Source organism: Vibrio sp. VB16 (assembly GCF_015594925.2).
In the GTDB taxonomy this organism is placed as follows: Bacteria; Pseudomonadota; Gammaproteobacteria; order Enterobacterales; family Vibrionaceae; genus Vibrio.
In genome coordinates this window covers 865,073-922,743 of the sequence record NZ_CP087591.1, presented here as the reverse complement: position 1 = coordinate 922,743, position 57,671 = coordinate 865,073, and the positions used below count along the sequence as shown (strand labels likewise).

58 protein-coding genes (2 of these 58 running past the window's edge) are annotated in these 57,671 nt (G+C 41.8%); 7 read left to right on the top strand and 51 right to left on the bottom strand.

Translation table 11 applies throughout. The features are described from left to right. From IUZ65_RS20580 to hflX, 35 genes are all read right to left on the bottom strand, one after another. On the bottom strand, window positions 1–223 hold the 5' portion of the coding sequence (locus IUZ65_RS20580) for a hypothetical protein (protein WP_195705888.1). Its footprint begins 344 nt before the window's first position; only the first 223 of its 567 coding nucleotides appear in the window; the start codon lies at window positions 221–223; the stop codon falls past the left edge of the window. A 111-nt stretch (window positions 224–334) separates the two neighbouring features. Beyond that, window positions 335–793 carry a hypothetical protein gene (locus IUZ65_RS20575; RefSeq protein ID WP_195705887.1) on the bottom strand — a complete coding sequence of 153 codons (459 nt, stop codon included), beginning with the start codon at window positions 791–793 and terminating at the stop codon, window positions 335–337. A gap of 88 nt (window positions 794–881) precedes the next feature. Then, entirely contained in the window at window positions 882–1,157 is a 276-nt protein-coding gene (locus tag IUZ65_RS20570) for a nitrogenase-stabilizing/protective protein NifW (RefSeq protein WP_195705886.1), read from the bottom strand. Between the two features lie 100 nt (window positions 1,158–1,257). After that, window positions 1,258–1,779 (bottom strand): DUF3833 domain-containing protein, encoded by a 522-nt coding sequence (locus tag IUZ65_RS20565; RefSeq protein WP_195705885.1) that lies wholly within the window; start codon window positions 1,777–1,779, stop codon window positions 1,258–1,260. Next, window positions 1,776–2,297, bottom strand: coding sequence for a chalcone isomerase family protein (locus tag IUZ65_RS20560; RefSeq protein ID WP_195705884.1), 522 nt, complete (start codon window positions 2,295–2,297; stop codon window positions 1,776–1,778). Before IUZ65_RS20560 ends, IUZ65_RS20565 begins: the two co-directional genes overlap by 4 nt. A 3-nt stretch (window positions 2,298–2,300) precedes the next feature. Continuing rightward, on the bottom strand, window positions 2,301–2,810 hold the full coding sequence (locus IUZ65_RS20555; RefSeq protein WP_195705883.1) for a DUF2878 domain-containing protein: 510 nt from the start codon (window positions 2,808–2,810) through the stop codon (window positions 2,301–2,303). After that, entirely contained in the window at window positions 2,788–4,068 is a 1,281-nt protein-coding gene (locus IUZ65_RS20550; RefSeq protein ID WP_195705882.1) for an SAM-dependent methyltransferase, read from the bottom strand. The genes IUZ65_RS20555 and IUZ65_RS20550 overlap by 23 nt, the downstream gene beginning before the upstream one ends. A 54-nt stretch (window positions 4,069–4,122) precedes the next feature. Beyond that, window positions 4,123–4,851, bottom strand: a complete 729-nt coding sequence (locus IUZ65_RS20545) for a DUF1365 domain-containing protein (RefSeq protein WP_195705881.1) — start codon at window positions 4,849–4,851, stop codon at window positions 4,123–4,125. Beyond that, window positions 4,848–6,107, bottom strand: coding sequence for an NAD(P)/FAD-dependent oxidoreductase (locus IUZ65_RS20540; protein WP_195705880.1), 1,260 nt, complete (start codon window positions 6,105–6,107; stop codon window positions 4,848–4,850). The genes IUZ65_RS20545 and IUZ65_RS20540 overlap by 4 nt, the downstream gene beginning before the upstream one ends. 2 nt (window positions 6,108–6,109) lie before the next feature. Next, complete coding sequence (locus IUZ65_RS20535; protein WP_195705879.1) at window positions 6,110–6,826, bottom strand: SDR family NAD(P)-dependent oxidoreductase; 717 nt, start codon at window positions 6,824–6,826, stop codon at window positions 6,110–6,112. Next, window positions 6,826–7,257, bottom strand: coding sequence for a nuclear transport factor 2 family protein (locus IUZ65_RS20530; protein WP_195705878.1), 432 nt, complete (start codon window positions 7,255–7,257; stop codon window positions 6,826–6,828). The genes IUZ65_RS20535 and IUZ65_RS20530 overlap by 1 nt, the downstream gene beginning before the upstream one ends. A 12-nt stretch (window positions 7,258–7,269) precedes the next feature. Continuing rightward, a complete protein-coding gene (gene phrB, locus IUZ65_RS20525; RefSeq protein ID WP_195705877.1) occupies window positions 7,270–8,664 on the bottom strand; it encodes a deoxyribodipyrimidine photo-lyase in 1,395 nt (464 codons plus the stop codon). Then, entirely contained in the window at window positions 8,661–9,605 is a 945-nt protein-coding gene (locus IUZ65_RS20520; protein WP_195705876.1) for a YbgA family protein, read from the bottom strand. Before IUZ65_RS20520 ends, phrB begins: the two co-directional genes overlap by 4 nt. Window positions 9,606–9,640: 35 nt before the next feature. Then, entirely contained in the window at window positions 9,641–10,354 is a 714-nt protein-coding gene (locus IUZ65_RS20515) for a ChrR family anti-sigma-E factor (protein ID WP_195705875.1), read from the bottom strand. After that, a complete protein-coding gene (locus IUZ65_RS20510; protein ID WP_195705874.1) occupies window positions 10,347–10,985 on the bottom strand; it encodes a sigma-70 family RNA polymerase sigma factor in 639 nt (212 codons plus the stop codon). The genes IUZ65_RS20515 and IUZ65_RS20510 overlap by 8 nt, the downstream gene beginning before the upstream one ends. Window positions 10,986–11,043: 58 nt before the next feature. Further along, window positions 11,044–11,700 carry an LON peptidase substrate-binding domain-containing protein gene (locus tag IUZ65_RS20505; protein WP_195705873.1) on the bottom strand — a complete coding sequence of 219 codons (657 nt, stop codon included), beginning with the start codon at window positions 11,698–11,700 and terminating at the stop codon, window positions 11,044–11,046. 578 nt (window positions 11,701–12,278) lie between these two features. After that, complete coding sequence (locus IUZ65_RS20500) at window positions 12,279–12,488, bottom strand: hypothetical protein (RefSeq protein ID WP_195705872.1); 210 nt, start codon at window positions 12,486–12,488, stop codon at window positions 12,279–12,281. 360 nt (window positions 12,489–12,848) lie between these two features. Then, on the bottom strand, window positions 12,849–13,061 hold the full coding sequence (gene cspE / locus IUZ65_RS20495) for a transcription antiterminator/RNA stability regulator CspE (protein WP_195705871.1): 213 nt from the start codon (window positions 13,059–13,061) through the stop codon (window positions 12,849–12,851). A 285-nt stretch (window positions 13,062–13,346) separates the two neighbouring features. After that, window positions 13,347–14,078, bottom strand: a complete 732-nt coding sequence (locus tag IUZ65_RS20490) for a glucose 1-dehydrogenase (RefSeq protein ID WP_195705870.1) — start codon at window positions 14,076–14,078, stop codon at window positions 13,347–13,349. Window positions 14,079–14,275: 197 nt separating this feature from the next. Continuing rightward, window positions 14,276–14,491: a hypothetical protein gene (locus tag IUZ65_RS20485; protein ID WP_195705869.1), complete on the bottom strand. Its 216-nt coding sequence runs from the start codon at window positions 14,489–14,491 to the stop codon at window positions 14,276–14,278. Between the two features lie 279 nt (window positions 14,492–14,770). Continuing rightward, a complete protein-coding gene (locus IUZ65_RS20480) occupies window positions 14,771–15,295 on the bottom strand; it encodes an ankyrin repeat domain-containing protein (protein WP_195705868.1) in 525 nt (174 codons plus the stop codon). An 88-nt stretch (window positions 15,296–15,383) separates the two neighbouring features. After that, a complete protein-coding gene (locus IUZ65_RS20475) occupies window positions 15,384–16,844 on the bottom strand; it encodes a catalase (protein ID WP_229638261.1) in 1,461 nt (486 codons plus the stop codon). A 160-nt stretch (window positions 16,845–17,004) separates the two neighbouring features. After that, a complete protein-coding gene (locus tag IUZ65_RS20470; protein ID WP_195705867.1) occupies window positions 17,005–17,877 on the bottom strand; it encodes a patatin-like phospholipase family protein in 873 nt (290 codons plus the stop codon). A 291-nt stretch (window positions 17,878–18,168) separates the two neighbouring features. Further along, window positions 18,169–19,764: a xylulokinase gene (locus IUZ65_RS20465; RefSeq protein ID WP_195705866.1), complete on the bottom strand. Its 1,596-nt coding sequence runs from the start codon at window positions 19,762–19,764 to the stop codon at window positions 18,169–18,171. Window positions 19,765–19,828: 64 nt separating this feature from the next. After that, window positions 19,829–21,802, bottom strand: a complete 1,974-nt coding sequence (locus IUZ65_RS20460; RefSeq protein ID WP_195705865.1) for a methyl-accepting chemotaxis protein — start codon at window positions 21,800–21,802, stop codon at window positions 19,829–19,831. An 83-nt stretch (window positions 21,803–21,885) separates the two neighbouring features. Continuing rightward, window positions 21,886–23,034, bottom strand: a complete 1,149-nt coding sequence (fucO, locus tag IUZ65_RS20455; protein WP_195705864.1) for a lactaldehyde reductase — start codon at window positions 23,032–23,034, stop codon at window positions 21,886–21,888. Between the two features lie 51 nt (window positions 23,035–23,085). Continuing rightward, the gene (fucA, locus tag IUZ65_RS20450) at window positions 23,086–23,733 is read right to left on the bottom strand and encodes an L-fuculose-phosphate aldolase (RefSeq protein WP_195705863.1); all 648 of its coding nucleotides are present in this window, start codon (window positions 23,731–23,733) and stop codon (window positions 23,086–23,088) included. Window positions 23,734–23,742: 9 nt separating this feature from the next. After that, window positions 23,743–24,174 (bottom strand): L-fucose mutarotase, encoded by a 432-nt coding sequence (gene fucU, locus IUZ65_RS20445; protein ID WP_195705862.1) that lies wholly within the window; start codon window positions 24,172–24,174, stop codon window positions 23,743–23,745. Beyond that, window positions 24,167–25,624 carry an L-fuculokinase gene (gene fucK / locus IUZ65_RS20440; protein WP_195705861.1) on the bottom strand — a complete coding sequence of 486 codons (1,458 nt, stop codon included), beginning with the start codon at window positions 25,622–25,624 and terminating at the stop codon, window positions 24,167–24,169. The genes fucU and fucK overlap by 8 nt, the downstream gene beginning before the upstream one ends. A gap of 47 nt (window positions 25,625–25,671) precedes the next feature. Beyond that, entirely contained in the window at window positions 25,672–27,420 is a 1,749-nt protein-coding gene (gene fucI, locus IUZ65_RS20435) for an L-fucose isomerase (RefSeq protein ID WP_195705860.1), read from the bottom strand. 222 nt (window positions 27,421–27,642) lie between these two features. Further along, window positions 27,643–28,593: an ABC transporter substrate-binding protein gene (locus IUZ65_RS20430; protein ID WP_195705859.1), complete on the bottom strand. Its 951-nt coding sequence runs from the start codon at window positions 28,591–28,593 to the stop codon at window positions 27,643–27,645. 42 nt (window positions 28,594–28,635) lie between these two features. Further along, entirely contained in the window at window positions 28,636–29,616 is a 981-nt protein-coding gene (locus IUZ65_RS20425; RefSeq protein ID WP_195705858.1) for an ABC transporter permease, read from the bottom strand. Between the two features lie 4 nt (window positions 29,617–29,620). Beyond that, on the bottom strand, window positions 29,621–31,120 hold the full coding sequence (locus IUZ65_RS20420; RefSeq protein WP_195705857.1) for a sugar ABC transporter ATP-binding protein: 1,500 nt from the start codon (window positions 31,118–31,120) through the stop codon (window positions 29,621–29,623). A gap of 237 nt (window positions 31,121–31,357) precedes the next feature. Beyond that, on the bottom strand, window positions 31,358–32,137 hold the full coding sequence (locus tag IUZ65_RS20415; protein WP_195705856.1) for a DeoR/GlpR family DNA-binding transcription regulator: 780 nt from the start codon (window positions 32,135–32,137) through the stop codon (window positions 31,358–31,360). A 450-nt stretch (window positions 32,138–32,587) separates the two neighbouring features. Beyond that, window positions 32,588–33,916, bottom strand: a complete 1,329-nt coding sequence (gene hflX / locus IUZ65_RS20410; protein ID WP_195706461.1) for a GTPase HflX — start codon at window positions 33,914–33,916, stop codon at window positions 32,588–32,590. A gap of 351 nt (window positions 33,917–34,267) precedes the next feature. Between hflX and IUZ65_RS23445 the strand changes: the two genes are divergently transcribed. Next, window positions 34,268–34,402: a hypothetical protein gene (locus IUZ65_RS23445; RefSeq protein ID WP_269213779.1), complete on the top strand. Its 135-nt coding sequence runs from the start codon at window positions 34,268–34,270 to the stop codon at window positions 34,400–34,402. Here the strand turns inward: IUZ65_RS23445 and IUZ65_RS20405 are convergent. After that, window positions 34,389–35,066 carry a helix-turn-helix transcriptional regulator gene (locus IUZ65_RS20405; RefSeq protein WP_195705855.1) on the bottom strand — a complete coding sequence of 226 codons (678 nt, stop codon included), beginning with the start codon at window positions 35,064–35,066 and terminating at the stop codon, window positions 34,389–34,391. The two genes, IUZ65_RS23445 and IUZ65_RS20405, sit on opposite strands and share 14 nt — an antisense overlap. A 313-nt stretch (window positions 35,067–35,379) precedes the next feature. Here IUZ65_RS20405 and IUZ65_RS20400 point away from each other — a divergent pair, with 313 nt between their 5' ends. From IUZ65_RS20400 to IUZ65_RS20375, 6 genes are all read left to right on the top strand, one after another. Continuing rightward, a complete protein-coding gene (locus IUZ65_RS20400) occupies window positions 35,380–35,865 on the top strand; it encodes a hypothetical protein (RefSeq protein WP_195705854.1) in 486 nt (161 codons plus the stop codon). A gap of 87 nt (window positions 35,866–35,952) precedes the next feature. Next, on the top strand, window positions 35,953–36,444 hold the full coding sequence (locus tag IUZ65_RS20395; protein WP_195705853.1) for a hypothetical protein: 492 nt from the start codon (window positions 35,953–35,955) through the stop codon (window positions 36,442–36,444). 66 nt (window positions 36,445–36,510) lie between these two features. Then, window positions 36,511–37,221 carry a molecular chaperone gene (locus IUZ65_RS20390; RefSeq protein ID WP_195705852.1) on the top strand — a complete coding sequence of 237 codons (711 nt, stop codon included), beginning with the start codon at window positions 36,511–36,513 and terminating at the stop codon, window positions 37,219–37,221. 3 nt (window positions 37,222–37,224) lie between these two features. Then, window positions 37,225–37,890: a fimbria/pilus periplasmic chaperone gene (locus IUZ65_RS20385; protein WP_195705851.1), complete on the top strand. Its 666-nt coding sequence runs from the start codon at window positions 37,225–37,227 to the stop codon at window positions 37,888–37,890. A gap of 113 nt (window positions 37,891–38,003) precedes the next feature. After that, window positions 38,004–40,358 (top strand): fimbria/pilus outer membrane usher protein, encoded by a 2,355-nt coding sequence (locus IUZ65_RS20380; RefSeq protein WP_195706460.1) that lies wholly within the window; start codon window positions 38,004–38,006, stop codon window positions 40,356–40,358. Further along, window positions 40,348–41,235: a hypothetical protein gene (locus IUZ65_RS20375; RefSeq protein WP_195705850.1), complete on the top strand. Its 888-nt coding sequence runs from the start codon at window positions 40,348–40,350 to the stop codon at window positions 41,233–41,235. Before IUZ65_RS20380 ends, IUZ65_RS20375 begins: the two co-directional genes overlap by 11 nt. Before the next feature lie 51 nt (window positions 41,236–41,286). On the opposite strand, the gene IUZ65_RS20370 is transcribed toward IUZ65_RS20375, so the two are convergent. From IUZ65_RS20370 to hpaI, 15 genes are all read right to left on the bottom strand, one after another. After that, on the bottom strand, window positions 41,287–42,069 hold the full coding sequence (locus tag IUZ65_RS20370; RefSeq protein WP_195706459.1) for a regulatory protein RecX: 783 nt from the start codon (window positions 42,067–42,069) through the stop codon (window positions 41,287–41,289). Window positions 42,070–42,195: 126 nt separating this feature from the next. Next, the gene (locus IUZ65_RS20365; RefSeq protein WP_195705849.1) at window positions 42,196–43,467 is read right to left on the bottom strand and encodes a sensor histidine kinase; all 1,272 of its coding nucleotides are present in this window, start codon (window positions 43,465–43,467) and stop codon (window positions 42,196–42,198) included. Between the two features lie 53 nt (window positions 43,468–43,520). Then, on the bottom strand, window positions 43,521–44,195 hold the full coding sequence (locus IUZ65_RS20360; protein WP_195705848.1) for a response regulator transcription factor: 675 nt from the start codon (window positions 44,193–44,195) through the stop codon (window positions 43,521–43,523). After that, window positions 44,189–47,338: an efflux RND transporter permease subunit gene (locus IUZ65_RS20355; RefSeq protein WP_195705847.1), complete on the bottom strand. Its 3,150-nt coding sequence runs from the start codon at window positions 47,336–47,338 to the stop codon at window positions 44,189–44,191. The genes IUZ65_RS20360 and IUZ65_RS20355 overlap by 7 nt, the downstream gene beginning before the upstream one ends. Window positions 47,339–47,343: 5 nt before the next feature. Further along, complete coding sequence (locus IUZ65_RS20350; RefSeq protein ID WP_195705846.1) at window positions 47,344–48,555, bottom strand: efflux RND transporter periplasmic adaptor subunit; 1,212 nt, start codon at window positions 48,553–48,555, stop codon at window positions 47,344–47,346. After that, window positions 48,552–49,919 carry a TolC family protein gene (locus IUZ65_RS20345; protein WP_195705845.1) on the bottom strand — a complete coding sequence of 456 codons (1,368 nt, stop codon included), beginning with the start codon at window positions 49,917–49,919 and terminating at the stop codon, window positions 48,552–48,554. The genes IUZ65_RS20350 and IUZ65_RS20345 overlap by 4 nt, the downstream gene beginning before the upstream one ends. Window positions 49,920–50,027: 108 nt before the next feature. After that, a complete protein-coding gene (locus IUZ65_RS20340) occupies window positions 50,028–51,479 on the bottom strand; it encodes an NAD-dependent succinate-semialdehyde dehydrogenase (protein ID WP_195705844.1) in 1,452 nt (483 codons plus the stop codon). A gap of 73 nt (window positions 51,480–51,552) precedes the next feature. Further along, window positions 51,553–52,749 (bottom strand): MFS transporter, encoded by a 1,197-nt coding sequence (locus IUZ65_RS20335; RefSeq protein WP_195705843.1) that lies wholly within the window; start codon window positions 52,747–52,749, stop codon window positions 51,553–51,555. A gap of 5 nt (window positions 52,750–52,754) precedes the next feature. Then, complete coding sequence (locus tag IUZ65_RS20330; RefSeq protein ID WP_195705842.1) at window positions 52,755–53,189, bottom strand: GlcG/HbpS family heme-binding protein; 435 nt, start codon at window positions 53,187–53,189, stop codon at window positions 52,755–52,757. Between the two features lie 5 nt (window positions 53,190–53,194). Then, a complete protein-coding gene (gene hpaD / locus IUZ65_RS20325; protein ID WP_195705841.1) occupies window positions 53,195–54,046 on the bottom strand; it encodes a 3,4-dihydroxyphenylacetate 2,3-dioxygenase in 852 nt (283 codons plus the stop codon). Window positions 54,047–54,154: 108 nt separating this feature from the next. Then, complete coding sequence (locus tag IUZ65_RS20320; protein WP_195705840.1) at window positions 54,155–54,547, bottom strand: 5-carboxymethyl-2-hydroxymuconate Delta-isomerase; 393 nt, start codon at window positions 54,545–54,547, stop codon at window positions 54,155–54,157. 51 nt (window positions 54,548–54,598) lie between these two features. After that, entirely contained in the window at window positions 54,599–56,119 is a 1,521-nt protein-coding gene (gene hpaE / locus IUZ65_RS20315; RefSeq protein WP_195706457.1) for a 5-carboxymethyl-2-hydroxymuconate semialdehyde dehydrogenase, read from the bottom strand. A 13-nt stretch (window positions 56,120–56,132) separates the two neighbouring features. After that, complete coding sequence (locus IUZ65_RS20310; RefSeq protein WP_229638259.1) at window positions 56,133–56,921, bottom strand: fumarylacetoacetate hydrolase family protein; 789 nt, start codon at window positions 56,919–56,921, stop codon at window positions 56,133–56,135. Beyond that, a complete protein-coding gene (locus tag IUZ65_RS20305; protein WP_195705839.1) occupies window positions 56,921–57,568 on the bottom strand; it encodes a fumarylacetoacetate hydrolase family protein in 648 nt (215 codons plus the stop codon). Before IUZ65_RS20305 ends, IUZ65_RS20310 begins: the two co-directional genes overlap by 1 nt. 31 nt (window positions 57,569–57,599) lie before the next feature. Further along, window positions 57,600–57,671, bottom strand: the final stretch of a protein-coding gene (gene hpaI / locus IUZ65_RS20300) for a 4-hydroxy-2-oxoheptanedioate aldolase (protein WP_195705838.1). Its footprint extends 759 nt past the window's final position; 72 of the gene's 831 nt are visible here — the last part of the coding sequence; its start codon lies beyond the right edge, outside the window — the gene reads right to left on this strand; its stop codon occupies window positions 57,600–57,602.

Genomic DNA, 57,671 nt, shown 5'->3' with positions numbered 1-57,671 from the left:
ACAAGTAACCATTGTAGGGCAGATATTTTGCCTCTCTATTTCTATTCTGATCAAACTGACAAGCACATGGGATACACCAATCATTATCTATTTCACCGAATTTGTCTTTTATAAACATCTGTTGCACCCCCCGATAACGTACTTTTTCAGAGGCGTTTGAGGTACTAGGCAATAAAACGCTAACAAAAAGAAAGCCACATAGCAGCCATTTATGAATGAACATAATTAACCTTTATTTTTATACGGGTATAAGAGAACTCTACACCTTTAGTAAAATAAAATGAAGACCCTCGTTAGGGTGCTGTCAGCTTAACGACATTGTGTCGCGTTTTCTCTATTGATTACCTACTTTCACAGTTGCATCTTCACTGCGATAGTCGATTTTTTTTATTGTCACGACAAAATCACTGGTAAAGGAGCTAGCTGAGACAGCAATATCTATCCAAACGCTATCCCAAATTACCCTTATCTCAGTGCCGTCATTGTTTTCTTGAAAAACCAACCCCTCACCATCTATAGTCGAATAGGTAACACCACTGATAGACTCAATGTTCACCTGAAAATGATCGCCTAAAAAGCCCAATAATCGGTAGTGTGTCTGATGCTCTCCACCCACCATACCAGACAAGACAAGATCGCTCGTCGACTCATCAAGATGAATATAGAAATAATCTCGGCTGACTTCCTCTACATGACGTAGCAAATAGTCGTGATCACTTTGGGCATAAGTATGAGAAGTTAGACAGGCAGAAAAAAGCAGTAGAACAATGGAAAACTTATGGTTTATTTTCATGGCGATGCTTTTCTTTAAAGGGTTGGATAAGCAAGCTTAGTTCGCTGATGGCTTACCTTATTTGATTAGGCGCATTATTTTGCCATGTTTAGCGGCGCAGACAGGAAGTACATCCTCGACATGCAGAACGAGAACTCGGGTCTAATCGGCCTCGCTGCACCTTACAGTAAGCGTTTCTTAGTACGCGACGTGCTGCAAACCAGTCCTCTGGTTTTTCTAGGAGCAAATAGCCATTAAAGCGCTTAATCACTTGCGTACCATATTCCTCTATAAATCGCCGATCAAAGTCGATCTCAAAATAGGTTAACGCTTGCTCTATCGAGGTAAAACTCGAGATGGTTTGTTGAATATCGGTCAGCTTCATAATAAATTTTCATTCTAACATGGTCGCTAGAGTGTCCACACATTTTAACGCAATCATTCAAATAGTTGCCAAGATAAACAAACGCATCATTGTCGATCCGTTATAACTTTTCAATATAAAGGATCACTTCGCCGACATGAAAGCCCCATTTAGACATATCCGTCTTATTGAACAATCGCTTTTCATCAATCATAAACATCCAATCGTCTAAAGTAACTTCATAGATCGTGCCATCCACAGGTATCTCTAATTCGTATTCCCAGTAGAGAGCCGACCCTTCCGTTTTGCCATTCGCAATACCGACCACATCACCTGCTGTACCTTGATATTGATTATCTCCAAGTTTTTTCAGTTGCCAAATACGCGTCGACTTCTCACCATCATCAAACTCAAACCACTCCTTTATTTCCCCTTCATCTCCCTGCCATGACGCGAGAAGTTTAACGTTGAAACGGCGCAATAGGTTTCCCGAACGATCTAACACCATGCCATAGGCTTTAAGCTCTCCATCAAAAAATTGTTCTAACTTCAGCTCTGGAGTGGTGTTTTTGTGTTCCTCTAAACTGGCACTGCCGCATGCAGTAAGTAACAGTACGAGAGAAAAAATGGTCAATATCTTCATTGATTAAGCCCCAATAATTGTTGACGTAGTTTCGGCTCTGACGTGTTTTCCGATAACCATATTGAAAGAAATGCATCCCCAAAATCTTGACTATCTATCGCACCTATCGGTGCGTCATTAAAGAAGAACTGGCTCTGGCCATTTTTTCGCACGCGAATAGTAATGGTGTTGCCTGGTTCCACATCTGGCCAAATTCGTTCAAGTGGCGCGGCCCATTTGTCTATGTTGTTCTGTCGATAACCTAAGTGTTGCCATTGGTCGATAGTCGCATCGATAAGTGCCCGCTTACTTATTGATTTAAAGTATTCAATCTTAAGCGCTTTTTCATTTTCATCTTTTGCTAGAATCACTATCATCGCATTGTCTTTTTCCTGTTCTACACCCCGGTAAAACTCGGCTTGATAAATTGTCCAGAACAGGTAGGTCATTTCACCTTCACCTACTTTATTTAAATGGCTAATAGGAGAGGCCGATACGCTCGCCGTCAGCAGTAGCAATACTAGAGTCCATATTTTCATACATCACCTCAAAACATGTGCCTTGGCAGGTTGATTTACATAGCGTTTAAGAATGATAAACACAGGTAAAAGAAGCGCCCAAACCAGTATTAACGAAAGAACGACACTGCTCGTTGGCAACAAAGAAACCAAAACCCCCGCCTTTATGCCTCCCCAGTAACTACTCGCACCGCCAATTGCACCTACCAGCATAAGCGTTGGAACCGAACGGTTATCTAGCCAACGTAGACTATGATTCAAGCTAATAATGAACATGACCCATAGCAACAATAACCAGATCGGGAAAAAGCTATCACCCGCATCAAATACACCGAGTTCTAACTGAATTTTGTCGGCAATCAACCCGATAGGAACCAACATTAGCAATCTAAGATCTTTGATTCGCGTTGGTGACAATGCAAAATGAAGGATAAGTAATAATGGCATTATCTGATTAGCGTATTCGGTAAAAAATGCCGCACATAGCCAACTGGCTTGAAATAGAAAAAGGTTAATAATCCAAAACAATTTCATCACTTTTCCCTCTGAAACGTGGCTTTCTAGCAACCACGTGGTGTGTACTTATGACCCTTTGCAAAAAAGCGCCTTCGCAATAGCATAAATAGAACAACCATAAACGTTTGAACTCTTCACTGTAGCCAAGATCGATTAACTGATCCCATTGTTGTTCAAAAGCTAAACGCCAGTCAGCCAATGTACGTGCATAGTGAAGGCCAATATCATGCATTTCATGCACCACCAAATCGGTATTTTTAGCCATCTGTTCGGTCATGACCGCGACAGAGGGTAAGCATCCACCTGGGAAGATATATTTTTGGATAAAGTCGACGCTTTTACGGTAGCTATCGTAGCGACTGTCAGCAATAGTGATGGACTGAACCAGCATTTTACCATCGGATTTAAGCAGGCCTGAACACTTGCTGAAGAACGTCGAAAGATACTCGTGCCCTACCGCCTCTAGCATCTCAATTGAAACAAGCTTGTCATACTGTCCCGTGAGTTTGCGATAATCACTTTTCAACAAAGTAATCTTGTCATCAAGACCAAGCTGCTGAATTTTATCTGCGGTATATTGATGCTGAGCATCAGAAATAGTGGTAGTGGTAACATGACAATCGTAGTGTTGAGCCATGTATATCGCCAACCCTCCCCAACCCGTGCCAATTTCTATCACGCTATCGCCCGATTGTAGGTCCAGCCTTTCACAGATGGTCTGCATTTTAAGTTGCTGGGCTTGTTCCAATGTGGAGGCCTGTGCATTATAAATTGCGCAGGAATATTGCATTGCAGGATCTAAAAAGCGCGTATAAAGCTCGTTACCGAGATCGTAATGAGCCAGGATATTGCGTTTTGAACCTTGCTCAGTGTTGGCATTCTTACGGCTAAGTAAGCGATTTTTTAATCGACTAAACCACTGAACCTTATTCTCGATCTGGTCTAGCTGTGATTGATTTCTCGCCAAAACCTGAATAACGTTGGTTAACTCTGGGCTCGTCCATTTACCGTCAATGTAGGCTTCCGCTCCACCAATACTGCCATTGAGTACGACGTCTTTATAAAAACTCGGGTCATGCACCACAATTTTCCCACTTAATGTGGCAGAACGCTCACCAAAAATAAGATGTTCGTCGCCCTCAATAATTTCCACACTTGCCTCATTAAGTTTACTTAGTAGAGCAAAAATCAAGCGTCGATACTTCCCCATAGCGTCATTGCGGATAGTGGCATTCTGGTAGGTTAAAGATTGATCCTGTTTTGCTATTTGTTGCATGTAAACCTCACTTGCGAGTCTAAATATTTCCAATATTCACTGAAAAACGATTCATTAACTATTTGGGTGCACGACAAAAGGAACTCGTTTCAGAAACAGCTTTAGTGCCTGCCAATAAATACCGCTTACAATCTTCAGGCTCATCATCGGAATCGCGCTGATTGTCTTCCATAGCTGCTTTGCACTAAATTCACGTTTAGTTAACGCTAGGGTGGCATCAAACACTTTCCCTTGCTTGTGGCTTTCTATGTGAACCAAGGTGTTCTTTTCTGGTGGTGATATCTTCCAGTGATAATTCATGTCCATCTCCATAAATGGTGAGACATGAAAGGCCTTTTTTACCTTCATGTCTCCGGTCATATCCACCAAATAGTAGTGTCTTTGTTTCCATGGAGTGTTGCTCACTTCTGCTAACATATATTGGCATTCGCCCGTTTCTAAATAGCAAAAGTAGCAGTTAATTGGGCTGAAATAGATCCCCATGCATCGGCCTTGAGCCAGTAGGGTAACTCTATTGTTCTCAGGCCAATCCCCTCCTAATTGTGTTACTTTCTGACTTATACGTTGCTTCAACGTGCCAGGTTCATTTTTTACATAATCTTTTTCATAGAATCGAATTGGGTTATACCAATGTTGACCAAATACTAGGCTACGGCGTGACAGTTCGGCTAACTCATCTAGGTCGACAGCCAGCATGTAAAGTTGATAACTGAATTCATGCGCTACCTCACCAAATCGACGATGACGAACATGTCCCCAATAGATACCACTGTGATCATTCATAACGAAAGTCCAAACCGTTCAGTTACATCAATCGCGCTGCGTACACCATCTTCATGAAAACCGCTGTACCAATACGCCCCAACAAAATGACAGCCATTTTTACCGCATATTAAGTGACGTTTTTTTTGTGACTTGACACTTGATTCGTCCAGTATCGGATGGTGATAAATAAAACGACGTATCACCTTGCTTGGCTGTATTGCCTCCGTTTGATTCAGAGTGACACAGAACGTGTCGTTGCTTTGAATACCCTGCAATATATTCATATTATAGGTAACACATGAAGGCCGCGATAAATCACCGTCGAGCATATAGTTCCAACTCGCCCATGCCAGTTTTCTATCGGGTAGCAATCGAGTATCGGTATGCAGTACCACTTCATTTCGGCTATAAGGAATACCAGAAAGAACCTCGATTTCTTGTTCAGTGGGGTCAGCGATAAGGTTTAGAGCTTGGTCTGAATGGCAGGCAAAAATAACATCGTCAAAACTCAGTACTTCGCCGTTTTCCATAGTGATAATCACGCCACCGCTATGTCGTGTAACGTGCTTTATCATTGCTTTTGTCACAATGGCTTTACTGAGTTTCTCTTGGATGCAGTTAACATAAACTCTTGAGCCACCGGGAACAACATACCATTGCGGTCGATCAACAATATTGAGTAGCCCGTGATGAAAGAAAAACTGGATGAAAAATTTAAGTTCGAATTTTTCCATCTCTTCCAAACTAGTGGACCAAATCGCCGCTCCCATTGGAAGAATGTAATGCTGACAAAAAAAATCTGAAAATTGATGCCGTTGTAAGAAGTCACCTAGAGTGGATTTTTCATTAATATTGTTTTCTCGAAATGCCTTTTTACAAAGCTTATTAAACGTAATAATCTCTGAAATTAGACGCCAGAACTTCGGCTTGAACACATTACTTCGTTGCGCAAAAAGCGCATTGATACCGTGCCCATTATATTCGAACTTAGTCTGGCGGTTGTGCACACTAAAGCTCATTTCCGTGGCTTGTCTTTTAATGCCTAGCTGTGATAGTAACTGGTTGAATTTTGGGTAAGTTCTATCGTTAAATACGATAAAGCCAGTATCAATGGCATACTCTTTACCTTGGTGAACAATATCAACGGTTGCTGTATGACCACCTACATAATCATTCTTCTCAAAAACGGTAACATCATGTTGATTGTCTAATAGATAAGCGCAAGTTAATCCTGAAATACCTGAGCCAATAATAGCGATCTTTTTATTTGTCATTGCTAACCCATCCTTGTAGCGAGTCTATTCCAAAGTGACGAGGGTAATACGCGAAGGCATTTCATAATAAATATAAATAGTGTTGGGAAACTGATATCTGGTTTTCCTTTGGCTATGCCTTCCATGATTTTTTCTGCTGCAACTTGGCTAGAGATAATCATCGGCATTTCAAAGCTATTTTTATCAGTCAGTGGTGTTTCCACAAAACCAGGATGAACCACGGTGACATTAATATTGTGTTTTTTAAGATCTATCGCTAGCGTCTTGCCTAGATAACTCAACGCCGCTTTTGACGCGCCATATGCTTCAGCTCGAGGCAACGGCAATAATCCGGCACTAGAACTTACCAAGACTAAACGACCACCCGGCTTAAGGTGTTTAAGCCACGCTTGAAGACCATAACCAATCGATATCAAATTAATGTTAATTACCCTCTCAAACTTCTTGGCGTCGAAGTTGAGTGCATCATCAATATATTCGCAGTCACCTGCATTAAAAATGAGCATATCAAGCGGCTCAAAATCATCGTCCATTGTCGGGTAGCTTTCATAATCCGTCAGATCAAAGCAGAGCGGTGTAATGAATGGGCGATCAACTGTTAGCTGCTGCAATTTCATGTGGTTTCTGCCACAAGCCATCACTTCGGCCCCTTTCCTGGCATAGCTTAGGACTAATTCTTTCCCTATACCGGATGTGGCACCTGTAATTAAAATACGCATTATTGCCCCGCTCTCTGCTTTATGGTTTTGACGAATGCACCAATAAAGGGGACATGCTCATATATCATCGCCCCCGCATCTAGGTAGTCGCGGTGGAATATCACTAGGTTGTCTTGCGCTTTAAGATGGGAATGGCCAATAACAGAGATAGGCTTTTTACCATTCAAGCTTTTGTGACGAAATGTCATATTCCAATAAACAGCCGCTTCATTGTCCGATTCAAACATATGCTGAATGACAAAATCACACTGAATAATATTTGTGTAACTACTCTGGAAACTGTCTATAAGATCTTTTACACCGTCGACTCGATGAAGCGGATCAATAAATGTAACCGCAGGATGATAAATGGATTGCAAGGTGATTAGATTATCTGTACCTAACTCGCTGTAAACATCAACAAATTTTTGTAACCACAATGAGCGTTGCATATAAGATCATCCTTAATATTGTTTGAAAAAATCTAACGCCCTCTGTCTTGCATCTTTGTGATCGACGATGGGCTTGCAGTACTGCGTTGTGTTGCCATTCAATTGCAAATATTGATGTGGAAAATGGATATGTTTATTGGGCACATCATACAGTTCTGGAACATATCTACGGATGAAGTCGCCATTAGGATCAAATCTTTCACTTTGAGTGATCGGATTAAATATTCTGAAGTATGGTTGAGCATCGCAACCCGTGCTTGCGGCCCACTGCCAACCGCCATTATTGGCACTTAAATCCCCATCAATAAGGTGTGACATGAAGAACGCCTCCCCGAGTCGCCAATCTATTAACAGGTGTTTAGTTAAGAAACTTGCTACCACCATCCTCAATCGGTTGTGCATCCAACCGGTTTGGACTAACTGCTTCATTGCGGCATCAACTAACGGATAACCCGTTCGACCATCACACCATGCTTGAAAGTGCATTGGGTTACCTTGCCAATTCATGTCTCGGTATTTGAGCTGAAAGCTCTGTCCTTTTGCTAGTTCAGGGAAGTGAAACAACAAATGTTTGTAGAAATCTCGCCAAATTAGTTCATTAAACCATGCAAAACCGGGCATGGCAGAGTCATGTACTATCTCCGGTTGCTTCTGCACTAATTGCAGCGCAAGCCATCGTGGGCTAATCGCTCCAATAGCAAGATAGGGAGACAGACCAGACGTTGCCTTAACCGCTGGAAAATCTCGCTTTTTAGCGTAAGAATCAAGCTTGTTTTTAAGAAACGTTGGCACGACCATCTGCATGACCTCATCACTGAGCGGCCAACGTGATGAGTCCGCATCGAGATAATCAAATTCAATCGACGTCAAAGAATTATAAATGGAGGTGTTGGCGTTCTTTACAGGGGGGATGGCACATTCAACACCGGTAAATTGTAAGCGCTGTAACCATGCTTTTTTAAATGGTGTAAATACTTTATACATCTCATCTTGTTTGTTAAGCACGCTGCCTACCGGCAAGATAGTATCGCAGTTAGAGAGAACAAGGTTTATACCCGTTTTTTGAAAAAGTGTATCTCGGTTGAGCTCATTGATCTCTGGCTCTCGATTAGCGCAGACAGTGTCGATAGTATTCTGATAGCAATATTCTTTTAATACCTGCACCTGAGAGTGATAATCCGAGGCTTCCAAATGATGCAGTTTCACACCATGCTCTGCCAATTGTTTCGCAACCAATAGTAAATGTCTTCGGATGAAATCAGCTTGAATGGGCGCAAGGTTGTGTTGTTGCCACTGCTTTGGTGTAGATATATAGACCGCATTTGAAGCCCCCATTTTAAGGGCTTTGCATAAAGCTGGGTTATCGTGAATGCGAAGATCTCGCCTCAACCAAAGCAGTGTACTCAATAGCCATACCTCAACTTTAACGCCTTAGGATGTGGATTTAAGTAGGTTTGTTCGGATAGATAGTCGTTGGGGAATTCGAGTAAATAGTGATTAATCAAGGTTAAAGGAACCAATAATGGCAAGAGGCCTTCTCGATAAGCATCAATTTGATCATTCAACTCTTTGCGTTTTTCTTTGGTTAGCTGCTTCTTAAAATAACCCTGTAAATGATGCAGAGTATTGGTGTGGCTGCGTCGAGTGGCCTTGATGGTTAATGCCTCCATCAACATTGATATATATTCATCCGCCACCTCATTAATCGGTTGCTGTGGATCAGCAAGCAGTCTACCTAGGCATTTATAGCTTTCGATATGATGACTCATGACCAGATACTTGTGGGCACTATGGAATGTAATAAGCTTATGTAAGGTAAAACCACTGGCTTTTAAATCGAGCCATTTTTGATAGGTGAAGATACGAGTAATAAAATTTTCGCGAATGATAGGATCATTCAAGCGACCATTCTCTTCACAAGGTAATAATGGGTTATGTTGCATTATCTGCTTCGAAAACATACCAACGCCCGTCATCTTGGAACCTTTGCCGTCATGCTGATATATCTTGACCCTTTCCATGCCACAGCTTGGGCTTTTAGCACAGAAAATAAAACCGGCCAGGTCGTCATTCTGTTTCGCCTGAGATTGACCAAACTGGGTAAGCGCTTCCGTTACGTCTCCTGAGCCATCGGGACGAGAGACGGTTATCACATCCCCGTTAGAAATCTGCCTTATGGTTGGTCGTGGGATTGGTAATCCTACCGCGACCTCTGGACAAACGGGCTTGAAATCAGCAAATTCACTCAGTTCTTCCATGCAAAAATGCGAACGTTTATGGCTTTTATCATATCGAACTTGCTGCCCTACAACGCACGCACTGATGCCTATTTGTAGTTTTTTATCCATATTAGAAGTCCCGCCTCATGTTTATTATCACTCACTTAATAAATCAATTTTCCTAATGGGTTAATAAGCTTACTAACCCCTTGAGTAAATCGAAGTGCGTCACTCGAAACCGTTAAGCAAACACAGCCTTCTTTTGTCATTGGATTGTGAGTATGCTTACCGTCTAACCAGATAAAATCGCCTGCTTTATAGCTGCCCATTTCATCCTCAAAACTGCCTTCAAGCAGTAAGGTTATTTCATACCCTTTATGCGTATGCTGAGGAACGTTGCCGCCTTTAGCGATATGCAATAGACTCATACGTCGTTCATCATCATCAAGCTTTAACCTCGCACGCGAGATCTTTCCTATCCCTTGCCACTCTTTTAGCGAGATGGATCTGATTGCTCTTGGCAAGGTTACACGTGTGTTCGATACTTCTATTTCCGTCACTGTAACGGGTAAAATTGGTGCCTGTTCCACTGGCTGAGCCGTAATCGTTTCAAGCATCTCTAGCGAAACCGTCTCTTCTTGCTGCGTAACAATATCGATGCCAAGTTCATCAAAGCTGAAATCAAACTCTTCAATACTCAACGTCTCCTCGTTAACATCAAATGCGTCCATTGCGGCCTTCTCTGTAAATTGACTGACGAGAGACTGGCATTCGCTGCACATTTCTACATGGCTTGCGACAACAACAGAAACCGATACTGGCAGGTCGCCTGCTACAAATTCTTTTAATACAGCTTCGCTTGGGTGATAGTTAATCATTGTCTTGCTCTCCCATTTGCTGTCTAATTTTTTCCAATGCTAATCTCAACCGTGATTTTATGGTTCCGATTGGAACACCCAACTGCTGCGATAACTGTTCTTGTGAAAGTTCTTGATAGTAAACGCCCTGTACCACAACTCTTTGAGCGACAGGCAGGCTGCCCACTAATTTCTCAAGTTGCTTTGCCATCAGGTGGTCACCAAACGGGTTTGACAGGTTATCGTTTTTGCTTAACGCTTGCTCTAGCGGCCAGATATCATCACCAAGATTTTGCTCTGCTTTGCTTTTAACCTTTCTGAGTTGATCAAATGATGCATTACGCATAACGGTGTAAATCCATGTCGTTGCTGCACCTTTACTCGCGTCATAAAGGTGCGCCTTTTTCCAAACATTCGTCATTGTGTCTTGCACTAATTCATTAGCTTGGCTCTCGTTGCCGTGTTGTTTAATGCCAAAACGTTGAATTTTAGGTGAAAAAAAACGAAACAGCTTTGTAAATGCTGCCTTGTCTTGGTTTTCTGCCACCAACGATAACCAGTCAGATAATTCTGGGTGCGCCGACGTCATGTTAGGCTGAGTAATGGGAATTCCTCTCGCTATCGGTTCGATTTTTACCTCAATCTGCTGCATCTGAACAACACCCCTTTAAAATAGATACTAACCATTACGTTGGGGCGGATAAAAAGGATCAATCTTTATTTAATTCTTTTTCGCATAAGATACTGAGGAGCGTTGTAAGCTGTGTATAGTCAAGTTGTTGCACAAACCTCTCTTTTTCAGTCAAGGACAGAGGAATAATTTCTAACAAACGTGCACATACCCATTCAGGATAGTCAAAGAATTGTGTTTGGTATAGGTCACTGAGTTCATAATGTGCACTAAATACTCCTTTTAAAACAGAAGATAACTTGAACTGAACCTGCTCAATGGGACCATTGTCAGAGGAATCATAGCTTGTTGAATCAACGCCTTTATTCGAAGACCAATGCGGCAGAGAAAAAGTCTGCGCGATCAACAACCCGCCTTTCTGTTCGTCGAAATGGGATAAACTAACCATACCATCGGCAAGTACATCGACCGTTAATATGCCATCTTCACCTTGATCAAAATCGACGATTTGAACATGAACCCCCCACTCGGGCACTAAAAAAGCACTCTCTTTTTGGTAGAGAGCGACAACAAAACCATCTGTCTGTTCGGCGTTAGCAATCATGGAGACATATTTAGATTCAAAAATGCGCAGCCTTTGCATACCACCTGGGAGTATAAATATCGGAAGTGGAAATACAGGGTACTGAATAGATTCACTTCTATTTTGATTACGTTCTTGTTTGGAGTTATTCACAACGACTCTCTTGTTTTGTTTGATATTATCATTACGTAAGAGAGGTGTTGAACGATCACATTTAGAGTAGATTACTGATCTATACCAATTCCACTAAAAATACTTATCTGGAAAATTAACCGATCATCAGCAAGGTTGTCATAAAGTCGATGTCAATGGGATAGGAGTCCTATTGCTAAGCATACAAGGATGTCTTGAGTCGTCGAGAGAATGACATTCATGTTAACCATAAACTTACTTAGCTTGGCATAACTGGTCTGATAAAATATGTTCCTAGAATCGAATTCATTTAGATCACATAGCTAATGTAACGGGTATTATTGAGAGTGTGATTGATATTATTGAATATAGGAGCCAAACGGTATGAATAGAACAAATAGATATATAACTGAAGCGTGTTTCCAACAGAAAGAGAGGTTCATTATTCCTCCAAAATATCAAATATTGTTGTTATAAAAGAGGATGTTAGAACACTACGATTTACAGAGTGGAGAACCATATTCAAGGTAATTAAGTTAGATCCAGTTGACAGGTTTACTATTTTTTACAATAACCGAAATTCAGAATGGACTGAGCTATTAAAAAGAAATTGAAAAATTACCAATGAGTTGATTGTTACTATTGGTGATGTCACCTTCGCAGGTTTTTTCGCAATACGAAAGCTCAATATCAATACTATCGACATTCCCATTCAATCGAATATGTCGTAATAATATATCACTGTTCAATTGATGGATGGGTGCATCCCAAGAGATTTCGTCTTTTAACATAGTAAAGCTCACTATCATTTAATTACCTCTAATTTTATTTGGTTGTTTAATTATTTAGTTATTTTATTATTTTGATTTCGGCTATTTTGAAACCAAAATCGCTTACGACCGATTGAACGAGACATAAGTATCCTTATTTTTATAATAAGCATGTTAAAGCCAAAATAGAGCAATTCTAAATATGGATTTATACTGCAAATTTTTAATGTTAATGATTTTATTTATTAGAATATAACGAAGTGAATAAGAAACGTAACGACATATGGAAAAGCAGATGTTTGAAATGTTTATATTTTCGAATATATGGTATAAATTGGTTAATATTAGTGGTTTAGATGACGCAAATAGTAATGATACTATCTGCGTCGTCTTACGAAATTATAGCGCTGTAACGTTAGCCGCTTGAGGACCTTTTTGGCCCTGCTCTACTTCGAAAGATACTTTTTGGCCTTCAGTAAGCGTTTTAAAGCCTTCTGATGCAATTGAACGGAAGTGAACGAATACGTCAGCGCCGCCATTGTCTTGAGTAATGAAACCAAAACCTTTATCTTCGTTAAACCATTTTACTATACCAGTTGTTTTATTAGACATGTTGTGTCCCTTAATATTTTTAGATTAATAAGTTATCGCAATAGTGCGATGCGCTGATAGCTGAATTATTAAATGTGACGATGAAGCGTAAGGGAAAAACTGAGGATAACAACAATAACGAAGAAATTCTGAGGCTTTACTTTTACTTATGTTTCATTAATAACTCTGATCAACAGAGCGAGATGGATAATACCTGAGTATCAAATAATGTAAAGGTTTATTTTGATTTATTTTCCCCTGAACTTGTTATTCGTTTTTCATCAAAAAGACACTCAATTTAACAGGTTACTTTCCACCCGCAATATCGATAAAAGTTCCTGTCACATAGGAGGCCTCATTTGATAACAACCATACAATCGCTTGAGCCACTTCTTCTGGCGTTCCACCTCGTTGAAGAGGGATCTGAGCCGCTAATCGCTCAACCCGATTTGGTTCTCCACCATCGGCATGCATATCTGTATGGATAAAGCCGGGCCTGACGCTATTCACACGAATACCCTTTGGCGCGAGTTCAAGTGACAATCCTTTGGTAAGAGAATCCATTGCCCCTTTAGAGGCCGCATAATCTACGTATTCAAACGGTGCACCTATTCTTGATGCTGCAGACGAGACATTCACTATTGCACCATGCGTATCAATCTGATTGATAAACGCTTTACAACATAAAAAACAACTCGTCACGTTGGAACCCATCACTTTTTCAAAACGATCTAATTCAATATCACTCAGCTGAGACTGAACGAACAAAACACCCGCGTTATTCACTAGGTGTGTCACCGTTCCGTATTGTTGGCGAACGGACGAAAACAAACGCTTTACGTCGGATTCAACAGACACATCGGCTTGGTACGCAAATGCCTCACCACCATTTTTTTGAATCAAAGCGACCAAACTTTCTGCTTGAGCTAGATTCTTCAGATAATTTACGCAAACCTTATACCCTTTGGCTGCCAACATTTTAGAAGTAGCAGCTCCAATTCCGCGTCCTCCACCTGTAACAATAACAACCTTATTCAAGCGACTCTCCTTGCATTTTCTTATGTGAATGCCTAATTACTGTGTTTATCTGTTTCTACTCTCAGTGAGTAGTACGCTTAATTTTTTCATTTCTGGTTTGGAAAGCATCTGACCAAATGTAAGTATTCAAGGGAGAGTATCAACAACTTGTTGGTAAGAAAAGGACAATCAGTTGCTATAATTGCCCTTCAGCGATTTTATTTTTCTTCAGAAGAATAACTTGAATATGAGCAGTAATAGCAACCATTTGACTGTGGGTATATTTCTTTGGCTGCATTCAGTGCTGTACTGCATGCGGTATGGTAGCCAAGTGGGTCACAATTTTGCACCCCAGGACCGTGAGTGCATGTTGCTGTGTGAATCTCATGATCGCCATTATTTTGCGCTTTCTTATCAACATAAAACAAACTCATAATTACCTCTGAAATTTCGTGTTCAACCGGTTATTTGAGACACCACACTACTCCTATAAAATTATAGGAGATAGGCAAGAATACGAATAGTTAGATGGGCATCACTTACATTGGCTGGTCTTTCACACAATTAATTTGTGGGATCACAGTCATTCATCAATATTTTATGTTGAGGTGATTATATTCGTTAGAACACTTCAGAAAAAAGCTCTATATCTTCCCATCCATCCGACGATATTACGTATCATAAATAATTCAGATGAGTTTATATTGCATGCGCTAAGAATACCTATTTGTCCTATTTTTAGATTGTATCCTCGGCTTAAGCATCAGAAAGCTAAGTCCTATAAACCTTATAAAATTTTTAATTTTTGATGCAGAAACTAAAGTAGGAAGTGTATTGTCAAGGTATTGCACTACCTCTGTTCGTCCAAACATTAACGCCCAGTCTCGCACATTCATGTTGGTCTTATTTCTATTCGTTGTTATTGCTCCAAATTGTAATAGAAGCTTTATAATCTCTACATTACCTTTGAAAGCTGAAGCCATCAGCACTGTATTCTTCATGAAATCCATCGAGTTTACATCTGCGCCACTTCTCAAGAGCGCTTCACAGAAATCTCTCTCACCATTATAAACAGCAAGCATAAGTGGAGAGTAGCCTCTGTTATTTTTAGCATCTAGGTCTATTTCAGTATGTTGAGATAAAATATTTACAAGCCCTCTAAAGTCACCAACTCTTGCAAAATCAAAGATATCCGACTCACTGCGATAGGTTGTCTTATAATCGTTCCAGTTTCTCATACAATACCCCTTTCAGCATTCACTGATTAAGTCAGTGATAATTAAATGCAGGCCAATAGCTAAGGCCTGCATTTAAAACCGACTTTTCTTATTGTTTACTATCTTCTAATGTGATTCCTAACGCTTTAGCGACACCTTCACCATAAGCAGGGTCGGCTTTGGAACAGTTGGTGATATGACGGTGCTGGACTTCAATCGATGCCCCACCAACACTGCGAGCCGTGTTCTCAAAGAGCGCCTTCTGTTGACCTGATGTCATTAGGTTGAACAGGTTTCTAGGCTGCGTGAAGTAATCACTATCATCTTCACGGAAGTCCCAGCTATGTGCATCACCATTAAGTTGCATTGACGGTTCTTTGGTATCCGGTTGCTCTTGCCATAAACCTAAACTGTTTGGTTCATATGCTTTGGTACTTCCATAGTTTCCATCTACACGCATTGCTCCATCTCTGTGGTAAGCATTCACGGGGCAACGGGCTTGATTGACCGGAATATGCGCATGGTTGACACCTAAGCGATAACGCTGTGCGTCCCCATACGAAAATAATCGTCCTTGCAACATCTTGTCAGGAGAAAAGCCAATTCCAGGCACAATATTGGCAGGATTAAATGCGGCTTGCTCTACCTCGGCAAAGTAGTTGTCTGGATTTCGATTAAGCTCCATGACACCAACATCAATCAGTGGGTAATCCTCATGTGGCCAGACTTTACTGAGATCAAACGGATGAAAGCGGTAATCTCCAGCCTCGTTCTCGGGCATAATTTGAATTTTCAAATTCCAACGAGGAAATTCACCACTTTCAATTGACTCATACAGATCTTGTTGATGACTTTCACGGTTCTTACCAATCAATTCCTCCGCCTCATGATCGGTTAAGTTCTCGATACCTTGTTGCGTTTGTAGGTGAAATTTTACCCAAAACCTTTCATTTTCAGAGTTGATAAAACTAAAGGTATGGCTTCCAAATCCATGCATATGACGGTAAGTACGAGGAATACCGCGCTCGCTCATTAAAACAGTAATTTGGTGAAGCGCCTCAGGAAGCAATGTCCAGAAATCCCAGTTCGTATTGGCACTGCGCATATTTGTACGGGGGTCTCGTTTAACAGCATGATTTAGATCTGGAAACTTTAAAGGATCACGAAGGAAGAATACGGGCGTGTTGTTGCCAACTAGGTCCCAATTCCCTTCTTCTGTGTAGAACTTCATTGCAAATCCGCGAATATCACGTTCCGCATCCGCCGCACCACGCTCACCAGCGACGGTAGAGAATCGGACAAAAAGATCGGTCTTCTTGCCGACTTCGGAAAATAGCTTGGCTTTAGTATATTTAGAAATGTCATGCGTTACAGTGAAGGTGCCATAAGCGCCAGACCCTTTGGCGTGCATGCGTCTTTCTGGAATAACTTCTCTATCGAAATGAGCCAGCTTTTCAAGAAACCATACGTCTTGCAGAAGCATTGGTCCGCGAGGACCGGCGGTTTGTACATTTTGGTTATCTGCAACAGGGCAGCCATTGGCTGTGGTCAGTTTTTTTTGTTTCATCATTTTATTTCCATTTTTTGTAGGGCATTTTTGTGACTGTTACTACCTGAGGTGAACAGAACAGAAAGATGCCGAAGTTTAGAATCCGTTTAGACCTCAGACTAAAACAACAACTTTTCAACCCGACCTTTAATCGACTATTAATTATTTAATAATCAAATAGTTAAATACAAAAGTGACAATTCTCTTCGTTCAAACCATAAGTGCCACTTCTAATGGATAGATGCTCTTTTCCGGCGGTTATCCCCATCTGGTAGCCGTCATACAAAGTGGCTTTATTCATTATTAACCTCTTTACAGCAAAGCTTTCTGGTGGCGCTATCACTCGAATAATCACGTCTTGGGGTGGGTTTCTTATGAACTCTAGAGATTGATTATAATTATTGGCTCTTACTATCATAGATTTCACAATATTCGGGTGTTTAGACAACAGCCTTTTTATTAACCATGGGTATTTATTGGGTTGCATTTGATAACTAAGGGGATGGGATAAGATCACCGTGATATCACGGGCGCCACGTCGATATGCTTCTTTTACTGGAATGGAGTCAGCGACACCTCCATCGATATAACAGCCACCTGAGAAACACGGTGTTTCACGATAAGCCACAGGAAGTGCGGTTGTCGCTTCAATAATGTTAGACAGTGAGTCAGGTTTTATCTGATGGTAGTCCGCACGACCCGTATCAATATTTGTGATCGCGGCATACATAGGAATATTTGAAAATAGCACTTCTGAATCGAGAGGGTAACGTTGGTTCGATTCATTCCAAAGCCATTTCACATCAACAAGATGCCCACCTTTAGTAAAACGTATTGGGTTAAAAAAACCTTTGTCTACTGCCAATGTGGTAATGATATTAAAACTGCGTTGAGGTGCATTGGCAAGGTAGCCGACTAAATTAGAAGCACCAGCAGAAACACCAATAGCAAAATCGTAAGGTAGGAACGCTTTCTCCATAAATGCGTCTAACACCCCACTGGCGAATATACCTCTCATCGCCCCACCTTCAACAATTAGCGCACTTGTTGCCATATTTATTACCCTATCCAAATCCACTCAATAACAACAGAATATATAGATTGATTAGATAAGTTAAATCGATTAAAACTATAATTTTGATAGCTAAAAACTATTTATTGGCATTTAAAAGAGGAATTTTATTACGAAGGTTTGGTTGGATATACATTGGAAAAACCAATGTATATCTAGGTCTCAGGAATGTAAATAGTCACTCCGATAGGCGTCCTTGACACATATAGGCGCTAGAGGCAGTATCAGCAACCACCATTGCTTAACGCAGAATACTTTCTGAATAGCTCAAAGCTACGTGAGGCAATTTATGGCTTCTCGTTCTACGGGTAAACAATCTTTATAGCGCCTCATAAATTTTTGTACACCTTCGAGTTCTTTTTTCTCTGGGCCGACTATAAACTCGTCGTCTGCTAAGAATACTTTACGCTTTAAAAACGAATCAAGACTGACCTCTTCGTCTATTAAAAAAGAAGAGAGTAAAGCAATACCCCAAGCTCCTCCCTCAGAAGCATTCTCTACTGTCGCCACTTGTACATTTAGAGCCGTAGCCATGAGATGTTGAACCACACCTTTCGTTTTGAATAGGCCACCGTGAGCTAAGATTTTTTCAAGGTTTACACCTTCTTCTTCCACTAGGATGTCTATACCAATCTTCATTGCGCCAAAAGCAGACAGTAAATTTGCTCGCATGAAATTGGCTAATGTAAATTTGCTATCTGATGGGTTTAGAAAGAGCGGACACCCTTTTTCAAAATGGGTCAAATGTTCACCAGACAAATATCCATACATCATAAGACCTCCACAGTCATCATCACCTTTAAGGGAGGTTTTAAACAACGTTTCATATAGTTCATCTTGAGAAACACTACTTCCTAGTCCGTGAGCGACTTCCTTGAATAACTGCATCCAGGCATCGAGATTGGATGAGCAGTTATTAGAATGAACCATCGCAACTAGTTTTCCATCTGGTGTCGTGACTAGGTCGAGTTCCGAGTGTACTTTTTTAAGCTTCTCATCAAGTACGACCATGGCGAAAATTGATGTACCTGCTGAAATGTTACCTGTACCTATTGAAACGGTGTTCGTTGCTATCATACCCGTACCCGCATCACCTTCCGGTGGGCACATCGGACAACCAGATTGCAACAGGCCGTTGGGGTCTAATAGCAGAGTTCCGGCTTCTGTTAGGAAACCAGCATCCTGTCCTGCAGTAAGCACTTCAGGAATAATTTGGTCAAACTCCCAAGGCAGGAGTTCATCTTTAACTAAATGATCAAAGCGCATCATCAGCTCTGAATCAAATGCTGTTTCATCGATATCAATTGGAAACATACCAGACGCATCGCCAATGCCTAGTACCTTACATCCTGTTAATTTCCAATGCACATACCCAGATAGTGTTGTCATAAAGTCAATGTTAGGAACATGTTCTTGATTATCCAATATTGATTGATAAAGATGAGCGATGCTCCAACGCTGAGGAATAGGATGTTCAAAGACATACATCAGTTTTTCCGATGCCTCTAACGTATTGTTATTTCTCCATGTTCTAAAAGGCGTAAGTAACCTATCTGAACGGTCAAAAACAAGGTAACCATGCATCATTGCACTGATACCCAACCCTGCTAACTTCTTTAGCTCAACGTTATATTGTTGGTAAACGTTCTCGTAAAGATCTTTGTAACACGCCTGTATTCCGATCCAGACATCATCAAGGTCATAACTCCAATTATCATCAATTAGTCTATTTTCCCAGAGATAACTTCCACTTGAGATGGGTTGTTGGTCCTCACCAATTAATATAGCTTTAATTCGAGTCGAACCTAGTTCAATACCAAGGATAGCTTTCCCTTCTGAAATAAATAATTTGGTACTTAATTTTGCCATAATAACGTTTCCTAATACCCTAAATTGATAACTGGATCTGACGGAATAATAATTTGAATCTTCATTAGACTTTAAATTGTTCGATTAACGTCTGTTGTCGTTGGGCTAACTCAACCAAAACCCCACTACTATCAGCAGACTGTTTTGCTTCCATACCCGTTTGCTGTGCACCTTCCGCAATACCATTGATATACATGGCAACCTCACCACTCACCGAAATCTGCTCTTGTGCTGCGTGGGCTATTTGACTCGACATATCAAATATATCTTTCATTCTGGACGTCACCACGTCTAGTGACTTTTCTGTGAGTTGAGTCTGATGGGCGCAACTGTTCGTCTGTTGCAAGCTTTTAACCATCACATTGGTTATCTGCATAGAGCTCACTTGAAGGCTTTCAATCATGCGTTGAATTTCTTCCGTTGAATTGTGCGAACGGGTCGCTAAGGCGCGAACTTCATCGGCCACAACAGCAAAGCCCCTTCCTTGCTCACCGGCCCGAGCAGCCTCAATAGCCGCATTTAACGCAAGTAGATTCGTCTGCTCCGCAATACCGCGGATAACATCCAATATACTGCCGATGTTTGAGGTTATTTTCCCTAATTGCTCAGAATAGGTGACCGCTTCTTCTATAGAGTTGACTAACGTCGTGGTGATTTCTCTGTTTTTTACCACCTCTTTCTGGCCTACCAATGTCGCTTCGTTGGTTTTTTCAACTTCCAGTAATGTGCTACGCGTATAGTTAGAAACTTCACCTGAGCTCACTTCTAGTTCAGCTATCGCCGTTGCAACTAATTCCGTTTTTGTCTTTTGTTGCTCCACCAAATCAAGGGTTCTTTCGCTGATTTCCGCGGTTCGAGAGGCCTCCTTCGCTAACACTGTCGAGCCTTCGCCAATCTCCTTCAAAATCGATGCGGTATTGTCTGCTAACGTGTCTATCGCTCTGGAGATCACACCAAACTCTGTTTTATCAACATAGTTGGTTCTTTGAGTCATGTCACCTTCTGCCATTTTTATTAGTACCGGACTGGTTTTTCCGATTGGTCTTTTGATACTAATTACAATGGTGTAGCCAATGATTAAAGCAATGACCCCTGAAACCGCGGCGATTGATATCGTGGTCATGATCGCTCTATTGGCCACCGTCTCCGCTTCTGAAGTGCTCTTTACTGCCTTTTCTTGGGCCAAGTTGGTTAGCCCTTGGATCTGATTCTGTATCTTGTTTATATCTATTGACGCCCGCTTAAAATACGCCGTACTTTCCTCGTGCAAAGCACGTTCTTTAATAAGGTTATTAAACAAACCTTGGTCCGTCAGCGTGATCGCTCTTAGTTTCTCGATGATGCTAATAAACTGCTCTTTAGTGCGCGCTGATATTTTTAAACCTTGCGAGCGTTGAATAGCAATTTTAGTATCGTTCTCTAATTTTTTCTTTGCGATGGCAATATCGTTATTTTTATCTATCCTACGAATATTTTTTAAACCTTGATCAATACTACTGATAATAAATTCTACTTTGTTTTTTGTAACACGACTTGTCGATGACTCTTCCGTTATCTGCTCTTTTGCCCACGTATACGTATCATCCAACTTGATCATGTCTTTGTTGGTCACCATTAGCGCCTCTCTCGTCATGATCAATTTTTCATGTGCGGACATACTTTGCAATACATTGATAAAGTACTGGTCGGTCAACACATTAATACCATTAATTTGATCAATCTCATCCGCGCCCGGATCAAAGCTCTGTAGATGCTCTATCGCCTTTACATACTTTACTTTTTGCTCAAGAACCTGATTACGTATTGAAACAAGCTCAGAGCTATTTACTTGCGAAATATAGGTAGAAAAATATTGATGACTATTTTGGATTATTTTTTGAAGCGGTAATGTGGCAAGTAAAATAGGATTTGACCTACTTGTTATCTGCTCTATTTGGTTGTTCAACTTGATCGTATTTGAATAATTCGTTATTGCGATAATGAGCATCAAGCTAAACATTAAAACAAATCCGAACACAGTACGCTGAACGATAGACATAACGACACACCTTTGGTCTTTACTGAGGAAATAAAGGTAGTGGCACTTGAAAAGCCCACTACCCTTAAAGAGAAAGAGATGTACTATAAAGACGATACGTACAGCGCTTTTACTTCATCCGGTGTCGGTTGGCGAGGGTTACCACCTAAACAAACATCCTGCATCGCTTTATCTATCCATTGCCCGAAGTCAGACGCCTTAATTCCAAGCTCCGCAAATCCAGATGGAATACCAACCTGCTTAGATAGGCGACGAATCAGCTCTACAGCTAACTCGGCAGCTTGGTTATCATTGAGTTGACTCGTATTCCCTCCCATGGCTTCCGCAACTGCACGGAAACGCTCTGGTTGAGTTTGAGCATTAAATTCACAGACTTCAGGAAGTAGAATTGCATTGCATACGCCATGCGGAAGATTATGTGTGGCACCTGGTTGATGGGCCATAGCGTGAACCAAACCTAAACCTGCACTATTGAACGACATTCCCGCGAGAAATTGTGCGTCCGCCATTTTTGCACGAGCGTCAATATCTTTGCCATTTTCAACGGCAACAGGTAACCAAAGACTAATCAGTCTTATTGCTTCTAACGCTGTCGGCTGCGTTAAGGTATGCGCACCTGGTGTAACATACGATTCGATGGCATGAGTTAATGCATCCATGCCTGTCGCCGCAGTAACATTTGATGGCAATCCAACCATAAGAGAAGGGTCATTGACCGAAACGTCAGGTATCTGTTTACTATCAACCAAGACCATCTTAACCGCGCGTTCTTCATCAGTGATAACCGAATTAGATGTCATCTCAGCTGACGTGCCAGCGGTTGTATTTATAGCGATAAAGAAATCACCACTATTCTTGACCAAACCGACACCATCATAATCACAGATATCCCCCGGATTAGAGGCCATAATACGAATGGCTTTAGCGCAATCGACAGGGCTCCCTCCACCAACAGCAATAAAACAATCACATTGATTTTCTAAATAAAATTGATGACCACTTCGAACCAAAGTCGCCGTTGGATTTGGTGTTACTTGATCGAAAACAACATAACTTACCCTTTTCTCATCCAACGATAAAAAAAGCGAATCCAATATACCTAAATCGATTAAATTTTTATCCGTCACAACCAACGCTTTATTAACGGGTTGCTGTGTAAGCACGTCAACAGACTCTGCCACCGCGCCAACGCCAGACAGCGCTAACCGTGGTAAATTTAGAGAAAATACCATTTCATATACCTCAAGAGTTAAAAAAGCCTGCGAAGAGCAGGCTTTGATTTATTATTTTTCTACGCGAAGGCCGTAAGATTGGAATTTATTTAGCACAACATCCATTTCAGCATCGTCCAGAATTGGAATATCTTTTTGAATCGCCATCGTTTTTAGATACAGCTCTGCAAGCACTTCACATTCATGTGCTAACCAAAGTGCTTTGTCTAAATTTTGCTCTGCGGTTATAAGGCCGTGATGTTGAAGTAAAATCGCCTTACTTTTCGCCATCCCTTCGGCAACATTGTCAGCAAGTTTAGCGCTACCGAATGTGGCATAAGGAACACACGGGATCTCGTTAGAACCTGATGCAGCAACCATATAATGAATAGCCGGGATCGGTTTATTAAGAATAGAAACAGCCGCACAATTAATGGAATGGTTATGGACCACTGCATCAGCGTCGTTTCGAGTTCTGTAGCAAGTAAGGTGGAATAACCACTCGCTTGACGGCAACTTGCCTTCTTCAAACTCACCTTCATTGCTTACATAAACAATATGTTCTGGTGTTAGTTTTTCGTACGGAACACCAGTAGGAGTGATAAGCATACCGTTATCAAAGCGCACACTGACATTGCCAGCCGTTCCTTGATTAAGGCCAAGCCGAGTCATTTCAATACAAGTATCAATAATTTGTTGTGATAATTCGTTACGTGTCATGATTAGTCCTTAGTAGGTGGTTACACCCTTTTTTAAAATAATGTTTCCGTATTTTGCGGTTTCTCCGCTTAATACAACGGCATAACAATCTTTAACGCGTTCATAAAATGCAAAGCGCTCTATTCTTTCAATATTGGGAATTAGACCCAATGATTTGTGTATTGCCGTTCGATAGTTCTCTTCAACCAATGGGTCGAGGCTATCGCCTTCTACCGCTAGCATCATTACTAGTGGGGCTTCGCTATATTGGTCTAACTCAAATAAGGGAATGATACCTTCGAGCAAAACGTTAACGCCTACTCCATCCGCCCTTATTACCCTTCTGCCAAAGGTATGGGCTGGAAAGTGCGCGTCTGCCAGTAATATCTCGTCACCATGCCCCATCTCACTCAGCGCTTTAAGTAAGGTTGGGCTCACCGCTGGATGAATGCCTTTAAGCATGACAAAACTCCTCATATAGCTCTTGGTATAAGGCTTTATCACTGCTAGGGTAAATGGTTGTATACGATGGTTTCATCGCGAGTTGGGCACCATCTGCACTGTCAAAAAATCCTGTACCTGCAAATGCATACATGGCGGCACCGATAACGGTAGATTCTGGCTGATCAACCACGAGTATTGGCATATTTAATACATCCGCTCTAATTTGGTTCCACAGCGCATTTTTTGAACCACCACCAACGACGACTAAATTTTCCGCGTTAAAATCACTAACTTCAGATAACCTAATAAGGCTTCGTCGCAGTTGATATGCTAAAGCTTCCAATGCAGCACGATAAATCTCTCCGCGAGTCGTGTTGATCGATAGCCCCTCTACACTGCCGTTTCCGCAGCCCTCTTTATTAGGTAAAAAGTAAGGGTTAAAATGGATACCATTACTGCCAACTGGTGTCGCATTACCTTCACTGATCATCACCGCGTACTTAGTGCTTTGATCGCTTATATCGTTGAATAAAGTACCGGAAATCCATTCCATGACCGCACTCGATAACCATTGTATTGCCGGATTATAGAGGTCGGTTTTCGCATCTAACTCTGTGGTGAGCCCGTCCAACAGATACTCGCTTTTTAATGCGGGACACTGAGTTCGTGCCATTAGTATTTCCCAAGTACCTGAGCTTAAGAATGGTTGATTTTCTGCAACACCAGAACCAAACAGAGCAAACTGAGTATCATGGCCCGCAGAGATCACTGGTATGTTATTCGGCAAACCTAGCTGCTGTGCTATCTCTCCTGTTAGCTCACCAATTTTCTCCCCTGCGTTGATTAACGGAGGAAAATGTTTGGATGATAATCCGAGGTAATCAAGGGTGCGGGATCGCCAATGGCCACTTTTTAGGTCCGTTAACATCGATGTGCCCGCCATGGTACGGTCAGTCGTGAGATTTCCCGTAAGCCGATGCGCGATCATCGATGAGATAAACACGAACTTGTCCATTTTTTTATAGACGTCAGGTTCGTGATCTTTAAGCCATTTCAACTTATATAAAGTATTAAAACTGTAATCACCGATACCGTTCTCTTTATACAACTCTGTTCTATCAATATCTTGCTCGACCGTCGCCATGACAGGAAGCGTTCGAGAACATTTCCAAGAGATTATTGGGTATAGTTGATGTCCATCCGCATCAAAGGGTGCTCCATCGACGCCGAATGTTGTTACCGATACAGCACAGATGTCATTGCTATCTATTTGCGTGGTGATTTTTTGACAACACTCCGCTAATTTGTTCCATATTCGGTTGAAATCCCAAACATGCTTAACTGGTTGGTCGGTACTTTGTACCGTTTCATTACGAAGATGATGTGAAGCAACAATATCGCCTTGATTATTCACGGCGATAGCTCGTACATTGGTAGCACCACAATCAAGTATTACGACAATCGACATAATTCTTCCTTAAAACAGGCACCCGCAACCGCGGATGCCAATACAGGTTACTTATAAAGCGGACCAAAATTGGCGCAGGCACGGTAATCTTGCCCTTCAATATCTTGACCAAATGCAGAGAACGAGTGTGGACGAAAAACGTTTTCTTCACTGACATTATGCATAGAGACGGGAATACGAAGCATAGACGCCATAGTGATCAGGTCAGCACCTATATGTCCGTGGGTAATAACACAATGGTTAGCCCCCCAGTTAGCCATGACGGAGTAGACATCTCTAAAAGCGCCACTGTCTGTCAAGCGAGGAACAAACCATGTCGTTGGCCATGTTGGATTAGTACGTTCATCTAATGTGCTATGTACTTCTTCTGGTAAATCAATTGAATACCCTTCCGCAATTTGTAAAACAGGGCCTAGTCCAGCAACGATGTTAATGCGATGCATGGTAAATGGCATTGCCCCCTTAGTCAGGAAGTTAGAAGAGAAGCCGCCACCTCGAAAGTATTCTTCTACCGCTGGTGGCCATACCGTTGCACCAAGACATTTCTTAACGTCTTCTTCATTCATGTCCCAATGTGGTTTAATGCAAGGCTTTCCTTGTCCATCGGTGACTTCACCACTTCCATCTAATGCGGCAGAACCGGAGTTAACAAGGTGAATGAAACCCGTTTCTGGTCGATAACCACTCACACGCTCAACTGCGTCTTGAGACCAATATGTACGAACATCACAAAACACTTGCGCTTCACCGGTCAATAACTTGCCAAATAGCATGTTGACACCATTCAAGCTGTCATTCTCAGTAGCGATAGCAAACGGTTCTCTAATGCCGTTCCAGTCAAACGAGGAATTTAAAATAGACTCGCTGAAGTCTCCGTTAGGCAGATGATCTGTCCAATGACGTTGTCCCTGAAACCCACCAACGATAGCGTTATGACCAAGAGATTCTTCACTGAAACCAAGCTCAGCTAATTTTGGGTTTCCTTGCATAAGGTCACGCATAATCATGGTCATCTTAATGACGGTTTTCCAATCCTCGGATTTTCGCTCTTCAGTAAATGGAGTACTGTTATAATCCTTACCTTCTGGACAAAATTCTTTCACCCAACTTGAGGCCAATTCGAACTCTTCTTTGTCATAAACTTCGCGGTCAAGCCGACGTTTAATTTCCGTCATATCGATATATTCGTTGCGCATTCCCAAATATTTTTGAAAGAATTCAGGGTTAACCACCGAACCCGCAATGCCCATTGAAACCGACCCCATTGAGAGGTATGACTTCCCTCTCATTGACGCTACCGACAAGCCTGCACGGCAGAATCGTAATATTTTTTCTTGGACATCCGATGGAATACTGGTGTCGTCAGAGTCTTGAACTTCTTGACCATAAATTGAAAATGCTGGCAGCCCTAACTGCGTGTGTCCGGCCATCGCAGCGGCAAGATATACGGCTCCAGGACGTTCAGTTCCATTGAAACCCCATATAGCTTTTGGCAAGTGCGGGTCCATATCAATGGTTTCTGTGCCATAACACCAACAAGGTGTCACGGTAAGTGTTAATCCAATATTTTCTGTTTTGAACTTATCTGCGCAGGCTGCTGCTTCTGCAACGCCGCCAATACAAGAATCAGCAATGATGCATTCCACTCTCTCGCCACTTGTATGACGAAGATTTTTCTCAATAAATAGTGCAGCCGATTTAGCCATATTCATTGTTTGCTCTTCCAATGACTCTCGCACACCCATTTGGCGACCATCAATCGTTGGACGAATACCGATTTTAATTAGATTTGTCATATTTAATTTCTCGTTTCCAACATCGTTGGATTAAATTTGTTTTCCCGCTCTATCACATATCTCAACGTGATAAATTTACCGCGAGTGGGGTACCAATGCCGTTCAATATAATGAAGCCTAGACTGACGGCATTTAGTCATTGCTGTTACTGTCGTGGTAAAAAGGGGGGGTATCTGATGAGGCCGATACCACCCTTTTTACTACCGTGGAATTAATGCATGCTTATTTTCCAAATGGGAACAACAACGTTTGCATTTCTGGGCTGTCAATATTGCTAGCAGTAATAACCTTTACTGGGATATCAATGACTGCTGGTACTTCTTTACCTTCAAGTACGCTATAAAGGGTTTTCAAACCTTGGTAGCCAATCTGATACGCATCCTGAACAACGAAGCCTTGTATGGTGCCCGATTTTAGAAAACTGATGATGCCTTCTGTACTGTCAAAACCCATCACTAAAACCTTTCCAGACAGATTCAAGCTATCGATCGCGTTACCTACTCCTAGAGTCGCACCTTCGTTGGTGGCATAAACCCCAGCTAAATCAGGATTAGCGCGATACATATCAATCGTTTTATCCATTGATTTTTGTGGGTCTCCGTCACTATATTGGACGTCAAGTAATAAGATCTCCGGGTAGTACTGCTTCATCGCATTGATAAAGCCTTCAGAACGTTCAATCGCACTTTGCGTACCAGCCACGTGAGCGACTATTCCAACCTTACCTTTACCATCAAGCATTTTGCCTAACGCCATGGCGGCATCGCCTCCCGCTTTTACGTTATTCGTCGCAATAAAGCTTTTCGGTATGTCTGAATTAACCCCAGAATCAAATGTTGCGATCTTGATATCTCTCGATGTTGCTTCTTCTACAGGAAGCACAAGCGCATTTGCATCCAGAGCGGCAAGCAATATAGCGTCAGGTTGACGAGCCATCATGTCTTCCATTAACTGAATCTGTTGGGAGATTTGCGTTTCATCTGCTGGCCCAACAAAGCTGGTTCTTATACCGAGTTCTTTTGCTGCTGTATCCGAACCCAATTTTACTGTTTGCCAAAACTCGTGCTGATAACCTTTACTGACCACTGGAATATAAATGTCATCTTTCGCTTGAGCAGAACCAAACCCAATAGCGGCAAGTGTTAATATCAGTGGTACTTTTATAAATTTCATTGGTGTTTCTCCGTGTACGTAGGATAAGAGTTGTTATTTTTGTTATTTCATTTTCTTTCTTAATGTGTCTAGATATACAGCCGCAACAACCACAATGCCCATTGCAACCATTTGCCAAAACTGCGATACCCCCATTAAATTAAGTCCGTTTTTCAGAATGCCCATAATCAATGCTCCGATAATGGTTCCGCCAATAGTCCCGATTCCGCCCATAAGGCTGGTGCCACCGATGATCACTGCGGCAATAGCTTCTAATTCATATCCGACACCCACTGTCGGTTGTCCTGAATTCAATCGCGACGTTAAAATGACACCCGCAACACCGGTTAATAGGCCACAAAATGAGTACACAAACATTTTTACCTGATTCACTTTAATACCAGATAAATGCGCTGCATCTTCGCTACTACCTACGGCATAGATATAACGGCCAATAACAGTACGCTTCAAAATGTAAGCGGAAATAAGGGCGATTACGGCAAAATAGATAACAGGGTAAGGGATCAAATCAAACAAGCGGCCCTGTGCGATGACTCGAAAAGTAGGGTAGTCTTGGAAATACAGCGCTCGGCCATCGGTCAACACTAAGTTGATACCACGAACCGACATCATCAATCCCAACGTTGCAATAAAAGGAGGAATCGCCGCTCGAGTGACCAAGAAACCACTTAAGCAACCACAAAGAAATCCTGCTAACGCGCCGGCTAATACACATAACCAAAGAGGAAGTCCGATAGAGGCGGCAAGTCCAACAGCAACACCAGAGAAGGCCATTACAGACCCTAGTGACAAGTCGATACCCGCGGTAATAATTACGTAAGTGACACCAATAGCCATAATACCTATTACGGCAGTTTGTAATGCCACTGTTAAAAGGTTGGACAAATTAAGAAAATAAGGTGTTCCTATGCTAAAAAATATCATTAACAGTACTAAACTAATTAATGGCGCCAATTTCATCAGCAATTCTTTATTTAAAAAGAAGTCTTTTTTAACGGTGAGTTTTTTCGTATTACTAAGCATTATTTTACCCTTCTAATGTCGCATATTTCATAATATTTTCTTGCGTAGCACGTTCTGATTCTAATTCTCCGGTAATCCTTCCGCCTCTCATCACCAGAATTCGGTCACACATGCCCAATATTTCTGGCAACTCAGACGATATAACAATTATTGATTTACCTTGTTCAGTTAGTTTATTTATTAATTCATATATTTCTAACTTTGCTCCAACATCAATACCGCGTGTAGGTTCATCAAATATAAGTATCTCAGTATTTTTACAAATCCACTTCGCTATGATTATTTTTTGTTGGTTACCACCACTTAAATTCCCTGCCAATTGATCTAAATCTGGCGTTTTTATTTTAAGTTTTTCTTTTAAATTATTGCTTGTATTAAAACAGGCCTGTTCATCAATGATGCCAAATTTATTTGAAAACTGTTTATAGCTACTGAGCATTGTATTGACGTTGACAGACAGTCCTAATGCTAGACCTTCTTTTTTCCTGTCCTCCGTCAAATAGCCGATACCCAATTCAATCGCTTTGTGAACATTGGTAATGGTAACGGGTTTACCAAAGAGAGAGATCTCACCACTGTCGATAGCATCGGCACCAAATAATGCTCTGGCGACTTCCGTACGACCAGCGCCCATAAGGCCTGAAAAACCAAGTATTTCACCCCGCCTCAAGTTGAAGTTGATATCGTGAAGAACCCCCTTACGATTGAGGTTTTTGACATCTAGCACGATCTCTTTGCTGGGTTTATTACCTCGCTTAGGGAAAATATCACCTAAGTTTCGTCCTACCATCATCGCAATCAATTCATCAATGGTCGTTGCCGCATAATCGACCGTTCCGATAAAACAACCATCCCGCATTACCGTTGCTCGATCGGCTATTTGTACAAGCTCTTCTAATCGATGGGATATATAGACAATACCAACACCTTGAGACTTGAGCATGTTTGTAACCTTAAATAGGCTCTTAATCTCACTTTCTGTTAATGCAGCGGTGGGTTCGTCCATAATAAGTATCTTGGCATTGACTGAAAGTGCTTTCGCAATTTCGACCATTTGCTGTTGAGCAACAGTTAATTTCTCAACAAGTGTATGAGGGCTGATTTTTAAATTGAGTTTATCTAGAAGCGCCTGAGCGGCATCAGCTTGGGATACGTCATCAAGTAACCATTGATTGCTGCCACGAAACTCTCTACCGATAAAAATATTTTCTGCCACACTCAATTCAGGAAAAAGGTTAAATTCCTGATGAATAATCGCAATGCCCTTTTCCTGAGCCGAAATAGGCGAGGTAAGTTTAACTAACTGTCCTTCGAAACTAATCTGGCCATCGTTCGGAATATGGACTCCCGAAAGCACTTTCATTAGCGTCGATTTTCCCGCACCATTTTCACCTAAAAGAGCATGTACTTCGCCACGTCTTAAGTTAAAACTCACATTATCAAGCGCTAACACTCCAGGAAATCGCTTTGTAATGTTATCCATTTTTAAAATTGTAGTGTCCATAAAGTTACCCATTATTGACCTGCAAATGTAACCCCTCTACTCTTTGACTGGGCAAAGAGTGAGATTCATAATTTAAATTTACCTTTGAACTTTCTCTAAAAACAAAATAACTTGTTTTGTATATAGAGAAAGAAGTTCTACTATCCATGTTAATTTCCTTTCGCCACCTAATTATATTAGACCGTTTAATACAATCAGATGGACAACTAGTTAAACCACATATTTGATATATTTTTATTAGGCACTTAGAACAATCTCAGTATCGACATTATTTCCCGGATTAATTATAATCGACTTACTTTCTAAATTATCACTCTCATTTTTTGTTATTGTTGCATTGGTTATTAAACAATCTAGGGCATCCAGATCACAAACCTTTAATAAACTTCTTTTATTTATTTTAGATTTATCTGCTATAAGAATGGTTTTATTTGATACCGACATGAGCGATTGTTTTATTTCATAATTATATTCATTTGAATCCCACACGCCACTATTTAAATCGACACCTACACAGGATATAAAACATAAATCAAGCGACATTTTACTCAACGTGTTTCTAGCAATAATTCCATAAAATGATTTATATTTTTCTGAATAATTTCCACCCAAACTAATGATGTTTATGTTGTTCTTTTTCTCTAGGGCATTAATGATATTTATAGAGTTAGTCACTACAGTGCATTTAATGTTTGGCATTGATTGCGCTAACAACCAGCTTGATGAACTCGCATCCAAACCGATGACTGACTGCTCTTTAATCAAGCTAATTGCCATCTCAACAAGTTGCTGTTTGTCTTCTACATTACTTTTTGCTCTGTGCGCAAACGAGGTGCCAACGTCACTGGTTTCTTTACTCGTCGCTCCACCATGCACCCGTACCAATAGCCCTTTTGTATCAAGTGCCTTTAAATCTCGTCTAATCGTTTCTACTGACACTGAGAAAGTAGAAGATAACTCTTCTACAGAGATATGCTTTACATTATTGACCAAATTAACAATTTGTTTTTTCCGCATACTCTCGCTCCTTTGTTGAGAACAATATAAATAAGTGAAGCGGGTAAAAATTAGATACAGGTCACGATATGACCGTAAATGACTGCTATCGGCCACTTGAGTGCCCGTATTTTGATATGAGCACTAAAAGCGGGCAATAACGGGCGAAATATCACGTATTTGGGCAAAAAAAGTAAAGACAGGTTGGTTTAAGAACGGTCAACATTCCATGTGGGAATCATAGTGCTGGTTTGAACATGAATAGCGACATCATGACGTAAAGTAAACTGTAATTTGAAGATGAGAAGGCGAATCGATTGATTCACCTTGTTATTTTATCGACGGTATTAACTCGAATACGAGAAACTTATTGAGGCCATTGATAAGCCAGATCTCTCTCACTAAGGAAAAATAACCATCGTAAAGTGAGAGGTTTATATTATGCTAGAGGCCCCGTTTACACCTGTTTAATCATAGATTAAGCATTCGCTTTTTTAACCGTGCTAAGTCAATCGCGTTTGACCGTACGTTGAACTTAATATGACTATACTCATACTCTTCCTTAGTGACACTCATGCTAGAACGAATTTCACCTATGATACCTTTAGCGGTATAAGGAACAATAATCTCGTCTTCAATCATGTCATGCTCGGCGGCACCAACGATATATTTATGCAGTTTAGTGATATCAAGAGGATTGCGGGTTGAAGTCATCATGGCATCAGGAAACTCTTCCATCAGTGCCTGTTGTTGCTCAGTATTTAGTTGATCTGATTTATTCAGTACCAGTAATTTTTTAATACCTTCAACACCCACTTCTTCCAATACCTCGTGAACAACATCAAGTTGAGCACGGAAAGTAGCATCTGAGGCGTCGACCACATACAACAATAACGAAGCATCATGGGCTTCTGCTAAGGTGGAATGAAATGAGGCAACCAAATCATGAGGTAGTTTTTTGATAAAACCGACGGTATCTGAAACGAGAATTCGAGGTTGAGTAACAGGATGCAATGCACGTACTGTGGTATCAAGTGTTGCGAAAAGTTTGTTTTCTACTAGTACCTCACTGCCTGTAATAGCCCGCATCATTGATGACTTGCCTGCATTGGTATAGCCAACCAAAGCAACACAAAATATCTCAGAACGTTGTGTACGTCGGCCTTTCATTTCATCTTGAACACTAGCTAAGTCACGCCTTAATTCAGCTAATTGGTCACGAACTTTACGACGATCTAGCTCTAGCGTCGTTTCGCCTGCACCCTTACCCATTTGGCGTTCTTTATTACCAATGGTGGAATCTCTGAGCCTCGGTGCTAAGTAATTTAGACGAGCGATTTCCACTTGCAAGCGTGCTGTTCGGGTACGAGCATGGCGGCTAAAGATCTCAATTATGATCCCTGTACGGTCAAACACCTCGACACCTAATTGATTTTCCACATTGCGTTGTTGTGATGGACTTAAATCGCAATCAAATACCACCACATCCGCACATGAAAACGGCAGTTCTTCCGTAGGAAGTTCAGCAAAATCCGTCTCATCAGAAAAATCTTCTTCTTCAAACAAACCCTTGTTACCAGTGAGGTGCGCTATTTCCGCGAGTTTGCCTGAACCGAGTACATTCTGCTTTTGGCCCGAACTCTGCATTTGCGACTGCGTTCCAACCACTTTAAACCCTAGTGTCGTCACTAATCGACCAAGTTCTGCAAGTGATTCTGCTGCTTCATCACCTTTAAACTGCGGTGTGCAAATAGAAATAAGTAACGCGTGATTGAGTGATGCATTTTCTGTTAGTTGCATAATTTTTTCTGTTAGCGCACCAGAGTGCAAGCCTAGTATTTTATCCAAAGTTACCTGATCCTACGCTGTTATAGCGGAGGTTTATAGAGTAATAGAATACTAAATGCAGATATTCTTTTAGTTAACGACAAATCACTAACATAAAGCGGGTGTTAGGCCATAAAATAAGTGGTCATCTCCTCTTCTTCGCTTTCTCATTTTCCTCTGTTTATCTCATAAAGTTATCAAAACACAACTTTTTGATAACTTTATCCAATCACAAGATGCGCACATACTCACCCATCAAAAAAAAACAAGTGACAAACTACGCAATAAGCGAGATCAATATGACGATGAATCGTGTTGGATTGTATGGATAACGCAGCCGTGTTTTATCTTAAAGCATTAGGTCTGCACATTATTGTGGGCAAACCTGACGTAATAGAAGAGACCCAAAATCGAGTTGGAGACTTTATATTTAAGGCTATCCTAATTATTGAATATTAGATGAATAAAGGCTATTACAACGATTAACTAATGTAATCGCTTCTTTGCGGCATTTAATATTAAGTTTTTTATAAATTTTATATATATGTGTTTTAACTGTGCATTCTGCCACATAAAGCTGATCGGCAATTTGCAGGTTAGTTTGTCCTCGCACCAACATAGCTAAAATTTCTTTTTCTCGTTTTGTTAAATCGTCAGCATAAGTGGGAGAGGAAATAGACAACATTTTGAACTGAAGCAGCATCTTGGACATTAGTTGACGAGGTAACCAAAGTTCCCCATCTATTACGTCAACAACACAACGCACCAAATGCTCTATCGGGGCATCTTCATACAGAATACCTCTTAGACTGTTCCAAGACATCAACTCTGTTTCATTTTTCAGATCTGTAGGTACGTCGTATATGACCACACTGAGTCCCGGAGTGCCTGATGACATAAACTCACTATAAGCACTATCACTGATTGAATGATAACCGATTAATACAACATCTATTTTATTAGAGGTAAACGAATTTACAACTGAGTTATGTGAAAACTGTGTAACTTGAATATTGGTAGCGCTTTCTAATTCTTTCTTGATTAAACTTGACTGAATATTCCTTCGACCAAAAAATAATATGTTTTTTTTTGGATGAAGAGTATATGCGTTTGTTTTATTCATATTATACCTTTAAACCAGCAACATAAGTTTTTCTTTTTCGCGTACTAATAATTATGAATCCTTCAGGGAAAATATAGCATGCATTAGTACTCTCATCTGTTTCTAAAATGATACTTGAAATACAATATTTTTATTTAGATATAAGATCATGAAATTAAATAACATTTTTATCAGCCTACAACTTTAATTTCATAAATCCTTCATACCTTACTACTACTTTCAAATTTTCATCAAACTAACTTAATACCTTCGGCTTTCTGTTCGCCACTACACTTACTTTCAAACAATGAAGCAACTTAGGATAGAGAAGGTTATGAAAACAACTTATCTTTCGTTCTTGATGATGTTGCCTGTTATGGGTTTCGCAGAATCAGATGGAGACCTCTCTCTTAGCGTGTTCGGACACATAAAAAGTCATTGCGAGATCAACTTTAATCGCGGTGACAAATTGGACTTCTCAAATGACGTTCAGAAAAGCGTTTTATTTGAAATTCAGTGCAATCAGCCCATGGGTATGTCGCTATATTCACAAAACGGCGGCTTGAGCTTGCAACAGAGTAAAACCCCTGTGGTTGTGCAGTACCAGTTAAATATTGACGTGGCTTCGATAGGCATTAACAGAACCTTGCAAAGTAAAGACCTATCGTCACCAAAGTTAATTGAAAGTTCCAGTGTCATTCCATTTACAACGGAAGGAGTGATGAGAGTGACACTAGAAGAAAGTCTGCACTTTGCGGGGCTTTACGAAGATATTATTGAGATAGATGTATACCCATCTATTCATGGTGTTGACCCGTAATCAACTTGCAATAGGCAGAATATGGAAGACCTCAGACTACAGTCAGTGGTAACAGCTAATCATCAAAAATTGATAAAGGATATTTCAATGAAAAAACTAACTCTATGTGCAATTTCAGTTTCGGCTCTTTTTGCAGTTAATGCGAACGCGGGTGATGTTCAATTGGTCGGTTTTGTAGCTCCGGTGTGTGAAGTTACCGGTATGAATTCTCAACTGGTCGACTTCGGTATGGTTGATGCCGGATTCCAAACTATTAATGTTCCTTTAGGAATCCAATGTAATGATGCCGATGGTGCAACAGTAACTCTAATCAGTGCTGAAGGTGGATTAGAATCAGATGATCAAGAAGACTTTGCATTAACTTATGATGCCGTATTTACACCTTCTGGTTTAGCGGCTCTAACGCTTAACGCTCCTGGCGGCCCTGGTTTAAATGATGTGTCTGCAAGTCAATCTTATGGTGGTTCTGGTACTCTTGCCACAGGTGTTCCTGCCACATTGGACGTAACTACAACAGAAACTGCCACTTTCTCAGGTGGTTATTCTGATACATTGACCATACAAATAACGCAAAACTAGTTCTATACTTACCTTACTTTCCAATGGGAGGCTATGCCTCCCATTTAATACAAGGAGTGTATTAGGATGACAATAACAAGGCTGTTTTTGGTTAGTTTTCTATTTCTAGTGAGTCAATCTGCATTGGCCTATAAGGTTCAACCTATGTTGGCCGAAATCACACCAATCGGGAAAGGATCGCAGATGACCATGCGAATTGACAATACTGGTGATTCCCCCCTAACGATTGAATTAGTTCCGCTCTCATTCACCATGGATGAGTATGGCAAGGAAACCACCGAATCTGCCGAGGATGACTTGCTCGTCATTCCTTCAAGCGCTATCGTTGCACCGGGACGCTCTCAAGCTGTCATCGTACGATATTTGGGCAATCCATCAATCACAACTTCAAAACCATATCGAATTTCAGTCCGCCAGGTAAAAGTGTCACGTTCTGGTCAAGAACAAGCGTCTTTGGGCCTTTTGTTGCAGTTTGATACCCTACTCAATGTCAGACCTAAAAACACCAACCCAAACCTAAGCGTAAATAGTGTGACAAAAAATGAAGATAACTGGTTGGTGTCGGTAGAAAATTCAGGCAATAGCTATGGCCGTATCACCCGAACAAATTGGACCATTTCAGATAAAAGTCATTCATTATTCGTCAAGAATTCTGAGATTGGTGAATTAATTGGTGGATCATTAGTACTGCCGAACTCAAAACGTATTTTTACCATGAAAGCGCTTGATGGATTTGATATCAAAACGGTCGATATCAAACTAGAAAATGCGAATTAAGCCATGTGGAAGCGCGCTTTCTGGCTGTTGCTAATATCAACAATTAGTCCGGGTGTAATCGCCATTATTATTACACCCACCGTTCTCGACATGGAAATTCAAAGTGGACGAATGGCACAGGTTGTTGTGACGAATAACTCGACGCAGCAGATACCACTTGAAATCAGTGTTAAAAGACTAGAGTTCTTATCAAATGGTGAGTTTGTAACCCGCGACAGCAATGAGGATAACCTCGTTATTTTCCCCCCCGCAGCCATGGTGAAACCGGGTAAGTCACAGGTTTTTCGTTTGCAGTGGATAGGCAGCAAAAAATTGCCGCAATCCGAGAGTTATTTTGTCCGCTTTAGCCAGCCTCCTCTCGCCTCTGCCAACACAGACACATCCGGTATTTCAGTGCAAATGCACTACAACGCTTTGATACATGTTTTTTCTCAAAATCAGGCCGCTGAAATTACTTTGGTCGTTGATGAAGACGGTACAGCCGTCATTACAAACTCAGGTGATCGGTTCTCATATTTGAGTCTCATTCGTTTCGAAGGGCTGCAGAGAAAAAGTGCAGATGCCATTGACCGTTTTTTAGGTGAACGATTCATCGCCCCATCCACTTCCTTTGAGTTTTCGTTACAAACACAAGTGGAGCCAGGGGAATATTATGGACAAATGCAGTGAATTACCCGTTAACGAGGATCATCTTCGTTTTCTCTGTCGTACTACTTTCTTCGTTCGTTAGTGCGCAGGAAAACCAAGCAAAACTCAACCCAACAGGAAGAGATATAGAACTTATGTCACTGCTAAGAGTGAGTGATAGCGTCATCGGTGAAGCGCAGCTCATCATCACTGCTGATGATGAAATATTACTGCCTAAAAACGATACTCTACTTATATTAAAAGGTCTCATTTCAGAAGAAACCACCAACCAACTATCTGATCTAAACCAAAGTGATAAACTATCTCAAAAAGACTTTAGAAGCGTGGGACTCGACCTGACATTTGATTTTTCAACGCTAGAAAGTGTCATATCTATACCTACTGAAATGCTACAAACACAGCAATTGTCTTTTGAAGGTGCAGGTGACTATGGTAACTATTTGGAACCTTCATTGGCCAGTGGTTATCTCAATGTCACTCTCTCTGGCTCGCAGGTGGTTCAGAAAGATGATCAGTCGACGAGTGAAACCAGTTTTACGAGTAGTTTTGACTCAGCATTCAATATAGGCAGAGCTAACCTAGAATACGAATCAGAATATGTCAGTTCCGATATCGCTGAATCTTATTATCTTAGAGAAGGTACCAGATTCAATATGGACTTCCCTTCTCAGGGGACACGTCTTGTTTTGGGTGATATGTATAATTCTGGCGCCGCTTTTCAGGACGGCGTTGACCTTTTGGGTATCGGTATAACAAGAGATTTCACGCTTATTCCAACAAGAAATGTTCGGCCAAGAGCAACACAAAGCTTCACGCTACAACGTACGTCAAATGTAGACGTAGTGCTTGATGGTATCGTCGTACAGCGACTGACCTTGAATGCCGGGAGCTATAATTTAAACGATATTCCACTCGCTCAAGGCAACAATGATGTCGAATTAATTATTACTGACTCAAGCGGTCAGGAAGAACGACTTCAGTTTTCTGTTGCTACCGGTAATGACCTTCTTGATAGCGGCGAATTCGAATACAGCATTGCCTATGGTTTACCCAGTGAGATAAACGGGGACGAAATAGATTACTTTACAGACCAACAACTATTCCATGGTTACATAGAAGCAGGCGTGACACCGTGGTTGACTCTGGGTATTAATGGGCAAGCTCGTGAAGAATTATATCAATACGGCGGTTCGATTCTGTTTGCTACTGAACTTGGAACCACTGAGCTATGGGCATCAAGTAGCCATCATTCTGATATTGGAGGAGGGGAAGCTTTTCGCTTCGCATTCGATGCAAGTTTTGACAGTGATAATGAATATAATCCTGACTTCAGTCTTATTTATGATTATCAGACTGAAAATTTCTCTGGTGTTAGGGACTTCGATTCGTTGACGACACCACTAAATACTGTTGAACATTATGTCTCTCTTTTCAGCTCGATGGATATCAGCTTCCGGATGCGGGCAGCGTTGTCCTTATCTTATAGCTCCGGCTCTGAAGAGAGCGACAATTATACCGTTGTCGGTCCGAGCTTTTCCGGTCCTCTTTTCGCGACACCTGCGTCATGGAGCACCCGATTTAACTATCAAATGAACGAATATGAAGACGATGAGTTTTACACGACTCTTACGTTGAGTTGGCCACTTAGCAAAGCAACCAGAGTGGTTGCCCGTTACCAGAGCGATACTGATTATGCGGCTGTCGAAGCAAGTTACCGGGAAGGCATAGGTAATACTGGTGGAATATCTGCATATGCCTCAGTGGGAAGAGAACGAGATACAGATGCAGATATCGATGCAGGGGTAGATTATACCGCCAATCGAATGTCGGTAAGCGCTAGCCATAACACTCGATATGACGACACTGATCTTGAGACCCAGACGCACAATAGCCAAATAGAATTATCAAGTGCGATCGCCTTTTCTGGTACCTCTGTGGCTATTGGACGTAAAGTCGGCGAGGCCTTTGCTGTCGTGACTAAACACCCGAGTTTAGCAGAAAACAATGTGGCAATAGACCCAATAAGAAACACGGAATATGCGAGGGTAATCAGTCGCTCTACCAGTAATGTACTTATACCCGATCTGGTTGCGTATAACCCTCAGTTGATCGGATTTGATGTAGAAGATCTACCGCCAGGCTATGACCTAGGCGACGGTGCGTTCTCTCTTTACCCTGGGTATAAACGAGGATACAAACTGCAAGTTGGTTCAGACTCAGTGTTAACCGTGATGGGTAACGTAATTGAAAAGAAAACAGGTAAGCCGATTTCTCTGATTGTTGGAGAGGCAATATATCTTGGTAAAACTGACGGTAAAAACGACCCAGTAGAGTTTTTTACCAATAGAAAAGGTCGATTCGCCATTTCCGGCTTACGTCCGGGAAAATACCGATTGGATCTTTTTCTAAAAGACACGAAGTCGATAGAAATTACCTTGCCTAAAGAAAGCGATGTATTGATACGCTTGGGAGACTTATATGTGGAATAATAATAGCCAACGATGGTTCTTAGCTTTACTACTATTTACTGTAAATACCTACGCTTACGGAGATTGTAATGCGAGATTAATAAGCATCGAGCCTCAATTTTCTCTGTCCAGATATGACGTATTCTCTGTCAGTGATACGCCTTTGGTTCAAAATTATATAATACGAGCAGATATCGAAGGTCAGGACTGCACTGCAATTGTTGAACTCGATATCGGTGGAAATTCTGACCATTTACAGAGCACCAACTTCGAGGTCTTAAATTTTGAATGGCATGCAGAGCGTGGATTTGAAAAAAACGGATTATGGTACATCCCGTTAACTGAAAACAATGCCACCGGTAAAATTCAGTTACGATACCCAGGTAAGCAATGGGTGAGCGCTGGGGTTTATCAAAACAAATTAGAAGCTTCGGTCATTGAAAATGGCAGTAACTTGCTAAGCTATACTGGCAAAAAAATCTATTTGGATATTAACGCTGAAGTGCTACCCACTTCTAAGGTTCAGTTTTACGGACTTTCTCAAAGGCATTATGACCTCGATTTTGGAGAACTAGAGACGGGCAAAAGTATACGCTCCTCCCCAAGACTCTGGATTCAGAGTACTGGTGGATATTATATCTCCATTGAATCAGACTATGATGGAAACTTACGCCATGACTCACTTAATCCTAAATGGGATATCGAATATAGAATGTCGATAGCGGATAAGAGCATTGATATGCATAAGACAGGCCGTCAGTGGCGTAGTGGTGACTCAACGTCTGGTTCATCTTTACCGATAAACTTCGTGGTGGGTGAAACCAAAGACAGAAGAGGCGGAGAATACCGTGACAACATTCATATATCGATTGAACCTGATCTGTCACAAATGCCGTGAAGTAACATAAACAATTTATCGAGTATAGGCCGTTGGTTAAATCGCATTATATTAATCATCATTACTGTCTTTATGATTACCCATCTCACTAAAAGCAAACTGTATTTGCTCTGATGAGAATCCTTTGCGACTCAGCATGGCGTAGGCTTTACCACGCTCCTTGTGGCTACTTAAATCGTCGTATTTTTTTTCTAGCTGTGTTAAGCACAATGAGAAAAAATCCACATCCTCTGAGTTAACCAATCTTTCGAGGATCACATCAAAATCGGTAATATCGATTTTTCGTTGACGTAGCTCCTGTCGAATAACGGTCGCCCCTTTACCTTTTCGTGCATATTTCAATATTTCTTTTTCAATATCGGCTTTAGACGCTTTGATTTCGAGGTTCGATTTTAGTTGTGAAAATGACGCGTGCTGACTGATCGCTTCATTAACCTGTGAATAACTAAAGCCTCTCTTTTTTAACGTCCCTTGAAGCCGTTCTTTACTCAGCGTAAATTCATGATAATAGCTGTTTACATACTCATTAAGCATGGACTGCTCACAGATATCCCTATCGGTTTTAACCTTTTCAATAGCGTCTCGAATCTGATCGTCTACGATCCCTTTTTTCTTGAGTTTCTCTTGTATATAACCACTACCATATTCACTCATAAAAGACCGTTCCGCGAACTGCTCTGCGAATGCTTTATTGGATTTCAGATAGCCGAATCCACGAAGCTTATCAAGAGTCTCAGAGATCCAAACTTCGTTATCGGTCTTGATGCGTAACTTCGTTAGCAACTCGCTTTCTGTCATATCGCGTTGCCCTAAATGCCACATAGCCGAATTCATCACGCTTTCAATACGAGTCGCTTTTTTAATTCGTTTCTGGTCAGTGTGCAAATCATCCCTCATCAGTGTTTGATGCTTCATATATTCTTACAACCTATAATTCATCAGTAAATGGTGACTTATTATTCAACGAGGTCGCAATTCTATTTGTGCATTATAGGTAGCAGAATCAAAACTATCCGTATAATGCCAACCGTACCTATCGGCCAGTTTTTTAGTCAGTCTCAAACCTAATCCAAAACCTAGGTCTGTTGACTCAGCGGCTTCCTGGACGCTGCTATTGACTACAGATATAGAACCTCCTGTTTGAATTACGGTAATATTACCCACCATGGTATGCTGAAAAGCATTACGAATCAGGTTAGCCAGAACAATTCTGCATGGCATTTCCGCAATACAAAGTATGTAATCAGATGTTGTCACTTCCAGATCTACCGATTTATTTTTTAAAAGATAAGTCAGCTCTATAATAAGCTCTTCTATCATGTCTTTCAGATTGACCTTGTCACTCTGAGGTAAATTCAGATCATCTCGGCTTAACCACAGCAGCGTTTCAGTGAGGTTTGTCATGGTTCGGCCTGCACGGTCTATTCTCTCAACGACCGCAAATTGCTTCGGCGTTCCCTGTTCTTTTTCATACAACTTATTCAACAATTCCGTATTGGTTCTAATCACAGAAATAGGGGTTCTTAATTCGTGGCTGGCATGGGTTAAAAACTGTCGCTCTCTTTCAAGGCTTTCCTGAACTGAACTGAGACTGGTCTTTATGATATCTGCAAGCGTATTTAGTTCACCGTATTGAAAATCAGGAACTGGTTGTTTTAATTTCTCCCCATCAATAGACTTCGCCCAGTTTTTTAACGATTCAACAGGGCTTGCTACCTTACTAATAAGAACAAACAATACCAATGAAAAAACGATGATAGCGCCTACAGCAACAATAATAACCCAGATAAAATGAGGAAATAACTTTGCCTCACCTACCCCCTTAAACGACTCTCTTAAAAGTAAAGTCTTTGAGACATAACGAACTTCTCCCTGCTTATTGATCCCTTTCATTATGAGGTTTACTTCTTCTGGTGGTGAGAATATTCCTCCGCCGTAGGTTTGTTTATCTAATTTAAATGCTTCTGTCGGTGGACGATTTTCAAATGACACCTTCACGTTATCTGGCATATCTTCCCAACGACTTGAGACATGATATCCCCAGACACTAAGAGATCGACCTTCTTCAATGCCTTTGGCATGAACAAAGTCACGCATCGTTTGTTCTTGTCCTCTATCCAACCCCTGCTCAAAATAATTGAGTGTTAAAATGGAAAAAAAAATGGCCATTGCCGAAGCAAGTAAAATCATGCTGACAATAAATCGGATCTTAAGGCTTGGTCTTATCTTCATTTCACTCTCAATATTGTCTCGTTTTATTTCTCTTGCTAATCATCGGTATATCGCTATTTCTCAGTCTCTTCGATGGAGAAACCAAACCCCGGAATAGTATGAATTAACGTGTTATCTCCAGCAGAGTTCAACTGTTTTCTTAAGTTGAATATATGAACTTTAAGGCTATTACTTTCCGGTTGTTCATCACCCCAAATTACTTGGGTGATTGTTGTTCTAGACACCGGATTAGGACTATTTCGTAGCAGCAACTCCAATATTTTTATCGCTGTAGGTGAAAGTTTTAATTCACGCCCTTCTCTGTATACCGTCTTCTTTTCTACATCAAGCTTAATACCTGCGACGGACAACAGCGTCGCCTGCCCACTGCGTCTTCTCGCCAATGTTCGTGCTCGAACAATGAGCTCCTCCATTGCAAAAGGTTTAATCAAATAATCATCCGTACCTTTAGCAAACCCAGCTAATTTATCATCTAAGCTATCCATCGCAGTCAGCATCAGAACTGGTGTATCGATCCCTTTCGAACGCATTGATTCACATACCGCCAACCCATGCATTAACGGTAGGTTCAAGTCGAGAATAATCGCATGATAATCGTTCCTCTCGATTAAGTTCAGTCCAATCACGCCATTTGCAGCGTGGTCACACTGAATACCTTCGAGTTCAAGGTAATCAATCACTGCGGTCGCAAGATCAATATCATCTTCGACTAAGAGTAAATTTAACACTCGTTAATTACCTTCTTAGAATAAAAAATCTTATTTCTTAAATTACCACACACGGTACTTATTTCATGATTAATCAGCAATAGCGAAGGAATAAGCACCAGAGTAATCAACGTCGCAAAAATAATCCCATAGCCAAGAGCCGCAGCGGCTGGGATCAAGAATTGTGCTTGTACGGATGTTTCACCAAGTAGCGGGGCTAACCCTGCAAAAGTCGTAAACGAGGTAAGCAACACCGCTCTTAATCGACCAGTACAGGCCTCAAATATCGCCTCTTTTACCGCTATATTCTTCTCTCTTACCAAGGTATTAAATCGAGAAACCAATAGAAGACTATCATTCACTACGACACCACTTAGTGCTAGAACACCGTTTAAAGATAGAATACTAATGGTCAAGTCGTTCACAACATGCCCTAGAATCGCGCCAACAATACCGAAAGGGATAGCCATCATAATAAGAATCGGTTGAACATAAGATCTTAATGGAATAGCAAGCAATGCATATATAGCAATTAATGCCATTACAAACACACTACTCATGGAACTGGTCGTCTCTTCCTGATGTTCTGCCTCACCAGAAAAATCAATCGTTAGTCCTGAATACTGTGCCAATAAATCAGGCATTACCTCTGTCTTTATTTTTTGCACTAATTCATTAGACGCGATAATATTTTTGTCGACACTTGCCGTAATGTATACCGCCCTTAGATTATCAATTCGAGTAATCTCTGATTGTTGGTATTCAGTGTAAACCTTCGCAACCGTACTTAACGGAACAACGCTACCATCACTTGTTCGAATATGCGCTTCCATGATATCAGCCAACGTCTGTCTCTGATTCTCTGGGTAGCGAACCTTTACCTTAACTTCATCGCTGTCCCGCTGGAATTTCTGAACGGTTGAGCCACCGAACGAACGCAATATTTGCGATGCTAGATCGGATGTTTCTAACCCTAATGAACGCCCCTGCTCTGTAAGCTCAAATCGATATTGAGGCTCTCCTGGGCTCATATTGTCATCAATTCCACTCACGCCATCAATGCTTTGAAGTTTCGCCTTTAGCTCTTCTCCTGCGGCAAAAATAGTATCGGTATTCCACGATTTAAGTTCAACTTTAAAGTTATCTCCCATCGACTTTTTAGCTTCAATACTAAGCTTTTTCACCCCTTCCGGAATACCGCTTAATCTTTTCCATTCCTTAAGCAATTCGTTTGACTGATAAACACTATTGCTGTCAATTTCTACGGTAACGGTACCATTGTCGTCACTCTCAGCGATGACTTGTAGGTTGAGGATCTCACTCTCTTGCTCACCATATTTGGCAACAAGGCTTGCATCTGCTGCTATAACGGCGCTTTCAAGCTGTAATAAACTCGCCTCTGTTTGACCAAAACTCGCATCGTCATACATGGATATCTCGCCACGCACAGTATCACCAACGATATCTGGGAAGAATGAAACTCGGACCTTACCAGTGAGTGGCATACCGACGACCAAAACAAAAAGAGACAAGAACAGAACCAATACGGCGTAACGATATTCCAGAGCAACACCAATCGCTCTTCTGTAAATTTTACTACTAAACCATTGAAGCCCTGTATCTGCGCCCTGTTGAATTCTTGACCAGATGCCTTTACCCGCTACACGATGTGTATTTAAATGCGCTAGATGTGAAGGTAATATCAGTTTTGACTCCACCACGGAAAGCAACAAACAAATCATCACAACCGTACCAAATTGAGCATAAATTTCACCCATACGCCCTTCCACATTCGCGATAGCAACGAACGCAGCAACGGTCGTTAGAACACCAAAAATGGTCGGTACTGCCACTTTTAACGTTCCTCTAACCGTACTTTCTACGCTATCTCCTTCTTCACACCGGGTGGTATAAATACTCTCCCCCACCACAACGGCATCGTCGACGACAATACCTAATGCCATGATGAAGCCGAATGTGGTCATTTCGTTGATCGTTAAACCAGTAAATCTATCTGTCATAAAATATAGCGTGCCGAAAAATACAAACGGCAAACCAGCCGCCACCCAAAAAGCGACGCTTAGGTTTAAGAAAACGGCCAATATAATGAAAACCAGAGCAATACCCGAAAGGGCATTTTTTACCAACAGGCTAAGACGATCTTTGATAACGGTGCTTGAGTCATACCAAGTAGTCAGTTGCACACCCTGTGGAAGATAGTTCGACGCGTGCCATTTATCGACAACCTGATTGGCCTGATCGACGATCTTAGTAATATCACCATACTCATCCATAACGATCTCTATCGCCATGCCACTTTGTTGGTTATAGCGAGACAGCGTATAGGTATCATCTTCAAACGTTTCTTGAACGTTAGCGATATCGCCTAAATAGACATGAGTTCCGTCAGGTAAGGTAAGTAGACGAATATTGGCAAATTCTTGCTGCTCATAAGCCTGTTCCGATACTTTTAGCCTGACCACTTTTTCGTTATTCCGAAGGCTGGTTGTTATCGCGCTCGAAGACTCTGCGTTAATCGCATCAGATATATCCGATAACGTGAGTCCATACGCCTGTAACTTGGCTTCGTCCAATTCGACCGCAATCATGGGATCGGCCATGGCTTTAATGTCTAGATCACGAATAGCCGGTTGGATTAACAAATCTGATTTTAACTTCTCTGCTAGATCTTGAAGTGTGGCTCTATCGGCATCACCATAAAGTTGAACCCAAATGGCATGATCCTGCCTAGTGGCTTTTTCAATAACTGGATTATCGGCATCAGATGGAAAATCATTTATCGCATCTACGTTAGTTTTGATATCTGTGAATAGAGTATCCAACGGGTAACCGTTCAATTTCTCGACGACGACCCGACTACCACTTGCGTCCGACGTTGACGTTATAACATCAATACCCGCTACGCTTTCCAACGCTTCCTCAATTTTTATTGCGATTCCTTCCTCAGCCTGATTAGGATTACCACTATCATAATTAACGGATATTGTTACTCGATCTGGGGCTAGGCTAGGAAAGGCTTCCTTACGAAGCTCACTTAATGACAGTATACCCATCACTATGGTTGCAATAAGAAGTAAATTTGCCGCCACTGAATTACGGGCGAACCAGCCAATAATGCCTTCACTATACGTTGAATTTTGCATTTCGATTATCCTTCAACCTTAGGTGTCACAAGCATGCCGACTACGTAATTACTAAGCGGTCTTTTTATGATCTTAACGGCAGTCAGATTTTCTATCGGTGATACATAAACAGAACCAGATTTTTCAAATACCTTATTCGCAGGTACTTTATTTAGCTGATTATTCTCGGTCAAATACCAGAGGTCACCTTGTTGTGAGATAGCTGATGCCGGTAACTCCCACGTATTATCTAGTACAGCGCCTTCAATATAAGCCTGTACAAAGGTACCTGGGAAAAGACCAATATCTTGTTCGAATGGCTTATCAACCGCAATAATTAGTGATCGCTGACGAGAAGTCACATCCACATGCTGCTCAACTCGAGTAACATACCCCTGCCAGCTATTTTCACCATCTGCGCTATACAGAGTAACCGGCCATGGCGGCTGATCTTGATTTGATAGATCCTTATTTGTCAGTTTTGGTAGCGTTTGCCACTGCTTCATCGACAATGGGATGTCAATTTCGACCCTATCTGTGCTGTATAACTCAGCAACCGAAGTCCCTACTTGAGCATAACTTCCCGGCTGAATGTAACGCTCAACTATCAAAGCATTAAATGGGGCTCTTATTATTGTTTTTTCTAGATCTTGCTGAGCTTTTCTAAGGCTAATTTTGGCATTTTCTACTACCGCTTGTTGCGCTGCTAGCTGAGGTTTTCGCAATACCAAAGGGGAATTAGGTTCTCCTGTCATACCAGAACGTTTCCACTCTAAACGCGCTTGCTCTCCGGTTCTTTGTTCTTCAAGAAGATCCAATTCAGCTTGTGCCAGGTTAGAATTTGCCGCCGCTACTGCTTGCAAGTAAGAGGTATTTTCCAATGTCGCCAGGACTTCTCCTTGCTTAACCAACTGACCAGTTGCAAATTTAGGCATCAGACTTTCAACTCTACCACTCACTTCCGAACTGTATGTAATTGCATAATGAGCAGAAGCCTCACCATAGCCCTTCACTAACGCTTTATATGTATCTGCCTCAACCTCAAGTACCACAACACTGGGTGCATTCGCGGTTAAAAGTTCGGCTTTTACCTTACTAGGTACATGGACAGAAGCTTTTCCATTTTGAGAAGGTTTTTCGTCTTTAGTTGATATTTGAGAACCATTATACGCAACAGCACTGGCTAGGCATGCAACGGAAATTAGCGTGACAAGGATTGGTAATGATTTTCGTTTCATGAGGATACTCCTAAGCCTAACGCTAGGCCTAAATCAATTCGGTTTACTAAACGGTTATAAATGACTTGTGTCAGCTTTATTTTTACATCGAAGCCATTGGTTTGAACTGAAATCAAATCCGTAATATCGACTAAGCCTTCTCTATATTTCTCCTGATAATTAGCAAAGCTGCGCTTTGCACTGTCAAGCGCATCTTCTAAATGTCGCTGTTGCTCGGCTAATGATTTTTCCTGACCAAGAGCATTCTCTACTTCGTTGACCGCATTCAGTAACGTTTCTTGGTAAGTCCAATACGCGTTCTCGGCTGTCATTTCAGATATCTCTGCTTGTGATTGCAAATAACCACCATCAAAAATCGGTGCAGACAACTGACCGAGCAGGCTCCATAGCGGGCTTGTTAGAAGGGCCGATGTCGGAGAGGAAGCCGCATCGGAAAGCGCAGCAGATAAGCTAATAGAAGGAAGAAGCGCCTTATAGGCCGCATTGGTTCGAAATTCTTCAGCTTCTAGATCATAAAAAGCACTTTGAAGATCGGGTCTCCGCGAGAGATCCTGCTCAGGAAATGAGATAAGTGGTGTTATCACGGCGGGAAACTCAGAACTCACATCAAAACCTTGCTCTCCACCCAACTGCCCTAGCAATAAGGAAAGGCTTCTCTGATTTTGAGCAAGCTCTTCTGTGTATTCGACCAGAGTTGAACGTGTTGAAGCACTATCCGTTCTAGCGGTATCTAAATCTTCCAAATCCCCTAAACCAGATCGGTATTTTCCTAAAATGATACTTTCGTTATTTTCCGTGACCCGCAGCCGCTGGAATTCTATATCAACCAACTGTTTTTGCAGGCTTATTTGCAGCCATGTTCGCATGATGTTGGCCGCTAATGTGTCAGTCGCACTTTGATAAGTCGCTATACTGCTGGCAATATCTTTGTCCGCAGCACTGGTGTTGTTGCTTATCTGATCCCATAAGTCCAATTCCCAGCTTACAGTGAGATCGGCACTATATTGAGCATCAGAATCTTCTACTTTGTTCGCGTCATACCCTGCGGTTAACGAAGGAATTCGTTCACTATTTGTTGCATCACGTTGTGCATAAACAATTTTCAGAGCCATTAAGGTTTGTTGCAAGCTTGGGTTATTTTCCATGGCTTGTTGGATAAGAATGTCGAGCTCTGGAATATTCATTAGTTCGGTAAGTTGAATAACCTCTGTCGCTTCAGGTTGTTCAGCATTCCATACGAGTTGTTGCTTAAGGGATTGTTTCGCAAGTTTTTGGAAATCTTTGTCTGACGGTGAACTACAGCCTACCAAGCCGACAATAACCATGGCGAGTAAGCTGCAATTCATTTTTCGATAAGACATCATCTTCTGTCTCCTATTCTAATTGACGCAAGAATAGAAGACTTGTGGTTAAGAGGGGGTTAAGACTCGTGGGCTCAAAACCACAATGATGTGAAGGCGACGCAATTTACGCTATTTTAGGCCACCCATGAGTATATACTTCGCCTCTAAATAATCATCCATACCCATATACGAACCTTCGCGTCCTAGGCCCGATTCTTTCACTCCACCAAATGGGGCAAGCGTAGTCGAAATCAAACCTTCATTTACACCTACAATACCCGTTTCCAGTTCTTCTGCAGCTTTCCATGCTCGTGCTAAAGATTGAGTATATACATACGAAGCTAAACCAAACTCCGTATCGTTTGCACGCGCCAATACTTCATCATCATCGCTAAAACTGAACAGCGCGGCCATTGGACCGAATGTCTCTTCTGTTGCCACCAACATATCATCTGTCACACCCGTGATAACATGTGGTGTCACCAAGCGACTGCCTGGCTCTGGTAATGTACCGTAGAGCACATTTGCTCCTTTATCGCAGGCGTCTTGAATGTGCTGAGATACCTTCGCCACAGCCGCATCGTTGATAAGTGGTCCAATGTTTACACCCTCACCAAACCCATCACCTACCTTCAGTTCAGCGGCTTTTCTGGCCAATTTTTTGGCGAATTCGTCATATACATTTTCATGAATAAACAGACGGTTCGCACAGACACAGGTTTGACCTGCATTCCTGAATTTAGCGATCATTGCCCCTTCTACAGCGGCATCAATATCGGCGTCTTCAAAGACGATAAACGGCGCATTCCCACCCAACTCTAATGAGAGTTTCTTGATGGTTGAGGACGATTGTTCCATCAAAATCTTGCCAACATTCGTCGATCCAGTAAACGAAATTTTACGAACGATCTTACTCTTAGTTAGTTCACCACCAATCGCAATAGCATCGCCAGTAATAACACTAAACAACCCTTTGGGAATACCGGCTCTTTGCGCCAATTCAGCAAGCGCCAACGCAGTAAATGGCGTATCGGGTGCAGGCTTAAGAATAACCGGACAGCCAGCGGCAAATGCGGGGCCACATTTACGAGTGATCATCGCGGCAGGAAAGTTCCAAGGTGTGATCGCGGCAACCACACCAATAGGTTCCTTAGTTACCAGTATGCGGGCGTCCTGCTTGTGGCTTGGTATTATATCCCCGTATGCACGACGCGCTTCTTCTGCAAACCATTCAATAAAGCTTGCTGCGTAGGTCACTTCACCCTTCGCTTCTGCCCATGGTTTACCTTGCTCTGTCGTCATTATAGTCGCCAAATCATCGGCGTTTTCCATCATGAGTTCATACCAACGACGAAGTACTTTAGAGCGATGTTCAGACGTCTCTTTTTTCCACAGTTTAAAGGCAACCTGTGCATCTTCAATCGCTTGGGCGGTCTCTTTTACCCCCATATTTGGCACCGAGCCAATCACTTCATCGGTAGAAGGATTGGTAATGTCTGTCGTTGTGCCGTCAAACGCATCCACCCATTCACCTGAAACGTAGGCTTTTTGTATAAACAGGCTGTTATCAATTAATTTCATCTTCTACTTCCTTTTAGATAGCTCAACTCTTCTATCTGGTTGATAGGGTTAATGTTTGACGGCGCCCGCTTTTTTACGTCACCTGAATTCGGGTTATGTCATTTTGATGGTAGTGGAAATAGAGTGCCAACGCACAAACTCCATAGCCAACAAGAAACAGTGGCAGCATTATTGGCCCGAGCTGTTCGACTAATGCACCAACGAGTTGCGCCAACAATGCCCCTAATAGTAATTGTATAAAACCGAGTAAGCCCGAAGCCGACGCTCGGTTATCCTCTACCGACGCGATAGATAATGACTGCAATTGGGGCTGGCTCAATCCCCGGCCAAAGGTAAACAAGGCCATTGTAAGGAATAAGTTTTCGTAACTAATCTCAAATAATGTAAAAGATGCCAGCATCAGCAACCCACCAACGAGTGACAGGCTATGGCCAATAATTACTGAACTAGAATGAGATAGTCGTGTTGATAGTTGCGCACTAGTAAAGCTGCCGGCCATAAATCCAATGGCAACAAAAAGAAACCAAAAGCCGTATTGGGTTAGGCTCTCACCTAAGCTTGCGCTTACTATAAAAGGAGCGCAGGTAACAAATGAGAAAAATCCACAAGCGATGAGCGTACTAGACAAAGCAAGGCTGATGTAGGCTTGATTCTTTACCAGTTTTTTATAGGTACCGACAAAAGACGTCGCTTTGCCTAAACTCATTTCGTCGCTTATTGGTTTCGGATATTGGAAAAACACACCTATCCAAACCGCTGTCGCCATTAACATTGGCATATAAAATACAGAATGCCAGCCGATAATTTCTGACACAACGCCACCGACAGTCGGTGCTATCGCTTGTGAAACAGCGACACCCATGGTGACATAACTCAATTTCTCAACGGCTTTTCCTGAAGGGTACATATCCACCAAAATACTACGTGCGAGCATCATACCAATGCAACCACCAGCGGCTTGCATCACTCGGCTAAGCAATATCAGCTCGACAGAACTTGCAAATACTCCTACTAAGCCACCCCCAACGTGAAGCCCAAATCCCCACAACAATAGATTGCGTTTTCCATATCGGTCAGCCAATGGGCCACCAAACAACTGACCGATAGCAAGCGTGGCCAAATAGGCGGTAAAACTGAGTTGGATTACGCTGTTAGAGGCACCAAATTCTTTTGCCAGAATAGGCATAATTGGAGCAACAATATTAAGAGCGACAGGGCTAACCATCGCCATCAATATCAAGAAATAGGTAAGTTGAGTATCCTTATTCATGTCGGCTACTCAGCAGGTTCAGAAAGTGTTAGAAAAGCCTCAATTCCCGCATTAGCACATTCTACATCTTGGTTCTCACTCGCACCAGAAACACCAATAGCACCAATCGTTTCATCTTGAAATTTCACCGGAATGCCCCCACCAAACAAGACCATTCGATCTTGCTGAGAAAGACTACTTAACAGGTGGGGATTCCCCTCTAAACGCTGAGTCCAATCTTGTGTGGAAAAACCAAAGCTTACCGCCGTAAACGCTTTGTTAACGGAGATAGTGGTGCAGGGAAATGCGGCGTTGTTGATTCTAAGTTGAGCAAGAGGGTAACCATGACGATCGAGAACCGATACGCATACCTTAAGTTGACGCGCTTCCGCATACTCTATCGCGGCTAACGCGATCAGATGTGCAGTGCGCCAACTCAAGCTCGTATCAGTCACGACCATACTTACTACACCTCAAACAGAACGTTGACTTGTCCGGTTCCTGAGCTTGGGAAGTACTCACTCACTAAACGACCTTTGCCTTCGTATTTATCCCAGCCTAGAGCACCAAACAGCATTGCTGTGTCGTGCATCCCACCTTCGCCATCGCATTTCGCGGCGTAATCTGGAAGCATTTTCAAGAAGGTTTCAATATCACCGTTCTGCCACATATCCAATACATGAAGGTCCATCTGACGGTTAAATTCACTAGAGATAGTAAACGTACCGTTGTTGGCAACGTAGTCTTCATTGGCCCAGATCTTGTGTGAAAGTGAGCCAGAAGCAAGCAGCATAACTTTACTGTCACTGGCTTCAATCGCTTCACGAATAGCTTCTCCTAATCGACGAGATGACTCTAGGCTATGAACCGTACACATAGCGGCAACAGAAACCACTTTGAATTTCTTATCCTCGTTCATAAAACGCATCGGAACCAAGGTTCCATATTCTAACGCTAACGAATCGACTTGATGAGAAAGAGTAAAAACCCCCTTCTCCGTCGCGATGTCTGCAATTAGGTCACCCAGTTCAGAGTTGCCTTCATATTCGTAAGGTAGGTTTTGAATAAAATGTGGAAATTCATTACTGGTGAATAGTCCTTCAAAATGCGTATTTGAATTAATATGGTATCCGGCATTGACTAGCCAGTGCGTATCCAGCACAACCACCGTATCGACACCTTTCTCACGCGCGATTCTTGAAATCTCTTTGTGTCCATCAATCGCGTGCTGACGCAAGCCGAAAATTCTGCCAGGTTGCTCAGACATAATCATTGTCGGAACGTGTGTAATTTTTGCAGCAACAACAAGTTCGCCCATCTTGTGTATCTCCTTGCTTTGGGTAACAAAAGCGCTCCGATTAAAATAGTGGAGTTGGCTTCATTACGTTCTTATTCAGTTTCAGTTTTTAATGCATACAAGCTCAGCTCAACGAGCTAAGTTTTTAAGCTTCTCGTGTATATTATTTTTTTTATAATTCAGTGTCGGATGCAGCTCGATCATTTCGAAACCGATGCTTAGATAGCGTTCATCAAATATCGGCTGTAGACATGCAGTGAAAGCGGTAAAGATAGTGTCTCCGGCTTCTTTCAGTGTCTCCATTGATCGTCCACTGCCGACCTTCACCGTAAGATGAATAAACCCATTTTCTGGGTCACCTTCAGCGACTCGAAAGTCATCGGCTTTATATGCGCGGCTACGAATGCCCCCTAACGGAAACACGCCCGTTGATACAGCCGTTTCGTTGAGCACTTTCAATAGCTCTGGCAGATCCAATTCTTGTTCAATATTGGCGGAGTATTCCACTACAAAATGGGGCATCGTTCTTCCTTTTATATTCGCTAACACTAGAGTCTGTATTATAAAGAAATATTAACGCCCTAATACTGGAACGCTGTGAGTATCAAACGCGATACAGACGTTTTTCGTTTCCATGTAGAAATCGAAACTCCAATCGCCACCATCACGACCAATACCCGACATTTTCACACCACCAAATGGTGAAGGAAGGTTACGGTTGTTTTCAGAGTTAATCCAAACCATACCCGATTCAACACTATGAGCCATACGCATTGAACGACCGGTGTTGCTTGTCCAAATGTACGCAGCCAAGCCATAGTTAGTATCGTTAGCAATGGCTACAGCGTCCGCTTCAGTTTCGAACTCGATGGTAGTAAGCACTGGCCCAAAGATCTCTTCGCGAGCGATACGCATCGTATTATTCGCATCAGTGAAGAGTGTTGGCGTTAAATAGTTACCATTGCCAAGATCAGTAATGCGTTTTCCACCTACAGCGACGGTAGCGCCATCTTCAATCGCAGCATCAACGTAGCTTAATACTTTTTCATAATGCGATGTATGCACCAACGGACCTACTTCTGTCACGGGATCAAGCGGATGACCAACCTTTAGATTCGCAACACGCACTTTCAATGCTGTAAGGAATTTATCCTTAATACCTGACTGGACAAGTAGCCGGCTTGAACTCGTACAACGCTGGCCGTTTAAGCTATAAATCATAAAGACAACAGCATCAAGCGCTCGATCAAAATCAGCATCATCAAAGACAATGACGGGATTTTTTCCACCTAATTCAAAGTGTGCGCGCTTCAACGTATCCGCTGCTTGTTTCTGGATCATAGAACCTGTAACGGTTTCTCCAACAAAGGCAATAGCCTTGATATCTGGATGCTGTGTCAGCTCTTTACCCGCCACTTCTCCAAATCCATTAATCATATTCCATACGCCCGGTGGCAAACCAGCTTCGTCTGCACATTCTGCAAGAATCGCGGCTGAAAGCGGGCTAAATTCTGCTGGCTTGTGAACGACAGTACAACCTGAAGCTAGAGCGGGTGCAATCTTCCAAGTCGACAACATAAATGGCGTGTTCCAAGGTGTAATAACACCGACTGGGCCAATGGGCGACTTAACGGTGAAGTTAGTGTGTTCTTCCTGCTGCAAAGCGAGTCCGTTACGCGCTTCAGGTGCTTTATCAGCAAAGAAACGGAAATTAGCTGCACCGCGAACGGCTGCTTGACGCATAAAGCGAATTGGCTGGCCACAGTCTGAAGACTCTACTAATGCAATCTCTTCAGCGCGCGCTTCAATTTTGTCGGCAAGTTTATGCAAAATCGCTTTACGTTTTGCTCCACTCATTGCTCCCCACTCTTTTTGAGCCGCTGCCGCCGCTTTACATGCCGCATCCACATCGGCAACGCTCGCTTTAACGACCTTACCTAATGATTCACTGTTCACTGGTGAACCGTTATCGAACGTCTCACCTTCACTGCCTAGTGTCCACTTCCCATTAATGTAATGGCCTAGTGTGTTCTCTTTAAAACGCGCGAGGTACGTTGCGGCTTTGTCTAAATTGTTTTGAAGATCCTGACCCATCATTTCGTCCCTTTTAGTTGTTGTCGCCAGTAATTCGCGATGAATAGAATTCTTGTTCCGAAACCATGTGGGTCTCTAACGAACCTACTTTTTCAATCGAACAGACGACTACATCGCCCGGCTGCATGTCTTTTAAGCCTTTTGGTGTTCCTGTTGCTATCATATCGCCTGGTTGAAGCGTCATAATGGCACTGAGGTACTCAATCAAGAACGGCACATCGAAGATCATGTCAGCCGTGCTGCCTTCCTGAGTCAGTTCCCCATTTACTCGTGTTTCGATCTTCAGGTTGTTGATATCACCAACATCCTCTTTATCAATTATCCACGGGCCGATAGGGCAAAGTGAATCACGACTCTTCACACGGAGATTGGGGCGATAGTAATTTTCTAAGTAGTCTCGAATTGCAAAGTCATTACAGACAGTGTAACCCGCGACATAATCCATCGCGTCTTTACGGTCGATGTTTTTGCCTTCTTTACCAATCACTGCGACCAACTCACACTCGTAGTGCATGAATTCGATATCATCTGGGCGATACGAGTCTTGCTTGTGACCTGTTAGCGTATTGGTTCCTTTTATGAAAACCAATGGCTCTGTAGGAGGAGCGAACGCGAGCTCTGAAGCATGGTCCGCATAGTTAAGACCAAGCGCAAAAATGGTACCTGGATTTTGGACAGGTGATAGCCATTGAACATCATTTTCTGGAAGTAATTGTCCCGACTCCGTTTGAATCTCGCCCGCTTGATTTACAGTTACATTTAAAATCTCTTCTTGAAAGAGTATGCGTGCTCTTTTCATCATTACTCTCCCGTCAAATTATTATTAAGTTGCTGTAATCCGCTCATACTTGAGCTGACGTTGTCACCCACCTGAACCGCGATACGGTCGCCGGGGAATCCGACGGCAATAACATCACCGACATTCAACGTCATAATAGTGGAGATGAGATGAATCAACTGTTCAATACTGCGGTGAAACTGAGAAACGCTCAGCACGCTTTTTTCTTCACCATTAACACTTGTTATAACGGTTAAATCAGCTAATGAAGCAATATCTGAAAGTGGCACTGGATTTTGAGCTATTGGTGCCGACCCGTCTAAACACTTACCTTTAATATCAGGGCGGTAGTAGCTTTGTTCTGGCAAAGAGAAGTCATGTGTAAGGGTTAATCCACTGACATAATCCAGCGCATCGGTTTCGCTTACGCGACAACACGTTTTGCCGATTACCAACGCAATACTCGCGCCGACGACCATTGAATCACCAACATAGCTGACTTGAGCGTCATCCGATGACCATGTATTTCTTGTTTTAAAATAAAGTACCGGTTGAGTCGGTGGCTTTACATAAGGCTTATCACTAAAAGTGCCGTTGAGTTCATTTAACTGCTTGGCATCATTAAGTGCCACGCAGACAAACTTCTCTTTGACTAGCTGATTTGAATTCATCTGAAGTCCTTCTCTCATTATTTTAAGCAAACTAATAGCCACTGGACGCGTTAGTTTGTTCAGTTTTCTGTTCTGGATTCTTTACTTTGTTCACTAATTGCTC

Excerpts from the sequence above, each read along its gene's own strand:
- IUZ65_RS20575 (WP_195705887.1), bottom strand. The coding sequence starts at position 793 with ATGAAAATAAACCATAAGTTTTCCATTGTTCTACTGCTTTTTTCTGCC.
- IUZ65_RS20570 (WP_195705886.1), bottom strand. The coding sequence starts at position 1,157 with ATGAAGCTGACCGATATTCAACAAACCATCTCGAGTTTTACCTCGATA.
- IUZ65_RS20565 (WP_195705885.1), bottom strand. The coding sequence starts at position 1,779 with ATGAAGATATTGACCATTTTTTCTCTCGTACTGTTACTTACTGCATGC.
- IUZ65_RS20560 (WP_195705884.1), bottom strand. The coding sequence starts at position 2,297 with ATGAAAATATGGACTCTAGTATTGCTACTGCTGACGGCGAGCGTATCG.
- IUZ65_RS20555 (WP_195705883.1), bottom strand. The coding sequence starts at position 2,810 with ATGAAATTGTTTTGGATTATTAACCTTTTTCTATTTCAAGCCAGTTGG.
- IUZ65_RS20550 (WP_195705882.1), bottom strand. The coding sequence starts at position 4,068 with ATGCAACAAATAGCAAAACAGGATCAATCTTTAACCTACCAGAATGCC.
- IUZ65_RS20545 (WP_195705881.1), bottom strand. The coding sequence starts at position 4,851 with ATGAATGATCACAGTGGTATCTATTGGGGACATGTTCGTCATCGTCGA.
- IUZ65_RS20540 (WP_195705880.1), bottom strand. The coding sequence starts at position 6,107 with ATGACAAATAAAAAGATCGCTATTATTGGCTCAGGTATTTCAGGATTA.
- IUZ65_RS20535 (WP_195705879.1), bottom strand. The coding sequence starts at position 6,826 with ATGCGTATTTTAATTACAGGTGCCACATCCGGTATAGGGAAAGAATTA.
- IUZ65_RS20530 (WP_195705878.1), bottom strand. The coding sequence starts at position 7,257 with ATGCAACGCTCATTGTGGTTACAAAAATTTGTTGATGTTTACAGCGAG.
- IUZ65_RS20520 (WP_195705876.1), bottom strand. The coding sequence starts at position 9,605 with ATGGATAAAAAACTACAAATAGGCATCAGTGCGTGCGTTGTAGGGCAG.
- IUZ65_RS20515 (WP_195705875.1), bottom strand. The coding sequence starts at position 10,354 with ATGATTAACTATCACCCAAGCGAAGCTGTATTAAAAGAATTTGTAGCA.
- IUZ65_RS20510 (WP_195705874.1), bottom strand. The coding sequence starts at position 10,985 with ATGCAGCAGATTGAGGTAAAAATCGAACCGATAGCGAGAGGAATTCCC.
- IUZ65_RS20500 (WP_195705872.1), bottom strand. The coding sequence starts at position 12,488 with ATGATAGTGAGCTTTACTATGTTAAAAGACGAAATCTCTTGGGATGCA.
- cspE (WP_195705871.1), bottom strand. The coding sequence starts at position 13,061 with ATGTCTAATAAAACAACTGGTATAGTAAAATGGTTTAACGAAGATAAA.
- IUZ65_RS20485 (WP_195705869.1), bottom strand. The coding sequence starts at position 14,491 with ATGAGTTTGTTTTATGTTGATAAGAAAGCGCAAAATAATGGCGATCAT.
- IUZ65_RS20480 (WP_195705868.1), bottom strand. The coding sequence starts at position 15,295 with ATGAGAAACTGGAACGATTATAAGACAACCTATCGCAGTGAGTCGGAT.
- IUZ65_RS20475 (WP_229638261.1), bottom strand. The coding sequence starts at position 16,844 with ATGATGAAACAAAAAAAACTGACCACAGCCAATGGCTGCCCTGTTGCA.
- IUZ65_RS20470 (WP_195705867.1), bottom strand. The coding sequence starts at position 17,877 with ATGGCAACAAGTGCGCTAATTGTTGAAGGTGGGGCGATGAGAGGTATA.
- IUZ65_RS20465 (WP_195705866.1), bottom strand. The coding sequence starts at position 19,764 with ATGGCAAAATTAAGTACCAAATTATTTATTTCAGAAGGGAAAGCTATC.
- IUZ65_RS20460 (WP_195705865.1), bottom strand. The coding sequence starts at position 21,802 with ATGTCTATCGTTCAGCGTACTGTGTTCGGATTTGTTTTAATGTTTAGC.
- fucO (WP_195705864.1), bottom strand. The coding sequence starts at position 23,034 with ATGGTATTTTCTCTAAATTTACCACGGTTAGCGCTGTCTGGCGTTGGC.
- fucA (WP_195705863.1), bottom strand. The coding sequence starts at position 23,733 with ATGACACGTAACGAATTATCACAACAAATTATTGATACTTGTATTGAA.
- fucU (WP_195705862.1), bottom strand. The coding sequence starts at position 24,174 with ATGCTTAAAGGCATTCATCCAGCGGTGAGCCCAACCTTACTTAAAGCG.
- fucK (WP_195705861.1), bottom strand. The coding sequence starts at position 25,624 with ATGTCGATTGTCGTAATACTTGATTGTGGTGCTACCAATGTACGAGCT.
- fucI (WP_195705860.1), bottom strand. The coding sequence starts at position 27,420 with ATGACAAATCTAATTAAAATCGGTATTCGTCCAACGATTGATGGTCGC.
- IUZ65_RS20430 (WP_195705859.1), bottom strand. The coding sequence starts at position 28,593 with ATGAAATTTATAAAAGTACCACTGATATTAACACTTGCCGCTATTGGG.
- IUZ65_RS20425 (WP_195705858.1), bottom strand. The coding sequence starts at position 29,616 with ATGCTTAGTAATACGAAAAAACTCACCGTTAAAAAAGACTTCTTTTTA.
- IUZ65_RS20420 (WP_195705857.1), bottom strand. The coding sequence starts at position 31,120 with ATGGACACTACAATTTTAAAAATGGATAACATTACAAAGCGATTTCCT.
- IUZ65_RS20415 (WP_195705856.1), bottom strand. The coding sequence starts at position 32,137 with ATGCGGAAAAAACAAATTGTTAATTTGGTCAATAATGTAAAGCATATC.
- hflX (WP_195706461.1), bottom strand. The coding sequence starts at position 33,916 with ATGCAACTAACAGAAAATGCATCACTCAATCACGCGTTACTTATTTCT.
- IUZ65_RS23445 (WP_269213779.1), top strand. The coding sequence starts at position 34,268 with ATGGATAACGCAGCCGTGTTTTATCTTAAAGCATTAGGTCTGCACATT.
- IUZ65_RS20405 (WP_195705855.1), bottom strand. The coding sequence starts at position 35,066 with ATGAATAAAACAAACGCATATACTCTTCATCCAAAAAAAAACATATTA.
- IUZ65_RS20400 (WP_195705854.1), top strand. The coding sequence starts at position 35,380 with ATGAAAACAACTTATCTTTCGTTCTTGATGATGTTGCCTGTTATGGGT.
- IUZ65_RS20395 (WP_195705853.1), top strand. The coding sequence starts at position 35,953 with ATGAAAAAACTAACTCTATGTGCAATTTCAGTTTCGGCTCTTTTTGCA.
- IUZ65_RS20390 (WP_195705852.1), top strand. The coding sequence starts at position 36,511 with ATGACAATAACAAGGCTGTTTTTGGTTAGTTTTCTATTTCTAGTGAGT.
- IUZ65_RS20385 (WP_195705851.1), top strand. The coding sequence starts at position 37,225 with ATGTGGAAGCGCGCTTTCTGGCTGTTGCTAATATCAACAATTAGTCCG.
- IUZ65_RS20380 (WP_195706460.1), top strand. The coding sequence starts at position 38,004 with ATGTCACTGCTAAGAGTGAGTGATAGCGTCATCGGTGAAGCGCAGCTC.
- IUZ65_RS20375 (WP_195705850.1), top strand. The coding sequence starts at position 40,348 with ATGTGGAATAATAATAGCCAACGATGGTTCTTAGCTTTACTACTATTT.
- IUZ65_RS20370 (WP_195706459.1), bottom strand. The coding sequence starts at position 42,069 with ATGAATTCGGCTATGTGGCATTTAGGGCAACGCGATATGACAGAAAGC.
- IUZ65_RS20365 (WP_195705849.1), bottom strand. The coding sequence starts at position 43,467 with ATGAAGATAAGACCAAGCCTTAAGATCCGATTTATTGTCAGCATGATT.
- IUZ65_RS20355 (WP_195705847.1), bottom strand. The coding sequence starts at position 47,338 with ATGCAAAATTCAACGTATAGTGAAGGCATTATTGGCTGGTTCGCCCGT.
- IUZ65_RS20350 (WP_195705846.1), bottom strand. The coding sequence starts at position 48,555 with ATGAAACGAAAATCATTACCAATCCTTGTCACGCTAATTTCCGTTGCA.
- IUZ65_RS20345 (WP_195705845.1), bottom strand. The coding sequence starts at position 49,919 with ATGATGTCTTATCGAAAAATGAATTGCAGCTTACTCGCCATGGTTATT.
- IUZ65_RS20340 (WP_195705844.1), bottom strand. The coding sequence starts at position 51,479 with ATGAAATTAATTGATAACAGCCTGTTTATACAAAAAGCCTACGTTTCA.
- IUZ65_RS20335 (WP_195705843.1), bottom strand. The coding sequence starts at position 52,749 with ATGAATAAGGATACTCAACTTACCTATTTCTTGATATTGATGGCGATG.
- IUZ65_RS20330 (WP_195705842.1), bottom strand. The coding sequence starts at position 53,189 with ATGGTCGTGACTGATACGAGCTTGAGTTGGCGCACTGCACATCTGATC.
- hpaD (WP_195705841.1), bottom strand. The coding sequence starts at position 54,046 with ATGGGCGAACTTGTTGTTGCTGCAAAAATTACACACGTTCCGACAATG.
- IUZ65_RS20320 (WP_195705840.1), bottom strand. The coding sequence starts at position 54,547 with ATGCCCCATTTTGTAGTGGAATACTCCGCCAATATTGAACAAGAATTG.
- hpaE (WP_195706457.1), bottom strand. The coding sequence starts at position 56,119 with ATGGGTCAGGATCTTCAAAACAATTTAGACAAAGCCGCAACGTACCTC.
- IUZ65_RS20310 (WP_229638259.1), bottom strand. The coding sequence starts at position 56,921 with ATGATGAAAAGAGCACGCATACTCTTTCAAGAAGAGATTTTAAATGTA.
- IUZ65_RS20305 (WP_195705839.1), bottom strand. The coding sequence starts at position 57,568 with ATGAATTCAAATCAGCTAGTCAAAGAGAAGTTTGTCTGCGTGGCACTT.